This window comes from Corynebacterium stercoris, assembly GCF_024160105.1.
GTDB classification, from domain to species: Bacteria; Actinomycetota; Actinomycetes; order Mycobacteriales; family Mycobacteriaceae; genus Corynebacterium; species Corynebacterium stercoris.
In genome coordinates, this window is record NZ_JAMFTQ010000017.1 from 1 (window position 1) to 48,149 (window position 48,149).

Here is a 48,149-nt window from a genome sequence, read left to right on the forward strand (position 1 = left end):
AAAGGCTAACCACACACCCAGGTAAGGGCTATACAACCCTGGCAGAGCGACGCGCTCTAGCCACAGCTATCTAACAAACACGACTAGATGGCCACAGAGGTTCACAGGAAAGCCGCAGTCCCCGGATCTAACTCTTATCGCGAATAAGCTCAGGTTTTCAGGTGCTGTGTACGACGAGGGGTACCGGAATCGCAACGGCAAAACCCGCAGATCACAAGACCTGCGGGTTTCTCTGTGGTCGGGATAACAGGATTTGAACCTGCGACCTCTTCGTCCCGAACGAAGCGCGCTACCAAGCTGCGCCATATCCCGGTTGTATCGTGGGCTTGCCCGCGTACTCGGGATACTCTACTCCCGCGCGACCGCTAGGCCAAAACGCCAGCTCAGGTGCGCTCAGTGACGTGAATCAGCGAGGCCGCCGGCTTGCAGAACAGCCGCGCCGGCGCGTACTTGGACTGCCCCAGTCCCTGCGATACCTCCATCCACATCCCGCCGTAGCGGTGCAGTCCGGAGGCGCGCTCGCGGTCGATGTCCGCGTTGGTTACCAGCGCGCGGCCGCCCGGCAGCCGGATCTGTCCGCCGTGGGTGTGGCCGGCCAGGGCGAGCTGGTAGCCGTCGGCCTCGAACGCGTCCAGAACGCGCCGGTAGGGGGCGTGCAGTAGAGCGATGGATAGATCGGCATCAACGTTCGGTGCGCCCGCGATGGTGGCGTAGTCGTCGAGCTCGTGGTGCGGGTCATCCACACCCGCGAGCGCGAGGCGCACGTCGCCGGCCTTGAACTCCAGGCGCTGGTGGGTGGCGTCGCGCCAGCCGCGCTCGATGAACGCGGCGCGCATGCCCTTCCACGGCAGATCCACGTACGACGGCTCGCGCTTCTGGTCCAGGACGTACTTCAGCGGGTTGACGGGGCGCGGAGCCCAGTAATCGTTGGTGCCGAAGACGAAGGCGCCCGGGCGGTTCAAAAGCGGGCCCAGCGCGTCGAGCACCCACGGCACGGCGGCCTTGTCGGACAGGTTGTCGCCGGTGTTCACCACCAGGTCCGGCTCCAGCGCGTCCAGGCCGGACACCCACTCCACCTTCGCGCGCTGGCCGGGGATCATGTGCAGGTCAGACACGTGCAGGACATCGAACGATGCCTTGCCGCGCAGCACGCCCGGCGCCAGCAGCGGCAGCTCGTACTCCTGCAGGATGAAGTCGCGGGTTTGGAGGTTGGCGTAAGCGAGCGTCGATAAGCCAAGGGCTCCGAGACCGACCAGCGACTTCTTCATTCGACCGAGCCTAGCTGAAGTACGCTCGTGGCTATGAGTGCATTGAAAGACCAGATCCGCGCCGACCTCAAAGAAGCCATGAAGGCCAAGGAGAAGGAGCGCACCGGCACCATCCGCATGCTGCTGGCCGCGATCCAGACCGCCGAGACCGAGGGCACGAAGCACGAGGTCACGGACGACGAGATTCAGAAAATCATCGCCCGCGAAATCAAGAAGCGCCGCGAATCCGCGGAGATTTACCAGACCAATGGCCGCGAGGACCTGGCCGAGCAGGAGCTGGGCGAGGCCGCGATCCTGGAGGGCTACCAGCCGCAGCAGCTCAGCGACGAGGAGCTCACCCAGCTTGTCGACGGCGTTGTCACCGACCTCGGCGCCGAATCCATGGCGCAGATGGGTGCCGTGATGAAGGAAGCCACCGCCAAGGCAGCCGGCCGCGCCGACGGCAAGCGCCTCTCTGCGGCCGTGAAGGCGCGCCTGTCCAACTAGGTGTTGTTGGTCAACACGCCGGCCAACCCGTCAGCGATGTCGTTGAACTGGCGCTGAATGTCATCCAAGCCCGTGCCCGGCGGCGGGGGCTCAGCGCCTGGCGACGGCTCCGGGCTCGCCGGGGCGCCGGGGGATGTCGGGGTGGTTGTCGCAGTGGCGGACGTCGGGGTGGTTGTGGACGCGCTGCCGTCGGACACGTTGAGCGTGATCACGCTGCCGCGGCTCAGGTTCGGGTCGGCGGGCACCGCTGAGACGACCGTGCCGGCGGGTGCGCCGTCGCCGAAGACGGTGTTCACCGTGACGGTGAAACCCTGGGCCTCGAGGCTCGCGCGGGCAGCGGCCGCGGTCATGCCGATGGTCTCATCCAGCGCGTCGCGCCGCGTGCCGCGGTTGTACGCGGCTGCCGACGGCGGCAAGCCCGACGTCGAGCCCGGAATGTACGCCGCCGCCTGGAACCACGTGTCCGCGGCCTCCCCGCCGCCGAAGAGGTTGCCCTGCGCGCACTGGCGCACCGGGCCGCCGCACAGTGGGGCGGTTTGGAGGCCGTCGTTGAAAATGTAAGTGGCCGCCGACATGCCGAGCGTGAAGCCCAGAAACGCCGAGGAGTGGTGGGACTCCGTGGTGCCCGTCTTGGCGGCCACCGGCGCAGTCCAGCCGGCGGCGTGGGCGGCGCGGGTAGCGGTGCCGTCGATGGAATCCTGGCTTAAGCCGTTCGCCAGCGCCGCGGCAATCTCCGGGTCAATTGCCTGCTCGCAGGCGGGGCGGTCGATGTAGACCTGCTGGCCGTGCTTGTCAGTCACGGCGACGATCGGGTTCGGCTCGCACCAGCGCCCGGCAGACGCGAGCGTCGCCCCGACGTTGGAGAGTTCCAGCGCGTTCACCGGCGTGGGGCCGAGGGTGAAGGAGCCCATGTTCTCCTCCTTCGCCGCGGTGGCCACGGAGCGGCCGTCGCCGAAGGAACCCTCGTCGAGGTAGGAGCGCAGGCCCAGGCGCACCGCAATGTCCACAGTGGGGGCCACGCCGACCTGCTGGATCAGCTCGATGAACGTGGTGTTGGGGGACAGTGCCAGCGCGTCGCGCAACGGCATGCGCGGGGCGTACGTGCCGGCGTTCTCCACGCAGTACGCGTCCGGCGGGCAGTTCTCTGCGCCGCCCTTGCCCATGCCGTACACCACCGAGCGCTCCGGGGTCTCGAGGATCGTGTCCAGACCGTAGCCCTGCTCGAGAGCCGCAGCGGCGGAGAAGATCTTGAACACGGAGCCCGCGCCGCTGCCCACCAGCGACGACGGCTGCGGCAGGATCGTCTGGCCCTGCTCCAGATCCAGGCCGTAGTAGCGCGAGGTGGCCATGGCGAGGATGTCGCGGGACTCGGCGCCCGGGCGCACCACGTTCATCACCTCAGCCACGCCGGGGGTCAGCGGCCCGACGTTGCGACGCACCGCCGCGATGGTCGCCTCCTGCACCTTAGGGTCCAGCGTGGTGGTGATGGTGTAGGAACCGCGCTCCAGCTCTTCCTGCGGCAGGCCCTTGTCTGCCAGGTAGGACAGGGCATAGTCGCAGAAGAAGCCGTTGTCGCCGGCGGTGATGCAGCCGTCGGGAAGCAAGGCGGGCTGCTCCAGGACGCCGAGGGGCTCCGCCATCGCGCGCTCGGCCTCTTCCTGGGGCAAGTAGCCTTCCGACGCCATGTTGGCCAGCACCGTATCCCGGCGCTGCGTCGCGCCCTCGGGGTTGGCGTACGGGTTGAGCCACTCCACGGACTGCAAAAGGCCCACCAGCAGGGCAGACTGCGCCGGGTTCAGCTCGCTGGCCGAGATGCCGTAGTAGGTCTGCGCGGCGGCCTCGATGCCGTACGCGTGGTTGCCGAAGGACACCAGGTTGAGGTAGCGGGTGAGAATCTGGTCCTTCTCCAGCGTCTGATCCAGGTCGGATGCCATGCGCATCTCGCGCAGCTTGCGGGGGATGGACTGCTCCGTGGCGGCGCGGGCGGCCTCATCGTCTTCCGCCTCCACCAGCCAGAGGTAGTTCTTCACGTACTGCTGGTTGATTGTGGACGCGCCCTGCTCCACGCTGCCGGCCAGGATGTTGGTGACCAGCGCGCGGGCGAAACCCTGCATGTCCACGCCCTCGTGCTCGAAAAAGCGGCGGTCCTCGGTGGCCACCAGCGCGTCTTTGACGTGCTGAGAGATGTCATCGCTGGACACTTCGTACCGACGCTGGTTGTAGATCCAGGCCATGGGCTCGCCGTAGACGTCGGTAATCGTGGTCACGCCGGGGACGTCGCCGTCGGACATGTCCGACAGGTTGGACTGCATCGTCTCATTCGTCCGCGCGACGGCCAGACCCCCGAGGCCCGCCAAGGGCGCGAGGCACAACGCAATGGCAATGCCCGCGGCGACGACGGCGGCCAGCAGGTTACCCACGCTTCTCAGACCAGACACGCCATTACAGTAAATGATTCGGGCGGGCGGGGGAATCAGTCACTCCCCCCACTTTTGTGATGCATTCGACAGACTTCAGAGGGTGTGAATAGACTTACAGCTGTAACGCACACACCGTTGCGGCACGGAAAGCTGCAGGCAATGCCCAAAATCACAGCGGTTCTGGGCGGGGCCTGCGGGAATTTCCTCGCCGTAAGCATCTGCTCTCTCGAGCGGAGACCTCCTGAAAGGGGATGTGATGACCGCCACGCTAGGACGCACCACATACGCGGCAGCGCCGACTACCGCCCGGAAGTGCAACGCCGCAGGCAATCTGGTCTTCGATCGAGGGGAGTGGGTGACCCAGGCGCACTGCCGCTCCGGCGACCCGGACGCCCTCTTCGTGCGCGGTGCGGAACAGCGCAAGGCGGCCGCGGTGTGCCGCCGCTGCCCGGTGCAGATGGAGTGCCGCGCAGATGCCCTGGACAACAAGGTGGAGTTCGGCGTGTGGGGCGGGCTGACGGAGCGTCAGCGCCGCGCGGTGCTGCGCAAGAACCCGCACGTGACTGACTGGGCCGCGTACCTCGCATCCGGTGCGGAGATCGAGGGCTTGTAGCACGCTCCTGCCGAGCCGGCGCGCGCTACGCTAGTGCCCATGACGAAATGGGAATACGCCACCGTGCCGCTGCTCAGCCACGCAACCAAGCAGATCCTGGACACCTGGGGTGAGGACGGCTGGGAGCTTGTCGCAGTCGTTCCGGGCCCGAACCCGGACAACGTTGTCGCCTACATGAAGCGAGAGGTGAACTAATGTCGCACGCTGCTCGTTTGCAGGAGCTGGGGATTGAACTTCCGAGCGTCGCGAAGCCTGTTGCTGCGTACGTGCCTGCGGTGCAGGCGGGTGACCAGGTGTGGACCTCCGGCCAACTCCCGTTCAAGGACGGCGAGCTGATGGCCGTCGGCAAGGTTGGTGCCGACGTCAGCGCGGAGGACGCGTACACCTACGCGCGCCAGGCTGCGCTGAACGCAATCGCGGCGGTGGACGCCCTCGTCGGGGTGGACAACGTTGCGCGCGTGCTCAAGGTTGTCGGGTTTGTTGCATCGGATCCGTCGTTTAGCGGGCAGCCCGCGGTGATCAACGGCGCGTCCGAGCTCATGCAGGAAGTATTCGGCGAGGCGGGCGAGCACGCCCGTTCCGCCGTGGGTGTCGCGGTGCTGCCGCTCGATTCCCCGGTTGAGGTGGAGTTGGTCGTAGAGCTGAAGCGGTAGAGTGGGGGGTATGAAACACCCCGCCTACAGTCAGCTGCGCCCTGTGACGGCTTCCGTCGCTGTCGTTCTCGCGCCCAACCCCAGCTACGCGGCCCTCGAGGGCACGAACTCGTGGGTGATCCGCGGCCCGGAAGACACGGCGAGCATTGTGGTGGACCCGGGCCCGGAGGATGAGGGGCACCTCAACGTGCTGCAGGCCAAGGCCGAGAAGGTCGGGCTGATCCTGCTCACCCACCGCCACCACGACCACGCCGATGGCGCAGCGCGCTTCCACCAGCTCACGGGCGCGCCGGTGCGCGCGTTCGACCCGCAGTACTGCATCGCGGGCGACCCGCTTGCCGACGGTGAAGTTATCTCCCTCGACGGCGTCACCCCCACCCTCAAGGTTGTGGCGGCGCCTGGCCACACCCGTGACTCTGTGTGCTTCTACGTCTACCCGTCCGGCGAGGACGGCGCGGAGCTCGAGGGCATCATCACCGGTGACACCATCGCCGGCCGCCACACCACCATGATCTCCGAGACCGACGGTGACCTCGGCGATTACATGGAGACGCTGGCCAAGCTGGAGGAGGACGGCAAGTCCGTCACCCTGCTGCCGGGCCACGGCCCTGAGGGCGAGGATCTTTCCGCATTCGCCCGCAAGTACATCGACCGCCGTAACCAGCGCCTCGACCAGATCCGCGAGGCACTCAAGGAGCACGGCGACGACGTGGACATCAACACGCTGGTCGACGCGATCTACGACGACGTTGACCCTGTCCTGCGCGGCGCTGCCGAGCAGTCCACCCGTGTGGCGCTGCGTTACCTGCGGAAGTCGTAGCGGGGGCGGTGGCGTCGGGCGGCGGGGTCGGGCGGCGTCGGGCGGCGTCGCGGTTTCGGGCGGCGTCGCGGCCGGGCGGCCTAGCTTCACCCCCTGTCAGGCTGTAAATGCCCTGGTCAGGGGGTTTTTCTTTAAGGGGCATAACTGCAGGTCAGGTTCCGGGGCAGGTGTTTAGGGGCATACCAGCTGGTCGGGGCCGTGCTGGTCGGATGTCGTCGAAAAAGTGAATAAAATCTGTGCCAGCATGTATGCCCTTAAACACCTGCCCCGGAATACCTGCCCGTAAACACATGCCCGGGAATACCTGCCCCGGAGGCGTGCCGGTCCCGGGCCGCCGCCCTGGGCCACCGCCCCGGCCGCCGGGGCCGTCACCTCACGTCGCTGACCTATACCCCAATAGTGGCGGAGGGGTGAATTTGTAAAACCGGGCGGGATCATGCGGTGTTTGCGCCACGTTTGAATACTTCGTGGAGTATCTCACGTGGGGTTGCGCCGTGGAGGATTTGGCGTGGTGTTTCATTGAGCTCGTTTTGCACCCAGGCCACGTGTTCTGGGGTGATGGTTGAGAAGTCGGTGCCTTTTTCATAGAACCGGCGTCTGATCTCCCCGTTGGTGTTTTCGTTGGTGGGCCGCTGCCACGGCGAGCGCTCACACGGCGCACCGCCACAGCCGCTTGCGCCACACCAGCAGCACCGGCCGCCCCGCCGAGGGGATGTCACGCACCAGATGCTCGCGCCGGCCGTGGGCCACCGCGACCACCCCGCACCGCGGGCACCCGGTCACCGACTCGAAGGTCTCCACCAACAGCTCCAGCTCACCGCCGTACTCACCGGCGGCAAGCACCACCAACCCCGAGATGCCGAGCATCGCAGCGGGCAGGACGGTAGCCTCAACACTCACCTGGGACTCCTCTCGATCCGTTGCTTGGTCGCTACGAATCGTGGAGTCCCAGGCCCGTCTTCACCAGCCCAACCCGGTCAGCGTGTCGCAACCCGGCTACCACACTTGGTGAGGAAGAGCTGCTAACGTGGTTCGGCGACGGCCCGAGCACGTCCTTGTTCCTAACCGTCGTGTGCTGGGGTCCGCGTGGACCGCTCGGCCAGCGTCCATCCAGTCAGGAGGCAGTCAGCAGATGTTCGACGACAACGGCTCATTCCTACTCGCCATGTTCGAGTTCTTCATCTTCTTCGCATGGTTCATGTCCCTGTGGTGGATCTTCGGAGATCTCTTCCGTAGCAAGGACCTCGGCGGCTTCGCGAAGACGCTGTGGGTGGTGTTCATCATCGCGCTGCCGTTCATCGGAATGCTCGCGTACCTGCTTGTTCGAGGTCGGGGGATGACCGACCGCGCGGTCGAGGCGCACCAGGAGCTCCAGCAGCGGCAGGATGAGTACATCAAGTCCGTCGCCGGCGGCTCCGCCGGATCGAGCCCGACCGATGAGATCGCCTCGGCGAAGGCCCTTCTCGACTCGGGAGCGATTACCCAGCAGGAGTTCGACCAGATCAAGGCAAGGGCGCTCTCCTCGGTCTGACCCTGGTCCGCTCCCTCGCCAGCCGCAGCGTCGCGGTCCGAGGGCGGCCATCCGGCGCGGCCTTGTCGCGGGGCGAATTCGCGGTTCGCCGGACGCTGGCCAGCTTGGCTCCTAGGCTCCGGGTGCCGCGCCGCCATCGAGGGGGCGCCACCTGACCTTGGGGGTCACTCGATGGCTCTGGTTGTGCACCGGTTCACAGCGTAAGGTCGCGCCCGCCACCCTCGGCGCCGCTTCTGTCGAGGGTGGTCCTTCTCTATGCCACAAGGTCAGCGCGGCGCTGGGATCTCCTGGCCGCAGCGGGGCGAGGTCAGCGTCGACGCCGCCTCGACCACCACTGAACTGGACGGCAGCGGAGTGGTCGTCGCACCGCGATGGCTGACGCAGCTCAGTGCCGGCCACGTACTGGTCGGCGACTCGGGCGAGACCGTGCCGCGCGATCAATTCGAGAGCACCTGCGACTAGCTGTACTGACCGGGTACGTTGGTCAAGCGTGAGAAGGGCGGCTGGTTCCCGCAAGCGGTGTGGGGCCGGTGGTGGTTGTAGTAGTGCAGCCAGCCGTCGAGTTCTCCGCGACGTTCGGTCTCGCTGGTGTAGCAGCGGGCGTAGGCCCAGCCGTCGGCCAGGGTGCGGTGGAAGCGTTCGATCTTCCCGTTGGTCTGCGGCCGATAGGGCCAGGTGCGCTTGTGCCGGATACCGAGCTCGTGGCAGGTGTCTCGCCACAGGTGTGAGCGGTACGCGCCGCCGTTGTCGGACAGGACCCGCTCAACGGTCACCCCGCGTGCGTTGAACCACTTGACGGCCCGAACGAGGACCGCGGTGGCGGTGAGGGCAGTTTCGTCGTCGTGGATCTCGGCGTAGGCGGCGCGGGAATGGTCGTCGATGACGATGTGGACGTAGGCCTTGCCCATCAACGGGTTGCTGTACTTGTTCTTGGGCTTGCCCGGGGTGGCGGCGCGGTTCTTCTCGCCCTGCTGGCGGCCGACGTAGCGCCAGCCGCCGCCGTCGGGGATGTTGCCGAGCTTCTTCACGTCGACGTGCAGCATCGCCCCGGGGTGGTCGTGCTCGTAGCGGCGGACCGGCTCCCCGGTTGCCCGGTCGACATGCGAAAGCCGGTTCAGGTGCGCGTCGACCAGGATCCGGTGGACCGTCGACGGCGCGATCCCCAGCCGGCACGCGAGCTGGACCGGGCCCTCGCGCAATCGGAGGCGGAGCTGGATGCAGCGCTTCGTCGTCTTCGGGTTGGTCCTGTTTGGCGAGTGGTGAGGCCGCGAGGGGCGGTCCTGCATGGACTGGCCCGCCCGGTAGCGGTCGGCCCAGCGCTTCACAGTGGGCCAAGAGACCTGAAACCTGGCGGCGACCTCGCTTATCGGCCAGCTCTGGTCGACCACGAGCTGGGCGACGATCAAGCGATGGCGCGGCGTGAGAGCGGCGTTGGGATGAGACATGAAGAAGCCTCCCTGAGTGGCAGACGCCGCCCAAGAAGGCCAAGTGCCCCCGCGGGGCGGCTCGAAGGTGTGTGAGTCAGGCAGCAGCGGAAACGTGCAGTACCTCGTAGGCGGCGACATCGGTGGAGCTCTCGTCGGCTTCACGGGTGCAGAGTTCGACGAGGATGACGGTCCAGGCCGTGACGTCGACGGCGGCGACGCGGGCCACGGTGGAGTCAGTGGTCGTGGCGAGGAATTCCGCGGTGATGTCCTCGATGCAGTGGGACGGCGCGGCGCCAACCGGGAGGGGCACGGTCTTGACGGTCAGGCTTCGGGCTGCGGAGTAGTCGGCCGGGCCGGCAACAAACTGGTGGACAGTCCAGTCGTGGATCGGGTAGCGGCCGAAGTCGCGCACGATGGCCGAGTAGCCGGGTTCGCCCCAGCAAAACTGACGCATTCCGTCGATGTCGCGCCAGACGTAGAAGGGTGCGTAAGCGTTCCGGGGTGCACCCTTGGCATTCTCCTGGATGAGGTAGGCCTTGAATGAAGCGTCCTGGTTTTCGTTCCGCTTATTGAACGCCCAACGGGTGGGCGTGTGATTGTTGATAGTAGGCGTCTTCCATCTCTTGTGGGGTGATGTATCCCAATGACTCGTGCAGGCGGTGGTTGTCTCACAAGTACACCCAGCGAAGGGTCGCGATCTCGACTTCCCCAACCGATGCCCACGGCCGGTGGGGATAGATCAGCTCGGTCTTGTAGAGACCGTTGACCGTTTCCGCCAACGCGTTGTCGTAGGAATCGCCGACGGTGCCAACGGACGGATCAATCCCAGCTTGAGCAAGCGCCTCACTGTAACGGATGGACACATACTGCGAGCTGCGATCGCTGTGGTGAACGAGCCCTTCAGCGCGGGGGTCGCCTGCGTGATAAAGAGCATGCTCAAAAGCCTCAAGAGGCAGCTCATCGGTGCGCATGCTCGCCCTGGTGGCAACCCCGACAATCTTGCGGGAGTACGCATCGGTGATGAACGCGGTGTACGCAAACCCCGACAGGGTACGCACGTAGGTGATGTCAGCGACCCACAGCCGGTGCGGCGCTGACGCGGTGAAGTCACGATTGACCAGATCAGGACGACAATCCGGGACATCAGCCCGAAGCGTTGTGATCGGAGTGCGGCCCCTTCTGCGGCCTTGGATGCCGGCGAGTTTCATCAACCGTGCCTCTGCGGCGGTACAACCCCGGCAGCTTTCATCCAGTCGTACACCCGGTCCGGACCCACACCAACATCACGGGCGACGGCGTACACACCCTCACCCGCCTCAACCCTGGCCAGCGCAGCCTCGCGCACATGCATAGGAGTCCCACGACGACCCACAACAACCTCCCTGTCAGGTGGCGCATTCACCACCTGACCGCGCGCCGCAGGTCGCAGCTCCCGCCCTCATCACTATTGGGGCATGACTATGGGGGTACGCGACTGTGAGCGGCCAAACGGCACCGTGCGCGACGCGCGCAGCCGCCCAGCGTACCAGCCGCCCGGCGTACCTACCGCGATGGGCCGCCGCGCGCAGCAGCCGGCCTACCTACCGCGCGCGGCGGGCGAGGTGCTCGGTGTTCACGATGAGCACGCTCTTGCCTTCGAGGCGGATCCAGCCGCGGTGGGCGAAGGTCGCGAGCGCCTTGTTCACAGTCTCGCGGGAGGCACCGACAAGCTGGGCGATCTCCTCCTGCGTGAGGTCGTGGTTGACGCGCAGCGCGCCGCCTTCCTGGGTGCCGAAGCGGTTTGCCAGCTGCAGCAGCGTCTTGGCCACGCGGCCGGGGACGTCGGTGAAGATGAGGTCCGCGAGCGAGGCGTTGGTGCGGCGCAGGCGGCGGGCCAGGACGCGCAGCAGCTGCTGGGAAATCTCCGGGTGGTCCTCGATCCAGTGCTTCAGCATGGTGGAGTCCATCGTCGCGGCGGTCACTTCGGTGACGCACACGGCGGAGGAGGTGCGCGGACCTGGGTCGAAGATGGAGAGCTCGCCGAACATGTCGGAGGGGCCCATGACAGACAGCAAGTTCTCGCGGCCGTCCGGTGCGTGGCGGGCGAGCTTCACCTTGCCGCCGACGATGATGTAGAGGCGGTCGCCGGGCTCGCCTTCGTCGAAAATCGTGGTGCCGCGGGGAAAGGTGACCGTTTCCATCTCGCTGATCAGGGCGGACACCGCTTCGGGGTCCACCCCCTGGAAGATGCCCGCGCGTGCGAGGGTGTCTTGAACGCCTTCCATTGATCCTCCCGAGTGCAATTTGTCACGTCGACGGCATATTGACTGTTTTGTCACATGTGGTCTGTCTCACGCGAGGATACCACCATTGCCCGTGGCCGGGGCCGATTTCGCTACTTCGGCGGCTGGGTCGCGCCGAGGACAGTGCGCTCGAGCCGCTCCATAGCCACGGTGAACAGCCCGAGGCCGAGGGGAACGAGGGCGGCGACGAGAATCATCATGGGTTCCATCCTAAAAGAACCCGCCCGCTAGCATGGTCCCCATGCCTGCAGAAACTCCCGAGCGCCGCGTCCGCCGCCCCGGCACCCATCCGGCGGCGAAGGGCACGGAGACCCGGCTGGGGCTGGTCCGCCGCGTGCGCCGCATCAACCGCGCGCTCGCGGAAGCGTTCCCTGACGCGCACGCGGAGCTGGATTTCACCAACCCGCTGGAGCTGCTCGTGGCCACGGTGCTATCGGCGCAGACCACGGACGTGCGCGTCAACCAGGTCACGCCGGAGCTCTTCCGACGCTTTCCGACGGCCGAAGCCTACGCCTCTGCCTCCCAAGAAGAGGTCGAGGAGATCATCCGGCCCACCGGTTTCTTCCGCTCGAAGGCGGCGAACGTGATCGGCCTCGGCCAGGCGCTGGTGGCGGATCACGGTGGCGAGGTGCCGGAGGCGCTCGAGGATCTGGTGCGGCTGCCCGGCGTGGGCCGCAAGACTGCGCACGTGGTGCGTGGGAATGCGTTTGGGTTGCCGGGATTGACCGTCGATACGCATTTCCAGCGCCTTGCGCACCGCCTCGCGCTGACGGAAGAGAAGGACCCGGTGAAAATCGAGCACGCCGTGGCTGAGCTGCTGGAAAAGCGCGAGTGGACCATGTTCTCGCACCGGATTATTTTCCACGGACGGCGGGTGTGCCACGCTCGCAAGGCGGCGTGCGGGGCGTGCCCGATTGCGTTCGACTGCCCGAGCTTCGGCCAGGTCGGGCCGACGGACCCGGCGGAGGCGGCGGCGCTGGTGACGGGTGAGGAGCGGGGGCACATTCTGCGCATGGTCGGGATCGAGGGTGAGGCGTAGATGAAGAAGTCCGTTGCGGGGAGCGTGATCGTGATTGTGCTGGTCACGGTCGCGGTGATTGCTGGAGCGGTACTGCTGCTGCGCCCGGACAGCGGCGCCGAGACGGCTGCGCCGGATTCGCCCCTGATCACCGGAGCGCCGCGCCCGCAGATCATCCCGGGTGCGGATCAGCGCGCGGACTGCGTGGAGGGCGGCGTCGGCGGCATTGACCTGCCGTGCCTCGGCGGGCGCAGTGTGCCGGGTGAGCACGCCGAGATCACCCTGGTCAACGTGTGGGCGTGGTGGTGCGATCCGTGCAAGCGCGAGCTGCCGATCACCCAGGCGTTCGCGGATGCCCACCCGGAGATTGAGGTTGTGGGTGTGCACGCGGACCCGAACGCCGCGAACGGCGTGGCGCTGTTGAATGACCTCGACGTGCGTTTCCCCAGCTACCAGGACGACAACAACCGCTATGCGGGCCTGCTCGGTCTGCCGGGCGTGGTGCCGATCATGCTGGTGTACAAGGGCGGCACGCCGGTGGGCATGTTCCCGCACGCGTTTCACTCGCTGGCGGAGCTTGAGGCGTCGGTAAGCGGAGTGCTCTAGCGTGGCCGACGTCCCACTTCAGCCCGAGGCCGCGCCCGCCTGGTTGCGGCCGCTCGTCGCCGCGCTCGCCGACGACACCCTGGCCGACCGCGCCCGAGAACTGCTGGCCACGCGCGTGCCACAGCGCGGGGAGAAGGACCAGTCGGCGGTGCTCATGCTCATCGCCGGCGATCCGCACGCGGAGCGCATGCCTGCCGACGCTCGCCTGCTGATCACCCACCGCAGCCCCGACATGCGGAGCCATTCCGGCCAGATGGCCTTTCCCGGCGGCCACATCGAGGAATCGGACGGCGGGCCGGTTGCGGCTGCGCTCCGCGAGGCGTGGGAGGAGACTGGTCTGGACTCAGCCCGCGTCACGCCGCTGGCGGTGCTGCAGCCGGTGACCACGGGTGGGTCGCGCCGCCGCGTGCGCCCCGTGCTGGCGTACGCGGAGGATCCGGGCGAGGTGTACCCGGCCAGCCTCGCGGAGACTGACGACGTCTTCTTCGTGCCGCTGCGCGAGCTCATTGATCCAGCGAAACGCATCGAGGCGGGTTGGCGCGCCTGGTCCGGGCCGGCGTTCCACGTGGGCTGCTACGTGGTGTGGGGATTTACCGGCGTGCTCGTGTCGGTGCTGCTGGAGCTCGCCGGGTGGGCGGAGCCGTGGGACGACACGGTGCGGGACCTGAACGCGGTGCTGGAGGAGTCCTGCAACGGCGAGCCGCGGATTCCTGGCACCCGCGAATAGCACCGACGGCGCGTAGGATGGGCGTGTTTGTGACCCGAGGCGAGGAGGTGCCGGCGTGCAGATTGCGCTTGACGCTCTTCTGATCCTCGTCGTCGTGCTCGCACTCGCCGCCGGGTGGCGCCAGGGGGCGCTGTCGAGCGTCTTCTCGGCCGTCGGCGTGGTTGCGGGCCTGGTGGTGGGTCTCGCGCTGGCGCCGGTGGTGATGTCGCTGTCGCAGGTCCAGACGGTCCGCGTGGTGCTGCTGGTTGCGCTTGTGGTGCTGCTCGTGGCCATCGGCAACGCGGTGGGCGCGGCGGCCGGATCGCAGTTGCGCGCGGGGGTGCGTCGGAAGGGGGCGCGCAACGTCGATTCCCTCGTGGGCGCGGTGTTCCAGGCGCTGGCGGTGACGCTGGTGGTGTGGCTCACCTCGATTCCGCTGGCGGCGGCGGTGCCAGGTGCTGCCGGCAACGCGATCCGCGAATCCCGCGTGCTCGCTGCCATCGACGCCGCGGCTCCCGATGCATTCGGCCAGGTCCCGGCCCGTATCGCGGCGCTACTCGACGAGTCGGGCCTCCCGCCGCTCGTCTCCCCGTTCAGTGTGGCGCGCGGCGCGGCCGTCGACGCCCCGGACCCGGCCGCGGTGGACCCGGAGATGGTTCAGCGGGTGCGCCCGGCGGTGCTGCAGGTGATGGGCGATTCCGGCTCCTGCCAGCGCCGACTCAGCGGCACGGGCTTTGTGATCGAGGACGGCTACGTGCTCACCAACGCGCACGTCGTGGCCGGCACGGACACCGTCGTGCTGGACACTGTCCTGGGCGTCAAGGACGCAGAGGTGGTGCTCTACGACCCGGACGTGGACATCGCTGTGCTCCACGCGCCCGACCTCAACATTGCACCGCTGACCTGGTCGACCACGATCTTGGCTACGAGCGACGATGCCGTGGTCATGGGGTATCCGCACTCCGGCCCTTTCGAGGCCGCGCCCGCCCGCATCCGCGGCCGCCTGAACATCTCCGGCCCGGACATTTACGCCCAGGGCCGCGTGAACCGCGAGGCCTACACCATCCGCGGCGAGATCCGCCAGGGCAATTCCGGCGGCCCACTGCTGGACACGGACGGGAACGTCGTCGGCATGATCTTCGGCGCCTCCCTCGATTCCACCGAGACCGGCTACGCGCTGACCGCGGATCAGGTCCGCGAGCGCGTGGGCGACGTGCGCGGTTTGCGCGGCCGCGTGGACACGCAGCTTTGCGTCGGCGCAGCTTAGAGCACTCGCTTCACGACGCTCGCAGCAAACCCCTCCGGGTCCTCCACGTGCGGCAGTCGGCTTGCCCCGAGCTCGGGCATGTCGCTCGCGATGGGGGTGCGGGGCCGCAGGCGCGACGTGCGCACGATGTGGGGCAGCGCGTGGTCGATGCGCCGGGCTTGGAGGCGGAGGTGCAAATGATCGTCGAAAAGCGGGGTGCCGTGGAACGCCTCGCTGGTGTCGGCGTTGAAGTTGGCGCGCCAAATAGCGTCCAGGGTGCGGGGGCTGGTGCCGAGCAGCGCCGGGTGGAGGCGGGAAAGCGCGGCTGCGGTGCCGCGGGTGGTGGGCAGCGCGATGGTGCGCGTGACAAGGTCGGGGTAGCGGCGCGCGGCCGCGTTCGCGATCACCGCGCCGGTGTCCGCGCCGATGACCACGGCGCTTTGGTGGCCGAGGGTGCGGATCGCACCGGCGATGTCGCCGGCGAGGATTTGCAGCGTGTCTCCCGCGCGGTGGGCGGGCTTGTCCGACATGCCGTAGCCGCGCAGGTCCAGCGCCGCGGCGTGGAGCCCGGCCTGGGCGAGGGGGTCGAGCGCGTCCTTGAAGTCGAACCAGCCGCCGAACGCGCCGTGCAGCAAGAGGACCAGCGGGTTGTGCGCGTCGCCCGCGACGGCGGCGTGGAGGCGGACGCCGCGGGTGTGCAGCATCTGGTGTGCAAAAGGCCCCTCGAGCTCGACGACACTCGGCGGGTTTGGCCGGGTGCGTCGTGCCACGAGGGGCCCTAAAAGTCCGGGTGAAAGACTAGTCGCGGGTCACCGCGGTGGAGCCGCCGGTGCGGACCGGGCGGGCGGTGGTGGTGCGAGTCGTGGTGGTCGTGGTGGTGCGAGCCTCGGAGCGCGGGGCTGCGACCGGGGTGGTGCTGTACAAGCCGGACTCATCCTTGGCCAGGTTCGCCTGGGCCTGGCCCGGGACGAGGTTCTTCAGCTCGTTGACGGACTCAATGGTCTTCTCCGGAGCCTTGATCTTGCGCACCTTCTTAAAGCCCAGGAACGCGAGCAGGCCGGCGAGCGCCAGCATGATCAGGAAGACCAGCAGGAACGCCCAGCCGCGGTGCATCCAGGACGCGAACATCTCAGCAAGGGCGAAGAAGAGGAAGAAGGTGGAGTACAGGGCGATGACGCCGGCTGCGGCGAACATGCCGCCGCCCATGGCGCCCTTCTTCACCTCGCCGATGACCTCGGCCTTGGCCAGCTCAATCTCGCCGCGCACGAGGGTGGAGACCTGCTCGGTGGCGTTGGAGATCAGGGTGCCAATGGAGTCCTGGCCCGGCTGGGTCACGCCAGTATCGCGCAGCGGAATGGAATCCACCTTGGCGGAAACTGCCGTGGAACCGCTGGTGTAGAGGCCTTCTTTGCTCACTGTTCGTTACCTTCCTACATGGCCCGATGCGGAGCGGGCGCGATGCTGCGTGTGATTTGTCACGTTATCCCACACCACACTAGCCACTTTTCAACGATTCTGCCCACATTGCCCCGCGAAAACGCGGGTTTCGGGCGGCAGTTACGCCGAGCGCTTGTCGCGCTTGATCGCCCTGCCGACAAGCACGCCGGCGAACGCCACCGCGGCGACGCCCGCGAGCACACCGGCACCGATGCCCACCTCGCGCGCGTTCGGCATCTGGATCAGCGGCTCCGGGTTCTTGAAGGTGCGGATTTTCCACCCGTGCTGCTCAGCGTGCTTGCGCAGCGCCCGGTCCGGGTTCACGGCCACCGGGTTGCCCACCAGCTCAAGCATCGGCACGTCGGTGGCGGAATCGGAGTAGGCGTAGCTGGCCGCAAGGTCATAGCCGTGGTCCGCCGCGAACTTTCGCACCGCGTCCGCCTTCGCGTCGCCCTTGAGGTAGCGGGTGACTTCGCCGGTGAGGCGCCCATCGACGATCTCCATCTCGCTTGCCACCACGGTGTCCACGCCCAGCTCTTCGGCGATCGGCTCGACCAGGATGGATGCGGAGGCGGAGATGATGATGACGTCGTGGCCGGATGCCTTGTGCGACTCGATCAGCTCGCGCGCCTCGGCGTAGATCGCGGGCGTGACCACGGTGCGCATGGTTTCGGTGGTGATGCGCCGCACGTCCTCGACGTCCCAGCCGGCGACCATTTGCGCCAGCGCGTCGCGCGTGGTGTCCATCTTCTCGCTGGATTGGCCCACCAACATGTAGCTTGCCTTGGTCAGGTACAGGTCGAGCGCCTCCTGGCGGGTGATCATGCCGTTGTTCATGAATTCCTTGCCGAAGGCGAAGGCAGACGACGTTGCGATGATCGTCTTGTCCAAATCGAAGAACGCAGCTGCGTGGGCACCCATGCGTTCAGAGTCTAGCCCCGCTGTAAACGGTGCCGGGGCCCCGCAACGGAGTTATCCACAGGCGGCGTGTTGACACGTCATCGGAAACGGGGAGTTATCCACAGCTTTTGCGGGCGCCCTTGTTTCGTCGACACGCACTCGTGCACGCTGACGGCATGGAACACGTGAAACATCCGCAGCGTCGCCTGGCGCCCATCGTCGTCGCCGTCGAGGACCCGCTCCTGCTCCCCGAGGCCCTCCACATCGCCGCCGCGTGCGGGCGGCCGGTCATCGAAGCCGCCGATCCGCCGCAGCTCGCCCGGGTCTGCGCCAGGGCGTGCGCCGTGCTTGCCGACGCCTCCTTCGCACCGCTTAGCCCAAGCCCGACCACGTTCGTCGTGGCGGCCAGCGCCGAAACTGCCCGGCCCGGCGAGTACGTGCTGCCCGCGCAGGCCGCCGACCTCTTGCGCGCGCTCGGGGCAATCAACTCGCGCGGCGACGCGGCGGTCGCCGACAACGGCCGGGTGGTGGCGGTGGTCGGCGCTGCTGGGGGACTTGGGGCGTCGACGTTCGCGGCGTCGATAAGCAGGCGCGCGGCGGCGCGCGGGGCGACGCTGGTGGACGGGCACCGGCGCTCCGGCGGGCTCGATCTGCTGCTGGGCATCGAGGACGTGCCGGGCGCGCGGTGGGGCGAGGTCGAGCTGGGCGACGGCGTGATTGCACGCGAGGACATCCGGCGCGCGCTGCCCGCCACGCGCGACGACATTGCCGTGTTGACCTGCGGGCGCAGTGCGATCCCGGATCCGCACGCGGCACGTACTGACGACGTGGACGCCGTGGTCAGCGCCGTCGCGACCGCCGGCGTAACCGTTCTCGACGCGCCGTTGGAAGCAGTACCCGCGCGGTGCGATCTCGCCGTCGTTCTCGTCGCCGCCCGCCTGCGCGTAGCCGCCGCGGCCGCCCGCGTGGTCGCCGAGTGCGCCGCCGCCGGCATCCCGCACGCGCTGGTTGTGCGGGACGACGCGTGGGCCTCCTTATCTCCCGCAGAGCTCGAGGCCGTCGCCGGTTCCCAGGTGCTCACGCGGCTGCGCCAGGTGCGGGGGCTGACCAGCCAGGTGGAGCGCAGCGGCCTGCCCGAGCGCCTCCCGCGCCCGCTCGCGCAGGCGGCGGACGCGGTGCTCGCCGAGCTGACGGGAGCGGCGCGATGACAAACCCCGACACCAACCGCGACATCCTCGAGCGCGTGCAGCGCCGCCTCGCCGACGAACCTCACGCCCCCACCCCGCAGCGTCTCGCCCAGCTCATTCGCGAGGAAGCCGTGGTGATCAGCGACATCGACGTGCTCGATCTCATGCGCCGCCTGCGCGAAGACACCGTCGGTGCCGGCCCCCTCGAAGCGCTGCTTGCCGGCGGCGACATCACCGACGTGTGCGTCAACGGGGCGGAGCGGGTCTTCGTCGACCGCGGCCGCGGCTTGGAGCCGGTGCCTGCCGAACAGCGCATCTTTGAGACGGAAGCCGACGTGCGGCGCCTGGCCACGCGCCTCGCACTGCGGTGCGGGCGCCGCCTCGACGACGCGCACCCGTTCTGCGACGGCCACATCACCCGCCCCGACGGCACCCTGCTCCGCTTCCACGCGATCCTCTCGCCGACGTCGCAGCCCGGGACGTGCATCTCGTTGCGCGTGTTGCGCACCGCGACGGCGAGCCTCGACGACCTGGTCGCGCGCGGATCGGTCGACGACGAGCGCGCCGAGCTGCTGCGCGAGATGGTGCGGCGCAAGAAGACGTTCCTCGTGGTCGGCGGCACCGGTTCAGGCAAGACGACGCTGCTCTCGGCGCTACTCGCGGAGGTTGCGCCCGAAGAGCGAATCATCGCTATCGAGGACACCCTCGAACTCACTCCGGCACACCCGCACGTGCTGAACCTCTCCACCCGCGGCGCGAATATCGAGGGTGCGGGCGCGATCACGGTCGCCGACCTCGTACGCCAGGCGCTGCGCATGCGTCCGGACCGCATCGTCGTCGGCGAGATCCGCGGCGCAGAAGTCATCGACCTCCTCGCCGCGCTCAACACCGGCCACGAGGGCGGTGCCGGCACCTTGCACGCCAACTCCATCACCGAGGTCCCCGCCCGCCTCGAAGCCCTCGCCTCCCTCGGCGGGCTGGACCGCGCCGGGCTGCACGCCCAGCTCGCCGCGGCCGTGGACACCGTGGTGGTGGTCAAACGCTTGCCTGGCGGGGTGCGCCGCGTCCAGCAGATCGGCGTGCTCGAAGGCCAGCCGGTCACACCGCGCGTGGTGTGGGACGCCGACACTGGCCCCGCCGCGGGGTACGAGGAGCTGCTATGAGCCCCCACCACGCATTCGCCGCGGTGTGCCTCGCTGCCGCGATCAGCATCAGCGCGCCGGGCCCTGCCCAGCGCATCGCCAGCTCCACCCGCGCTGAGCTGAACCCGGTGTGGATTGTCGTCGGGGTGAGTGCGGTCGTGCTCGCCGCGCTCACGCTCGGCCGGGCGGGTGTGGTGGTCTCCGGCGCACTCGCAGGAGCCACCACCGTGCACACCCTGAGCGCCAGGCGCACCGCGCGTGCCGACGCCCGCAGAGCCCGCCATGCCGCCGAATTCATCGGCTACCTTGCCGAAGGCGTCGATGCCGGTGCTGCCCTCGGGGTCGCCGCGGCGCGCGCCGCCGAGCACTTACCCGCCGACGCTGAGTCGGGGCTGAAGCGCGACGTCGCCCAATTTGTCGCCGCCGCCCACCGCGGCGGCACCGTACCGGAGCTGGCCACCCCGGAGCTTGCACGCATCGCCGCGGTATGGGAGCTCTCCACCACCCGCGGCGTGCCCATCGCGGGACTCTTCGCCGCGGCACGCGACGACATCGACCACGCTCTAAGGCACCGCGCCGCCACCGACGCGGCGCTGGCCGGGCCGAAAACCACCGCCGCCGTGCTCGCCTTGCTACCAGTTGCCGGCATCGCGATGGGCAGCGCCATGGGTGCCTCCCCCCTTACGGTTCTCACCTCTCCGGGTGTTGGATCACTGCTGCTCATCATCGGCACTTCGCTGGTCTGCGCCGGCGTCGTGGTCTCCGGAGAGATCATCGGGAGGGCCGCGCGATGATCTCGCTGACCACCGCGCTCCTTGCCGCTAGCGCCTTGAGCATTGCGGGGCCGGGTCCGGCGCGGCGGCTGGAAAAGAGCGTCGGCACGCGGGCACACCGCCCCCGCGACGGACCGCACGCCGCCGGGGCGGACCCCCACCGGTGCGCCAGCGACATCGGCATCTTCGCCGCTTGCGCCGCAGCCGGGCTGCCGCCCGCCACCGCCGTCGCGGCGGTCGCGGACACGCACCCGGGCGAAGCGACCGCCTGGCACACCACAGCCGCGCTTCTGGCGCTCGGGGCCGACCCCGAGCGCGCCTGGTCCGAACTCGCCGCCATTCCCGGCGGCGCGGACCTGGCCAACCTCGTGACCTTGTCCAACGCCTCGGGATCCGCGCTCGTGGAGGGCTGCGCGCGCATCGCGCAACGCCTCCGCGACGAAGCCGCCGACGGCGCCACCGCGAAAGCAGAACGCGCCGGCGTCCTCATCGCGATCCCCCTGACCGCATTTTTCCTCCCCGCGTTCTTCGCGCTCGGCCTCGCGCCGGTCGTGATCAGCCTGGGGGCCAACCTCATCAACTAACCAGAAAAGGAACAAAACTATGAACACCTTCACCACCCGCATCGCCCTCGCCGCCGACAACGCTGCGCAGGAATTTCTCCGCCGCACCGCCGCGAAACTCGGCAATGACCGCGGGATGACGACTATCGAATATGCGTTCGGAAGTCTAGCTGCCGCGGCGCTCGCCGGCGTGCTCTACATGGTGGTCAACGGCAACGGCGTCATGTCCGCAATCGAGGGCGTGATCACCAACGCCCTCTCCAACACCCCGCGCTAGATGACGACGATAGAAACGGCCCTGTCCATGGCCACCCTGCTCACCGTCGCCGCCGCGATCGTGGCCGGAATCGCGACCATGGCCGCGTACGTCTCCGCTGTGGACATCGCCGGTGCCGCCGCACGCGCCCACGCCATCGGGGTGGCCTACCAGCCTCCCCGCGGCAGCGTCGAGTTCGCGGAGGCATCCGGCCTGGTCACCGCGACGGCTTCGGTGCCGGCGGCGATCGGCACCATGCGCGCCCAGGCGGTCTTCCCGGTGGAGGCGCGGTGAGCTGGCTGCGCGCACGCCGGGCATTGCTTGCCGACGAGTCTGGCTCCGCCTCCGTCACCGCCGCCGGCATCATCGCGGCTGTGGCGGCGCTGGCGTTCGCCGTGGTCGCGGTGGTGGCTGGCGTGGCGGCGCAGCACCGCGTGGCGGTCGCGGCCGACCTGGCCGCGGTGTCCGGGGCGTCTGCCTACTTCTCCGGGGCGGATGCCTGCGGTACCGCCGTGCACACCGCGTCGCTGAACGGCGCCGACATCGAGCGCTGCGAGGTCGTGGAGGGCGATGTGATCGTCACCGCGGCGAAGGGCCGCGCCCGGGCAAGCGCGCGGGCTGGCCCGGTCGCGTCGGCAGACTCGGTGCCGCGCTAGTCGCGGGCGCTGCCTCGCTCGGTGCCGGCCGTCATGGTGACCAGCGCACCGAGCAGCTTCAGTGCCGCGTGCTTGTCCAGCGGCTGGTTGCCGTTGCCGCACTTCGGCGACTGCACGCAGCTCGGGCAGCCGGACTCGCATCCGCAGGAGCGCACCGCCTCGTAGGTGGCTGTGATCCACTCGTGGAAGCGGGCGAAGCCTTCGTCGGCAAAGCCGGCGCCGCCGGGGTGGCCGTCGTAGACGAACACTGTGGGCAAAAGCGTGTCCTGGTGCAGCGCGGTGGAGACGCCGCCGATGTCCCAGCGGTCGCAGGTGGCCAAAAGCGGCAGCAGGCCGATCGCGGCGTGCTCGGCGGCGTGCAGCGCGCCGGGTATCTCGCCGGCGCTGATGCCCATCGCCTCCAGCGCGAGGGGATCCACCGTGTAGGCAACCGCCCGGGTGACCAGGCGTTGCTCCGGCAGGTCGAGGGGGATGTGCTCGCTCACGGTGCCGTCGTGAAGCCGGACTACGTAGCCGGTGACGCGGTCGGTCACCTCCACGTCCACGCTGGCCACCCACAGACCCGGCGAGGGATTCACCAGTTCGTGGGCGTCGCCGAGGATGGTGATGTCCGTGGTGGAGCGCGCCTGCGTGGAGTAGTCCGGGTTTTCCGGCGCGACGAAGGCTACGTAATCCTCCAGGTTCAAGTCCTGCACCACGAAGTGTTCGCCCTGGTGGATGTATACAGCCCCGTCGTGGACTTGGGTCAGCGCCTTGTTCGTGTCGACGGTGCCCAGGAGCCTGCCGTCGGTCACGTCCACGATCGCCACCTCGTGGCCGGTGCCGCCGCGCAGGGACACCGCGGCGTGCGCGGTCTCCGGCGTCGGTTCGCGGTCCATCTGGGGCACCGCAAACCAGCGCTCGCCGCGGCGGCGCAGGTAGCCGGCCTCCTCCAACTCGGCGACGACCTCGGCGGCGCCGAACGCGGCCACGTCCGCCTCCGTCAGCGGCCGCTCCACCGCGGCGCAGTACACATGCCCGCGCAGCAGGTAGGGGTTGTGCGGGTTGAACACGCTGTTCTCCACCGGGCGGCCCAATAGCGCTTCCGGGTGGTGAACCAGGTAGGTGTCCATCGGCTCGTCGCGGGCCACCATGACCACGACCGAACTCTGCCCGCGCCGCCCGGCACGCCCCGCCTGCTGGCGAAACGACGCGACGGTGCCCGGGAAACCGGCCATGACCACCGCGTCCAGCCCGCCGACGTCGATGCCCAGCTCGAGCGCGTTCGTAGTGGCCATGCCGAGCAGTGAACCGTCGTCGAGCGCGCGCTCCAAGGCGAAGCGGTCTTCCGCGAGGTACCCGGCGCGGTAGGAGGCGATGCGCGCGGCGAAGTCGGGGCGGCCGAGCAGCACCAACTCCTCCTGCGCGCGCATGGCCACGATCTCTGCGGCGCGCCGGGAGCGAACGAACGTCAAGGTCCGGGCACCCTCCGCGACGAGCGTGCCCATGATGGCGGCGGCCTCCGTCGTCGCGGCGTAGCGCACGGGCGCGCCGTTTTCGCCCTCGGCACCCTCGATGAAGCCGGGCTCCCAGAGTGCGATGGTGCGCTCGCCGGTGGGGGCGCCATCCTCGGTCACCGCCACGACGTCCCGCCCGCAAAGCCGCGAGGCCTGCGCAGCCGGGTCCGCGGCGGTGGCAGAGGCGAAGATCAGCGTCGGATTGGCCCCGTACACTGCGGCGATGCGCAGCAAGCGCCGCAGCACCAGCGACACGTTCGCGCCGAACACGCCGCGGTAGGCGTGGCACTCGTCCACCACCACGTACTTCAGGTGCCGCAGCAGCCGCGCCCACCGCGCGTGACCAGCAAGAATCCCCGCGTGCAGCATGTCCGGGTTGGTGAAGACGAACCGCGTCTGCTCCCGGATCCCGGCCCTGGCCTCGGCGGGCGTGTCGCCGTCGTAAGGGGCGGGGTAAATGGATTCCATGCTTATCGACGTTCCCACCAAACCCAACGTCGCTCGCAGCTGATCCGATCCGAGAGCCTTCGTTGGGGTGATGTACATGGCGCAGGCCCGCCGATCGGCGGCCAGGGCAGAGAGCACCGGCAGCTGGTAGCCGAGAGACTTGCCCGAGGATGTGCCGGTGGCGATCACCACGTCGCGCCCCTGCCAGGCCAGCTCGGCGCAGGCGGTTTGGTGGGAGTAGGGGGTTGTTACGCCTGCGTCGATAAGCAATTGCTTCAGCTCGGGATCCACCCAACCAGGCCACGGCGCGTGCCGCGAGGGTGCGGCGGGGACGGTTTCGACGTGGGTGATGGTGGACGTGGGGAAACGTCGCTGCAGTGACGCGATGAGCGATGCTCCGAAACCAACCATGCAGATCAACCTACAGCGGAGGGGATTAAGTCGTGCCGGTGCGGGCGATTCGTGGCACACTGGTTGGCGGTCACAGATTTTGTGTGCGCCTAAACAGGTGCTCGCGATGATCGTGTACGCGGGCATCAGGTGATTTGCCTGGTGGACGGCTCCAACAACACAATTCTTCATCTTCTGAAAGGTCTTCACCATGGCAACCGGCACCGTGAAGTGGTTCAACGCCGAAAAGGGCTTCGGCTTCATCGCTCCTGACGACGGCTCCTCCGACGTCTTCGTCCACTACTCCGAGATCCAGGGCTCCGGCTTCCGCACCCTGGAGGAGAACCAGCAGGTCGAGTTCGAGATCGGCGAGGGCGCCAAGGGCCCGCAGGCCCAGCAGGTCCGCGCGATCTAAGCCTCTTCCCAGTTCAGCCCTGCCACGGTGCGGGGCTTTTCGCTTCTCGACGCCCGGTTTCTAGATCGCCGAGATACCGCGGCGCACGTCGTGCCACTCGAAGAGGCGGGACTGCGCGCGCTGGATCACCAGGCCCACCAGGGAGCCGAGGAGGAGGCCGGCGAGCATGCCCAGCAGCGGGAAGTCCGAGAGCAGGGAACCGCCGATGTAACCGAGGCCGACGGAGAGGACGGCCCAGATAATGACACCGACGGTGTCGTAAATAAAGAAGGCGAACCAGCTGTAGCGCACCGACCCGAGCACGATCGTGGCCACCCAGCGCGCCCACGGAACGAAACGCGCGACCAGGATGGTGATGCCGGCGCCGCGCCTCATGTTGCGGCGCACCCAGCCTATGGCCTGCCCGGCCTTCGATTCGGGGTCAAGGCGGTCCACCACCCCGATGAGCTTGCCGCCGAAGGCGAAGCACAAGTTGTCGCCGATGACGCCGCCGATGATGGCCGCGATCATCACACCCTTGATGCTGGGCACCCCCTGCGACGCGGCGAACGCGCCGGCAAGGTTGAGCACCGTCTCGCTCGGAATGACCGGGAACAGTGCGTCGCCCACAATAAGAATGCTGACCAGCGGATAGAAGATCGGCATGGCCATCAGTTGGTGGAGGAACCCAATCAGGGCATCAACCATGGGTTAGGCCACCTCCTTGCGTATCACCACCGCGAGTGTAGTCCCCCCGCGAAATTGGGTCTGGGAGTCTATTGAAGTTCTGGTGCACGGTATGTCTGCTACAAATGAGTGAGTTTTCCGGGATGTGAAGTGAGGTGTCACCCAGCGTGGCTGCAAACGGCAAGACTCTCGTCATCGTGGAGTCGGCGACGAAGGCGAAGAAAATCCAGAAGTATCTGGGCGACGATTACATTGTCGAGGCCTCTGTGGGCCACATCCGCGACCTTCCCGGCCGCGCCGCGGACATCCCGGCGAAGTACAAGAACGAACCGTGGGCCAAGCTCGGCGTGAACCCGGAGGACCGCTTCACACCCATCTACGTGGTCAGCCCGGACAAGAAGAAGAAGGTCGCGGACCTCAAGGCGAAGCTGAAGCGGTCGGACAAGTTGCTGCTCGCAACAGACCCGGACCGCGAGGGCGAGGCGATTGCCTGGCACCTTTTGGAGACGCTGAAGCCCACCGTGCCGGTGGAGCGCATGGTGTTCAACGAAATCACCGAGTCCGCCATCCGCGAGGCCGCGGAGAACACCCGCGAGCTGGACATGGACCTGGTGGACGCGCAGGAAACCCGCCGCATCCTGGACCGCCTCTACGGCTACGAAGTGTCCCCGGTGCTGTGGAAGAAGGTCATGCCGCGCCTGTCCGCCGGCCGCGTGCAGTCCGTAGCCACCCGCGTGATTGTGGAGCGGGAGCGCGAGCGCATGGCGTTCATCGCCGCCGAGTACTGGGATGTCACCGCCACCGCCCGCCCGCAGGCGGGTGAGCGCACGGAGTTCGACGCCAAGCTCACCGCCATCGACGGCACGCGCATCGCGCAGGGCCGCGACTTCGACGACCGCGGCAAACTCAAGGCGGCGGATGTCACGATCGTCGATAAGCAAAGGGCGGAAGCCCTCGCGGAAGGCCTCGAGGGGCGCGACCTGACGGTGACATCGGTGGAGGAGAAGCCGTACACGCGGCGCCCGTACGCGCCGTTCATGACATCGACGCTGCAGCAGGAGGCCGGCCGCAAGCTGCACTTCACCTCCGCGCGCACGATGCGCATCGCGCAGCGCTTGTACGAAAACGGCCACATCACGTATATGCGTACGGATTCCACCGCGCTGTCCAAGCAAGGTCTCGACGCCGCGCGTTCTGCTGCAACTGAGTTGTACGGCGCCAACTACGTGTCCAAGTCCCCGCGCGTGTACGCCCGCAAGGTGAAGAACTCGCAGGAAGCGCACGAGGCGATCCGCCCCGCCGGCGAGCGTTTCGCCACCCCGGGCCAGCTCGCGGGCGCGCTCGACGCAGAGGAGTTCAAGCTCTACGAGCTGATCTGGCAGCGCACCGTCGCCAGCCAAATGGAAGACGCACGCGGCAACTCCACCAAGGTCGTGCTGGAAGGCCAGGCGGCTACGGGTGAGACTGCCGAGTTCGCCGCCACCGGCCGCACCATCACCTTCCCGGGCTGGCTGCGCGCCTACTCGGACACGCAGGACAAGGAGACGCACCTGCCGCAGGTAGCGGAGGGCGACGTCCTCGACGCAACCAAGATCACCGCCGACGGCCACAGCACCAACCCGCCGGCGCGCTACACCGAGGCCAGCCTGGTGAAGAAGATGGAGGACTTAGGCATCGGACGCCCGTCCACCTACGCCAGCATCATCAAAACCATCCAGGACCGCGGCTACGTGGTCACCCGCGGCAACGCGCTCGTGCCCACGTGGGTGGCGTTTTCCGTGGTCGGACTCATGGAGGACAACTTCGACGCGCTGGTGGATTACGACTTCACCTCGTCCATGGAGGATGAGCTGGATGAGATCGCGCACGGCAACGAGGACCGCACGCAGTGGCTCACCAGCTTCTACTTCGGCGACGCCGACGCGGACGACTCCATGGCGGAGGCCGTGGCGCGCCGCGGCGGCCTGAAGCACCTCATCGAGGACAACCTCGAGCACATCGACGCGCGCGAGGCGAACTCGCTGAAGCTTTTCGACGACAGCGAGACCCGCCCCGTCTACGTCCGCGTCGGCCGCTACGGCCCCTACATCGAGCGCCAGGTGGGCACCACCGCCGACGGCGAACCCGAGTACCAGCGCGCCAACCTGCCCGAATCCGCGACGCCGGACGAGATCACCCTCGACATGGCGGAGAAGCTCTTCTCCACCCCGCAGTCCGGCCGCGAGCTGGGCGTCAACCCAGCAAACGGCCGCGCCGTCGTGGCCAAGGAGGGCCGTTACGGACCGTACGTGACGGAGCTCGTGCGTGACGACGAACGGGAAACCGCCGAAGCGCGCGCAGAAGACGTGGTAGCCGAGGAGCGCGCGGCCGAGGATGCGCAGCGCGCCGCGGAGGGCAAGCGTAAGAAGAACTGGGACACCAAGACCGCCCAGGCGCAGAAGACCAAGCGCATCGACGAGCTTGTCGACGAGCAGTTGAAGCCCGCTACCGCGTCTCTGTTCCAGTCGATGGACCCGGCATCGGTGACGCTGGAGGAGGCCCTGAAGCTGCTGTCCCTGCCCCGCGAGGTGGGCGTTGACCCGGCCGACGGCGAGGTGATCACCGCACAGAACGGCCGCTACGGCCCGTACTTGAAGAAGGGCACCGACTCGCGTTCACTCTCGAGCGAGGACCAGATCTTTTCCGTCACGCTGGAGGAGGCGCGCCGCATCTACGCGGAACCGAAGCGCCGCGGCCGCGCCGCAGCCCGCCCGCCGCTGAAGATGCTGGGCGACAACGACGTTTCCGGCAAGCCGATGAGCATCAAGGAAGGACGCTTCGGCGCCTACGTCACCGACGGCGAGACCAACGCGTCCTTGCAGCGCGGTGACACGCCCGAGACGATGACGGACGCGCGCGCCAACGAGCTGCTCTCCGCCCGCCGCGCCCGCGAGGCCGAGGACGGCCCCAAGAAGGCCACCAAGAAGGCGGCGAAACGCACAGTGAAGAAGGCCACCAAGAAGGCGGCGAAGAAGACCACGCGCAAAAAGGCGACCAAGAAGGCCGCGAAGAAGAGCTAGCCGCCTAAGCGCGGTCCGCCATGGTGGAGCGCACCGGGCGGGCCAGCTGCGTCATCTTGTTGCGGCCGCGCAGCTCCACGGACTTCATCAGCGTCCAGCGCTGCTGCTCCACCTCGTTGGCGGAGCGCAGCGTGCCCGCGTTCGTGAGCACGCGGCCCGGGGTGTCCTTCGCCAGCTCGGTGAGGCGGGCGGCGGCGTTCACGGCGTCGCCGATCACGGTGTACTCGAAGCGGTCGTGGCCGCCGATGTGGCCAGCAACCACATGGCCCGCGGCCACGCCGATGCCCGCCTGGAGCTGGAGGCCCGCCAACTCATCCGTCAGTTCGCGGGCGGCTTGGAGGGCGTGGGAAGAGGCGTCGTGAAGCGAGACTGGCGCTCCGAAGACGGCGAGCGCGGCGTCGCCCTGGAACTTGTTGATCACGCCCTTGTTGCGGTGCACCACCTCAACGACGATCTCGAAGAACTTGTTCAGTTCCTCCACGACCTCCTCCGGCGTGTGGTTCACGGCGAAGGTGGTGGAGCCGATGACGTCGATGAACAGTACAGCGACGCGGCGGTCCTCGCCGCCCAGCTCGGGTTTTTCCTCGAGCGCCTTGGCCGCGACCTCGGTGCCCACGTAGCGGCCGAAGATGTCGCGCACGCGCTGGCGCTCGTTGAGGCCGCGCATCATCTCGTTGAAGCCGGCTTGGAGGACGCCGATCTCGGATCCGTCGTAAATGTCCACCTGCGTGTTCGCCTCGCCGCGGCGGACGCGGTTGATGGCGTCCTGCAGCTCCTTGATCGGGTCGACGACACTCATGATGGCGAACGCGGTGCCCATCCAGCCCGTCACCAGCGCCGCGAACGTGAGCACGAGCGCGGCCGGCATGAGCTCACCCGGCGTTTGGGTGAAAAAGCCGTTGCGCTGGGCGACGAAGAGGAGCAGCACGCCGATCATTGGCACGGCGGAAGTGGTGAACCACGTCATGTACAACCGCTGCTTGATCGGCGGCTCCAGCGTCGAGTCCTCGAAACGACGCGCAAGCGCAGAGGCGGCGATGGGACGCACGAGGCGCTCCGCCTGCAGATACGTCAGCACCGCGACGACGAAGCAGGTCAGCGACGTGCCGATGCCGATCACTATCGCCAGATTCGCACTCACCTGCGCCGCCGCGATGGTGATAATCGCGATGCCGACCAGCCACACCACCACCACGATCACCGTCTGCAGCACCGGCAGGCGAAGCACCAGGTTGCGCACCATGTTCGGGTCGTGGTCGTCGGGGTGCAGCTGCCATTCCAGCACCGGCCGAAACATCAGCGCCGTCACGGCTATGCCCAGCACCACCGCCACCAGCACGTAGACCAGGCCGACGGTGCCCAGGCCCAGGTGGTCGAGGCTGAGCAGCTCCACCTCCGGCATCGGGATGAAGAAGCGGATGAACACCATGATGGCCACCGCACCCAGCACGTTGGTGCCCAGCACGGTCGCCGCGTAGAGGGGCCACGACGTGCCCCCCAACCATCGCAGACCGCGCCAGAGTCGTTCCATGCTGTATCACCTTAGCGCCGATCCGGCCGCCACACGATTGCCGAGTAGGCTAGGTCGCTGTGAATTACCGCAGCGTGAGCGAGCGTCTCGCCGACACCCCCAAGGTCCGCGACACCATCCTCGCAGCGGCCGCCGCGGGCAGGGGCCTGGCCGGCACCGACCCGCGCGCGTTGGCTCACTCCTGGCTCTTCACGGGCCCGCCCGGATCGGGGCGCTCCAACGCGGCGCTCGCGTTCGCCGCGGCGCTGGTGTGCACCGATCCCGACGAGATCGGCTGCGGGCGCTGCAAGGGCTGCCTCGACGCCTTCGCCGGCCAGCACACGGACCTCGTGCACGTCGTGCCCAAGGAACTCACGATTCCGGCGAAGTTTGTCCGCCAAGAAATCGTGGCCAAAGCCGCCCGCTTGCCGACGGTCGCTTCCCACCGCATCGTCATCATCGAAAACGCCGACCGTTTGACGGAGGAGGCGGCAGACGCGCTGCTCAAGACAGTCGAGGAGCCGCCCGCCGGCACGGTGATCGTGCTGTGCGCGCCGTCGACCGATCCGGAGGACATTTCCCAGACGCTGCGCTCGCGCTGCAGGCACCTCTACATTCCGTCCCCTTCCGAGGCAGAGGTCGTGCGCATCTTGATGGAGGAAGAAGGCGCGAGCGAGGAGCATGCGCGGTTGGCGGCCGCGACCTCGCTGCGCCACCTCGGCCGCGCCCGGAAGCTGGTGCACTCGGTGGACATTCAGCAGCGCCGCGCCACCAGCATCAACCTCGCCGAGTTGGTCTTCTTCGGGCCCCAGGCGTTCCAGGCCGTCGCGGCGCTGGTCAAGGCGACGGAGAAAGAAGCCGTGGAGGCCTACGCCGAGGAGGATGCGGCCGAGCGAGCGAAGCTCGAGCGCTCGTTCGGCGTCGGCGCGAAGGGCAAGGGCGCGGCGAAAGCGACCGCGGGTGCTGCCTCCGCGCTCAAGGAGTTGGAAGCGCAGCAGAAGGCTCGCGGCACCCGCCGCAAGCGCGACGTGTTCGACCTGGTGCTCGTTGATCTCGCCGGGATCTACCGGGATGCGCTGGTTGTGCAGTCCGGCGCGGGTGGCGACGGTGCGCCGGTGCCGCTGACCCACCCCGACTTCGAAGGGCTCGCCCGCGAGCTTGCCGAGCGCGTCGACCAACCCGGCCTCGTCGCCTGCCAGGACGCCATCGCCCAGTGCCGCGAGCGCCTCAACCAGCAGGTTGCTCCCGTGGTGGCGTTCAACGGGATGATCGGCCACCTGCGCCGCGCCTGCAAGGCTGATTAGCCTGCGGTTTTTCCCTACGCGCCCGCTGGGTTAAGCTATTTCCTCGGTACGTGTGGCGACGATCGCTGCGTGGCCGGCCACCTTAGCTCAGTCGGCAGAGCATCTCACTCGTAATGAGAAGGTCGCGAGTTCGATTCTCGCAGGTGGCTCCATTTTTATTTGGAGGGTTGTGTGTCGGCGTGGGGCACTTTTGTCCTGCTGCGGTGTGCGGGCGCGGGCATTGTGGGCGTTGGGCGCCTCTTGGCGGATCCTCAGCCCCGCTGCCTTGACAGCTCCACTTAGGGCGACCTAAATGGAGCCGTCAGCGCGAGCAGGTCACATGCGTCACAAGCGACCTGCGGTTTTGTGGCGTGATTTTCCGTCATTACCGCTGACAGCTCCACTTAGGGTGACCTAAATGGAGCTGTCAACGCAGGAGCGTCGATAAGTTCTGGTGCTCGCGGAGGAGGACAAGCACGGACGCGAAGTGGTTGGCTGACCAGCCTGCGGTGAGCAGGAACGCGAGGACTGTCCCGAACACGCCGCGCACCCCCGGGAGGCTACTTGTTCAGGCCCGGCAGGAAGCGCGGAACGACCTTGCCCACGGCGTTGCGCGGCAGCTCGTCGATGAAGTGCACGTCGCGGGGGATAGAGTGGTCGGCGAGGCGGGCGCGTACCCAGTCGCGCACCGAATCGGCGCTCAGACCCTCGCCGTGGTCGTCTTCGCGGCGCACAACCCACACGGCGATGCGCTTAAAGGTGGCGTCGTCGTCCACGCCGTGGGCGTAGACGTCGTCGATGCCGGGCATGTCTTCGAGCACCTCGACGACGGACTGCGGGTGCACGTTCTCGCCACCGACGATGATCATGTCGTCGTTGCGCGAGAGCACGTGCAGGAAGCCCAGCTCGTCGAAGAAGCCCAGATCGCCGATTTCCACGAGGCCGTTGATGGTCACCATCGGGGTGTTCGGGTTGGTGTAGCCCTTCAGCGCCGTCTCGTTGTAGAGGAAGATGCGGCCGGTTTCGCCGGTAGGCACTTCGTTGCCGTCTTCGTCGTAAAGCTTGAGCACCGTGCCGGGCGGGACCTTGCCCACGATGGTCGGGTCCGCCTGCATCTGCTCGGGCGAGGCGGCCGCGGCGAGGGCGAGCTCGGTGGAGCCGTAGATGTTGGCCAGGATCGGGCCGAAGCGGTCGGTGGTGCGGCGCAGCAGCGCGGGGCTGACGGCGTTGCCGGCGGTGGCCAGGTAGCGCAGGGAGGAGGTGTCGAACTGGTCGTTGCCCTCGAAATCCAGCATCTGCTTGAAAAAGATCGGGGAGGAGATCAGGCCGTCGCAGCGGTAGTCCTCGATTTGGCGGAAGCAGGCCTCGGCATCGAAGATGCGGCGGGTGATAATCGTCGAGCGCGTCGCCAGCGCCACCTGCAGCGCGGACCAGCCCCACGTGTGGAAGATCGACGCGGAGAGCTGCACGGTGTCGCCGGAGCGCCACGGGATCGCCTCGAGGTAGCCGGCGATGACGAACGGCATGCGCGGCTCGGGGCGCACGATGCCCTTCGGGATGCCGGTGGTGCCCGAGCTCATCAGCACAAGGTTGCCGTGCTTGGGGTACCGGGGCAGGCGCGTATCGACGTTTGTTTGCACGACAATGTCGCCGATTGTGAGCCCGGTTGCGTCGGAGGCGTCGTCGGTATAGGCGCGCACGACGGTGATGCCGTCCATGACGGGGGCGCCGGTGGGGAGGCGGTCGGCGAACTCGTCGTCGATGAAGAGCACGTTAATGTTGTTCTCTTCGAAGATGCCGCGCAGCTGCTCGGGGGAGGAGCCGATGTTGAGCAGGAAAATGTGGCCGCCGGTGTAGCCCTTCGCGCCGAGCGGCAGGATGATGCCGCGGCCGTTGCGGGCCATCACGCCGATGCGCAGCTCGTCGAGGCCGCGGTCGCGCTGCTGGCCGAGCAGCCAGTGGGCGAGCGTCCTCGTCTGGGCGCGGAGTTGGCGGTAGGAGAGGACACCGTCGTCGTCGATGAGCGCGGTGCGGTCGGGGGTCGCGGCCGCGCCCTGCTCGATCTCGCGGGCGGTGGTGAACCAGTAGCGGGCGAGGTTGGGCAGGAGTGCGGCGGCGGCCCGGGGGCCGCCTTCAGTGCTGACGAGGCCGGCGCGGATCACGGCCGGCACGAAACGCGCGAAGGACTTCAGCACGAATACAGGATGTTCTGTAGGGCGCATGGTATTAAAGTAGCGTAAGTGGTTACTGTTACGTAAGTTACTAGTGTGACAAAAGCGTGTGTCGCGCCTGCGAGGACGCTTGCCCTGTCGGGAGGAAAGGTTTTTCCATGAAAAATATCGCGTTCCGCAGCCGTATCGCTACCATCGCCGCCGCTGTCATGGCCACCGTGCTCGCCGTCGCCGGCATCACGCTTGCCGCGGCGCCTGAAGCTGCAGCTCAGCAGCGCAACGCCGTAATCTTCGGCGATTCCGTGATCGCTGACCCGACCGGCCCGCAGTGGCTTGGCGGCAAGCTGGGCTTCGATTCGCGCGGCTCTTCCGACGTCAACGTGTGGTGCCCGACTTCGCCCACCAGCTGGGGCCGCCAGGCAGCGAACCGCCTGGGCCTGCCGGCCTGGGATTACTCCTGCTCCGGCACCGTGAGCATCCAGAAGGGCCCGCAGTTCGCCTCCCAGGTCACCCGCGCCGTGAACGACGGCGGCCTGAACCGCAACACCGCCCGCGTCATCATCTCCACCGGCTTCAACGACACGTACCACAACGACGGCCGCGACCGCGCCGCCTTCCGCCGCGACTGGGTCGCCGCCATGGCGCCGCAGATCAACCGCATCAAGGCCGCCGCTCCGAACGCCCGCATCCAGATCGTCGGCTACCCCAAGATCACCTGGAACGGCAACGTCTGCCTCTTCCACATCGCCCCGAACACCCACGACACCACCCCGTTCGCCGCGGTGGCTGAGTGGGAGGACTCCATCCAGTGGGCGCAGGTTGACCTGGCGCGCGCAACGGGCGTCGAGTTCCTGGATCTGAAGCCCTCGACCTGGAATAACAACATGTGCGCGCCCGACCACATGCGCATGTGGGCCGGCCTCGTCGACTTCTACGGCGGCCCGGGCCACCTGCCGATCCACGTCAACGCGCGCGGCCACCAGCACGTCGCCGGCGTGATCGCCGCTTCCTAGGCGTCCTCCGCCTCGGCGTTCTGCAGCGCCACCGCGCGGGCGAGGCGCGCGTAGCGCAGCTCCTGCTCGCGGAAGCGGGTCCAAGTGGAGATCGTCGTAAAGAAGAACGCGATGATCAGTACGTAGAGCATGAGGTCCGTGCCGCGGTCCACGCCGAGCCAGTTGGCCAGCACGGTCACGTCGTCGGGACGCAAAATCGCCCAGATGGCGGCGACAATGAGCACGACGAAGCCGATCTTCACCCACGCCTTCGCGTTCGCCTTCTTGCGGTTCTGGAAGAAGTACACCGCCAGCGCAATCGTGGCGATGATCAAGACCAGCTGAATCACTTGAGCCTCCTAGCCACAATGCCGTCGGCGAGAATGTTCACGCCGTTAATCAGGGACTGGCCCTTCGACATGGAGTAGTCGGTGTAGAGGATGTCCACCGGCTGCTCGGTGACGCGCCAGCCCTTGTCGTCGATCATGGTGACGATCTCGGAGGCGTGGGACATGCCGTTCATGCGGATGTCCATCTCCTCCGCCACCTTCTTGTTGAATGCGCGCAGGCCGTTGTGCGCGTCCGACAGCCCCAGGCGGCGGGTGCGCGGCGACAGCATGACGACGACCTGCAGCACTACGCGCTTGATCCACGGCACCTGCGAATTGTCCTGGCCGGCGAAGCGCGTGCCCACAATGATGTCGTAGGGCTCTTGGCGCAGGCGCTCAACCATCGCCACCACGTCCTTGACCTGGTGCTGGCCGTCCGCGTCGAAGGTGACGAAGTACTTCGCGCCGGGCTGCTTGCGGGCGTACTCCACACCCGTCTGGATCGCCGCGCCCTGGCCAAGGTTCACCGGGTGGTTCACCAGCTTCGCCCCCGACGCGCGGATCGCCTCCGCCGAGTTGTCGGCGGAGCCGTCGTTGACTGCCACGATGTTGGGGAAGGTCTGCTTGGCGTGGGTGATCACGTCGAAAATCACCTGGCCCTCGTTGTAGCAGGGAATAACGAGCCAGGTGTCACTGAAATCCATCGCCGGCTGAGCCGGCACGTTGCGCGACGCGTCCATCGCGCTAAAGGTTACCCCGCGTCACCCGTCGCGGTGGAACAGGCGCGAGTACACGCGCTTGGTCAGGCCCATCGGCAGCGCGCGATACAGGTTGCGCACCACCAGGTTCACCATCGCGCGCGGGCGCGAGACCAGCCCGTATGCCACCAGGTTGCGCTGCATGGTGCGCTCCGCCTTGCGGGTTTCAGCCGTGGCGCGGCGGCGCAGCTGCGCGTCGTTGACCCGGAAAAAGGTGAGTGGCTCGGGCAGGTTGGCCAGCTCGTGGCCCGCGGCGAGCAGGCGCGCCCACAGGTCGTAATCCTCCATGAACGGCACGTGCTGGTAGCCGCCCGCAGCCTTCACCGCCGCGGTGCGGAACATTACCGACGGATGGTTCAACGGCGAGTTCATCCTCGCGTACGCGGCAGGGTTTTCGGGCAGGGCGCGGATGTTGCCGCCGTCGCCAAGCTCGTGCTCGAACTCCTCGACCGCCGTGCCCAGCGCCGCCACCTCTGGGTGCGCCTCCAAATACGCGAGCTGGCGCTCGAAGCGCTCCGGCCGCGCCGCGTCGTCCGAATCCAGGCGCGCGACGTAGTCCGTCTCGATCGTCTCCAGCCCGGCATTGCACGCGCGGCCCAGGCCGACGTTTTCGGGCAGGGGGAGCGTGCGGGCGGACGACTGCGTGCCGACGAACGCGGAAACCACGTCTTCGACCGCATCCGACACCGGCCCGTCGAAGACAATCACAATCTCATCGGCGGGGCGTGTTTGCACAGCTAGCGACTGCAGGGCGACCGCCAGCTCGGCGGCATCAGTGCCGCGGTAGACGCTCATCAATACGGCGATAGTTGGCATGGCTACGCTACATCCCCTTCTGCAAGGTATTGCGTCAGGGCGAGCCGGATCACCTCGAGGTCGGAGGTTCCGTCCTGTTCAGCGCGCTCACGGATCTTATTTGCCAGATCGGGGGACAGTACCTGAAGAAGCCCCGGTCCCCAGCTCACTTCAGCGTGGTCGAGGCGCTCCTCTGACCACCCGGATTCAAAGTCCTCGGCTATCGCGATCTCTTCAGGTGTCATGTTGCTGTTCAACCTAGTCCCTCGCGGCGTCGAGGAGGTAGCGGCCGTAGCCGGATTTCATCATGGGTTCCGCGAGTTGCTCGAGCGCCGCGGCGTCGATGAAGCCCTCGCGGTAGGCGGCCACCTCGGGCGAGCCGATGACGGTGCCGGTGCGTTTCTGGATCACCTCGACGTACGCGCTGGCCTCACTCATCGAATCAATGGTGCCAGTGTCCAGCCACACGTCGCCGCGGTGGAGGCGGTGCACCTTCAGGCGGCCCTTATTGAGGTACGCCTCGTTGACGGAGGTGATCTCCAGCTCGCCGCGCGCACTCGGGGTGATCTGCTTGGCAATCTCCACGACTTCGTTGTCGTAGAAATACAGCCCCACCACGGCGAAGTTCGACTTCGGCGCGGCCGGCTTCTCCTCGATGGAGAGCGCGGTGCCGTCGGGGGCGAACTCGACCACGCCGTAGCGCTGCGGGTCGGAAACCTCGTAGGCGAAGATCGCGCCGCCGTCCACGCTGCGGGTCTCGCCGAGGATGCGGGTGAGCTCGGTGCCGTCGAAAATGTTGTCGCCGAGCACCAGCGCCACGTCGTCGTCGCCGATGAACTCCTCGCCGATGAGGAATGCCTGCGCCAACCCGTCGGGGGACGGTTGCACGGCGTAGTGCAGCATGATGCCGAACTGGGATCCGTCGCCAAGCAAACGCTCGAACGCGGGCCTGTCCTCGGGCGTGGTGATCACCAGAATCTCGCGAATACCGGCGCTGATCAGCGTGGTCAGCGGGTAGTAGACCATCGGCTTGTCGTAGATAGGCATCAGCTGCTTCGAGATGCCCTTGGTGATCGGGTACAGCCTCGTGCCCGAACCGCCCGCGAGGATGATCCCCTTCATGGGTTAGAACGGCAGCGTGATGCCGAACTTCTGGAGCACCTCCCGGTTCTGCGGGGTGTCCAGATTCATCACCAGGGTGAGGATGCCGGTGATGATGCTCAACACGAACAGGATCACCGAGCTCGTGCGCACGTTGGAGAAATCGCCGGAGGAGAACGCCTGGAGCACCGCGATCTGCTCGTTCGTGCTGGTGGTCGTCGTCGTGGTGGCGGTGGTCGAGGTGGTCGCGCCCGCGGTGACGGTCGGGGTCACGGTCACCGTCTGGGTGACGGTCGCGCGGGAGGACGTCGTGCTTTCCGACGCCTGGGTCGTCGTCGACACTGCAGACATCGACGTCGCGGTCTCGGTGGCGGCGCCCGCGTTGCTCACCACGACGGTGGCGCACATCGTCGCTGCCAGCGCGGTCGCGGCGGCGGTGCGGAGGTTGAACCGGTTGCTGGTGTTCGTCATGGTGGGGCTCCTGAAGAAGTGATATTGCTCCCAATAGTTGTAGCCCATGGCACTACCTGGACGCCAGATATATCGCGAGCGCGGCTCGCCAATTGGTGGGGGTGAAGCCGGCGGCGGTGATCTTGGCCAAGTCCAGCGTGGACTCCGCCGGGCGCGGGGCTTCCGGGCCGGCGATTTCCGCGTACTGCGCGGTGGTCACCGGGTGCACGGACGACGGGTCCGCGCCCACGCCGATGAACACCGCCATGGCGATCTCGTCGCGGCCGGCGGTGTCGCCTGCAGAGGTGATGTTGTACACGCCGTACTCGGCGTGCGTGGCAAGTAAGTGCGCGATGCCCTTGGCCAGGTCCTCTGCCCACGTCGGGCGGCCGCGCTGGTCAGACACCACCTTCGGCTCCACGCCCCGCTCCGCAAGCCCCGCCATCGTGTCCATGAAGTTCTTCCCCTCGCCGAACACCCAGGACGTGCGCACGACGTAGTGCTTGCGCGCGACCTGCGCCGCCGTGTCGCCCGCGGCCTTCGACGCCCCGTAGGCGCTCAACGGGCTCGCCGTCTCCTCCTCGGTGTGGACCTCCACGGAGCCGTCGAAGATGTAGTCGCTGGACACGTGCACCAAGGTCAGGTCGTGCTCGTTGGCCAGTGCCGCGAGACGCGCCGGGGCATCCGCGTTCACCGCCCACGCCGCCGCGCGGTCCTGCTCCGCACCGTTGACGTCGTTGTAGGCGGCGCAGTTCACAACCGCCCAGTACTGCGAGTAGTCCAGCTCCGGAATCGCCGTGATGTCGAATTCCGCGCGGCCGAAAAAGTCCGCCTCGCCGTTTGTCCACACCTTGCGCAGGGCCTTGCCCAGCTGGCCGTCGGCGCCGGTGACCAGGATGCGGCGGGGCGGTACGGGGGAAGCGTCGGCAAGCGAAGGGTGCTCCTGATCCGCCGCCGAAAGCTCCGTGGGCTCGAGCGGCCAGTCGATCTCTCTGTAGGAGCAGAACGCGTAGCTGCCGTGCGGGTTGTAGCGCGCGTTGACCAGGTAAATGTAGCTGGTCGCGTCCTCGAGCGCCTGGAAGCCGTTGGCCACCCCGCGCGGGACGAACACCGCCGTGCCCGGCGTGATCTCGGTGCCGAAGCGCGCGCCAAACGTCTCCGAGCCCTCGCGCATATCCACCCACGCGCCGTACACGCTTCCCGACGCCACCGACACCCACTTATCCCACGGCTCCGCGTGCATCCCGCGCGTCGTGCCGGCCTGCGCGTTGAAACTCACGTTCTGCTGCACGGGGTGAAGGCCCTGACCAGCCCAGTTCTCCTTGAACCAGCCGCGGTTATCCTCGTGGACGGTGAGCTCGTGGATGGTCAGGCCGGCAATCGGAGTCTCGCGCATGGGTGCCAGCGTATCGGCTCACTGCCCGCTGAGGGCATAACGCTTTTCGACGTCAGCCTTCCCCGGCCGCCACCACCACTCATTCGCCCGGTACCACTCGACCGTCTGCTCGAGGCCGGCGCGCAGGTCGGTGTAGCGCGGCTCCCAGCCGAGCTCGCGGCGCAGCTTGGCGGCGTCCATCTGGTAGCGCTGGTCGTGGCCGGGGCGGTCCGCGACGTGCTCGAAGCTGCCGCCCACGATCTCGCACAGCAACTCGATGACCTGCTTATTCGTGGTGCGCTCGGTGTCTGCGCCGATGGCGTAGGTCTCGCCCGGGCGGCCGCGCTCCAGGATGGCCAGCACGGCGGCGTTGTGGTCGTCCACGTGAATCCAGTCGCGGACCTGCTCGCCGGTGCCGTACAGCTTGGCGGGCTCACCGTCGATGAGGTTGGTGATTTGCCGGGGGATGAACTTCTCCACGTGCTGGTAGGGGCCGTAGTTGTTCGAGCAGTTGGAAATCGTCGCCGAGATGCCGAAGGAGCGCACCCACGCCCGCACCAGGTGATCCGACCCCGCCTTCGTCGCCGAGTAGGGCGAGGAGGGGTTGTACGCGGTGTGCTCGTCGAAACGCTCGTCGCCGTAAAGCGGCAGGTCGCCGTACACCTCGTCGGTGGAGATGTGGTGGAAGTGGATCGGGCGGGTCCGGCTGTGGTTGCGGATAGCCTCCAGCAGCGTGTACGTGCCCACCACGTTGGTGTGCACGAACGCGGACGGGTCGCGCAGCGAGTTGTCGTTGTGGGACTCGGCCGCGAAGTGCACCACGGTGTCCGCCTCGCCCACCAGCGCGTCCACCAGGGCCGTGTCGGCGACATCCCCTTCCACGAATTCCGCGTCGACGCTGTCCAGGTTCGCCCGGTTGCCCGCGTAGGTGAGCTTGTCCAGCACCGTCACGCGGTGGTCGGTGCGCTCCAGCGCCATCCTGACGAAATTCGCCCCGATAAACCCGGCACCGCCCGTGACCAGCATGTTTCCCATGTCGGCTACCTTACCGCCCCTGCTGTGCCAGCCGCCCGCGCGCCGCCCGCGCGCCACCCGCACCCTGCAGATGGAGCTCTCAGCGACTGGAGCTCTCAGCGTCAGGCCTGTGACCTGCACGTTTGTGTTGGTCACCTGTCTGCAAATGTGTTGAGAGCTCCAACCGCCGGCTGCACTTGCCCCCAAAAGTTGGACTGGTTTGAGTCTAGGCGCTGTTGAGCTTGATGGCTTGGTTTCGGTACTGCATTGGGGTCAGTCCTTTGAGTCGTTCCTGGATTCGCCCGGTGTTGTACCAGGTGATGTATTCACTGATGGCTTCGGAGAGTTCTTCGACGGTGGTGAAGTCTTCGCCGTAGTACATCTCGGTTTTGAGGTGGCCGAAGAAGTTTTCCATGACGGAGTTGTCGTAACAGTTGCCTTTGCGTGACATGGATTGGATTCCACCGTTGTCGGCGATCAGGCTGCGCCAGGACTGATGCTGGTACTGGATGCCCTGGTCAGTGTGCATCATCCATCCTGGCTCTGGCGCGCATGCATCGATCGCCGCTGCCAGTGAGGCTGCAGTAAACGCAGTTGTTGGTGATGTCGCGACAGTATGCGCGACGATCGAGTGGTCGAACAAGTCCATCACCGGTGAGAGGTATACCTTTCGCCCGGCAACCCGAAACTCGGTGATATCGCTGACGAATACGGTGTTCGGCGCTTCCGGGGTGAAGTTGCGGTCGAGCGTGTTCTCGGCGATGAAGCTGACCTTGCCTACGTACGAGCTATACGGCCGCTTCTGGCGCACCTTGGCCTTCAGACCCATCTCCTTCATGAGCTTGTAGACGAGCTTGTGATTGACTGCCCAGCCTTGATTGCGCAGGTCAAGCAGCACGCGCCGGTAACCGTATCGGTGCTTGTTGCGCTCGAAGCTCTCCCGGATGGCGGTTTTCAGATCGGCGTATTTATCGGGCTCGTTGAGCTGCTTCTGGTGGTAGTAAAACGTTGACCGGGCAATTCCCGCAGCGGCAAGAAGGTACTCCAAGCGGTGGTGCGACTTGAGGATGACGATCACCTGGACCTTCAGGCGCGTCCCTGATTCCTCAAGTCCCGCAATTTTTTTAAGTAGGCGTTTTCGGCCTGCAACCGTTCGATCTCCCGCCGCAGCTTGGCCTCCTCGGCCGATCCTGCCGGCATGGATGTCGATCTTTCCGGCTTGGGTGATGATCTTTCCGGCTTGGGTGTTGATCTTTCCGGCTCGCTGTTGTGCTTTGGCTTCAACGCGTCGTCACCATCTCTGTTCCACTTCGACACCCACCTCCACACCAGCTGGGGAGAGGACAGACCAAACTCGCGCGCGAGGTCCATGCGGGACTCACCTGCGAGATTGCGTTGGACGATCTCCTTTTTGATCTCGAACGAGTACTCCTGCCGTGTGGGTTTCTTCACAAGACATAGCCTGCCATGCAGTTTGTAGCGTTGATATAACGTCCGCGCCGCCGGAGGGGAGACGCCGATGCGATTCGCTGCAGCGAAGTAACCCAACCCCTGCTCAAACAGATCCACCAACTGTTCTCGTTGCTCCTCAGACAACGAACCGCCACTGTCCATATGAAACTCCCCACTAGTCAGGTACCGATCTCTCAGTCCAACTAATGGGGAGCAGTGCAGGCTGCTGGTGGAGCTCTCAGCGAAAATGCTTAGGGCGCAGACCCAGGCGCCGATGCAGGCGCCACCGCCCGCGCGCGCGACAACCCGGCCACGTGCACCAGCGCGCCTGCGAGCGGCCCGATGAACAGCGCCGCCACGACTGATTGCACCACGCCCCACGGCGCGAGGAAGAGCACCGCGAACGCCGCCACGGAGGCCGTGACCCAGCCGGCGAGGTACCAGCCGTGCCGCTCCAGCGCGAGCACGGCCACGCCCGTGATCATCAGCGTGCCCATGAACGCGGAGGCGAAGGTGAGCAACCCCAGCGTCAGCCCGCCGACGAACAGTTCGGGCTTGTACGCCGCGCGCAGGATCCACGGCCCCACGATCCACGCGGCGATGAATCCCACCGCACCCAGCCCGAGCACCGCCGCGACCGGGGCGAGGAGTGCCTGGTAGACGTGCTTCCGCTTTTCGACGAAGCGAACAACCAGCGCCGATTGGAACCGCTGCAGCGGTACCAGGACGGGCGCGCGGGTGAGCATGACGGCGTTGTTGATCGCGCCGACCATGATGCTCACGGCGGTGTCGTTGTCGGGGAAGGCGGCGGAGACGGCCGTCGGAAAGCCTGTGATGAGTGCTGCGGAGGCGCCGGAGGCGACCATGGCGGTGAGGACGCGGGTGAGGAAGGCTGGCCGATCCACGTCGAGGGCGACGCGGATGTTCAGGCGCGCGGAGTGGGAGGCGCCGAGGATGACAAGCCAGCTCACGGCACCGGCGACGGTGATCATGAGGAAGGCGGGCAGGCCCCAGCCGAGTCCCCACGCGGCGAGTGCGAGGACGAGGCGGATGCCGGAGTCGAGCGCGACGAGCCCGGCGTACTGGTCCCACAGGTTCGCGCCGCTCAAGATGCCGGAGAGCACGGCCTGGAAGATGTAGCTGACTAGACCGAACACGAACAAACTGGTGGCCAGGCCGGGCGACATGGGCACCAGCGTGCGCATGACCCAGAAGCCGGCGGCAATCACGGCGATGACTACGAACGCCGCCACCATGGAGGCGAAACGCCACGGGTTCGCGCTGCCCTTCACGCCGGTATCCCGGGCAGAGGCGACGGCTCGGGTGGTTTCGTGGGTGATGCCGTCGATAAGCCCGGTGCTTGCGAAGAACACTCCCCAGAACGCGGTGAAATAGCGGAACTCCGTCTCCACGTCGAGCGCCCAGCTGGCCACCCAGATGAGGATGAAGCCCGCGGCCGCGGAGAACAGCGTTGCGAGGGAGAGGTTGCGCATGCTTAGCCTCCGAGCACCGGCAGCGGGGGCAGCTCGCGGCTGCGCACCCAGGCGTTGAGGGTGTCGTCGATCGCCGCGGTCTGGGCCGGGGCTTGCACCTTGAGCGCGTTGGCGAGGTCGAAGGGCTCGACGACGCCGTGGGCGCAGCGGGCGGTGTAGGTGCGGATGGCTGTGAAGAAGTTGTCGTCGCCAAGCAGTGCGCGCAGGGCGTGCAGGGTGAGGGCGCCGCGCTTGTATACGTCGTCGTCGAACATGTGGCGCGGGCCCGGATCGGCGAGCGTCCACAGGTGCGGGGACAGGCGCGCGTAGTGGGTAGCCACGCTGCGCTCGAGCGGAATGCGGCCGTGGTGGTCCAGCCAGAGCCACTCCGCGTAGCAGGCGAAGCCCTCGTTGAGCCAGATGTCGTTCCACTGCGCGAGGCCCAGCGAGTTGCCGAACCACTGGTGCGCCAGCTCGTGCGCGATGAGGCGCTCGTTTCCGTGCGCGTGGTTCTTGCCGAAGATGGATTGGCCCGCGGCCTCCAGCGGGATCTCGAGCGTCTCCTCGTGCACCACGGCCTCGTACTGCTCAAAGGGGTAGGGGCCGAAGACGGTCTCGAAGTAGTCGAGCATGTCCTGCTGCAGCGCGAAATCGCCCATGGCCACCCCGCGCGGCAGCCAGGTGGCAGTGTTGCGGCCAACCTGGTGGCGCACGAACTCGCCGACGTTCACGCTGGCCAGGTACGTCGGCAGCGGGCGGCGCGTGGTAGTGGCGACGACCTGGTAGCGCTGATCCGGGCGCACCGTGATGGCGTAGGTCGCCTTCTCATCCGGGGTGTCGTCGCAGGGAAACCACGTGGGCGCGCCGTTGGGCTGATTGGCCGTGAGGGCGCCGTTGTTCAGCTCCTCCCAGCCCAGGCCGCCCCAGGTGCTGCGGCGCGGGTGCGGGCTGCCGCCGTAGCGGATTACCAGCTGGAACTCGGTGTCCACCGCAATATCCTCGCTGAACGTGATGCGCAATTTGTGCCCGGACTGGCGGTAGCGCTTCACCGTCACATTGGCGGGGCCCGCCACGTCCACGCGGCGCACGCGCATCGTGTCCACCAAATCCAGCGTCATGTGGTTCAGCTCGCGCCACGGACTCAACGTCAGCGTGGCCGTGCCGTCGAGGCGGTTCGGCCCGACCTTGTAGTCAAGATCCAGCTGGTAGTGGGTGACGTGGAAGCCCAGGTTGAAGTCCACGCCGGTGTAGGTGTCCCGGTGGCCGGGGACCGGCGTGGATCGCAGGCGGTGCGTGCTCATGAGCACTAGCTTCCCGTGAGGTGGCGCTCCAACCAAATGAAGATGAGCGATTCCACGCGCGCCACCTGATCATTATCCGCCGCGCCGGCGTGCCCGCCCGCGGTGTTCTCGAAGTAATCCACCGGCTGACCAGCCCGATCAAGCGTCTGCGCAAAGGTCCGGGCGTGGGCGGGGTGCACGCGGTCATCGCGGGTGGACGTCGTCACCAGCGCCGGCGGGTACGCCACCTCAGCGCGCCCGCGGACATTGTGCAGCGGGCTCCAGCGCGCAATCGCCGCGCGCTCGACCGGATCATCCGGGTCGCCGTACTCCGCCATCCAGGACGCACCCGCGGACAGCGTGTGGTAGCGCAGCATGTCCGTCAGCGGCACCTGGATCACGGCCGCGCCGATCAGCTGCGGGTACTGCACCAGCGCGCCCGAGGTGAGCAGACCGCCGTTGGAACCGCCGCGGATGCCGATCTGCTCCGGCTTCGCGTACCCGCGCGCAATCACGTCCTCGAGCACCGCGCGGTGGTCCTCCCACACCTTGTGGCGGTTCGTCTTCACCACCTGCGAGTGCCACTCCGGCCCGAATTCGCCGCCGCCGCGCAGGTTCGGCTGCACGTAGAAGTAGCCCTTTTCCAGCCACCCGATTCCGCGGGCATTGCTAAACGACGGCAGCAACGAGACCTCGAAGCCCCCGTACCCGCCCACCAGCGTCGGCTGGGCGCCGCGGGAGAAATCGCCGGTGATGAAGTACGGCACCCGCGTGCCGTCCGCCGAGTTGACCCAGTGCTGGCGGGTCTCCAGGGTGGAGGCGTCGAAGAACACCGGGGCGTTTTTAACCGGCAGCACGCTTGTCGCGCTGCCGCTTGTCGTCTCGCCGCCCGGCTCATACCGCAGCAGCGTGGTCGGCGTGGTGAAGCTGGACGCGGCCAGCCACGCCTCATCCCCGTCGAGGGGGCTGGTGGCGACGACGTGGGCGGACGCGGCGTCGGGAAGCGAAAGCTCCTCGCGCTCCCACGTGCCGAGGGCAAAGCGGGTGATGTGGGTGACCACGTCCTGGAGCGTGGTTACGAGTACTGCGGTGCGGGTGAACGCGAGGTGCTCGACGGTGGCGTCGGCGACGAGGACGCGGAAGTCGCGCGCGCCGTCTTGGAACGCTGCGAAGTCGATGACGGCGAGCTGGCCGGCGCCGACGCCCGCGAACGCGGTGCGCGGCTGGATGAAGAGCCACTGGCGGTGCAGGCGCACCTCGCAGTCGGTGGGCACGTCGATTTCCACGCCATCAACCCAGATGCGGGAGTTGTAGAAATCAAGGGCGCGGGAGAACACGGTGCGCTCGAAGCCCGGGGTGGGGTCGTAGCCCACGCCAACGGAGACGTCTTCGTGCTCGCCGCGGAAGACTTCCTCGCGGCGGAAAGTGCCGCCGTCGGCACGCACCCAGCGCTGAACCTGCGCGGGGTAGCCGGAAGCGGTCAACGCGTTCTTTTCGCCGGTATCGGTGGCGACGAGCAGTGTGTCCAGGTCGACCCACACCGCGTCGGTTTTTGCTTCGTCGATAGTGAAGCCGTCCGCGACGAAGCTGCGCGTGGCCAGGTCGAATTCGCGCACGACGGTCGCGTCGGCGCCGCCGCGGGAGAGGTGCACGAGCGCGCGGTCGTTGACGAGGGGGCGCACGGCGGCGCCCTTCCATACCCAGTCTTCGGCCTCGTCGGCGGCGAGCGCGTCGAGATCGATGAGGACCTCCCACGCGGGAGTGTCAGTCAGGTACTCAGCGAGCGTCGTGCGGCGCCAGAGGCCCCGTACGTGGGCGGCGTCGCGCCAGAAGTTGTAGAGGTACTCGCCGCGGCGCGTCACAAAGGGAATCTGGTCGTTCGTGTCCAGCGCCTCGCGCAGCCGGGCGCGCAGTGCGTCATCGGCGTACGCGCCCTCGGTGGCGTCGGACCACTCGCGCGCCCAGGCGAGGGCGTCGGGGTTGTCGATGCCGTCGAGAAGCGCTGCCGCTATCTCCCTCACAGGCCGAACGCGGGGGCCAGGGTGGTGAACCAGCTGCGCTCCAGGTCCTCGCGCCAGTACGGCCAGGAGTGGGTGCCCACGTTGCGGAACTCGTAGTGCGCCGGGATGTTCAGCTTGGTCAGCTTCGCGCGCAGGTCGTGGTTGCACTGGTTGATCGCGGCCTCGATCACGCCGCCCTCAACCTGCAGAGTGGTGGCGGCGAGCTGCGCCTCCAGCGGGCTCGCGCCCAGGCCCATGATGTAGCTGACCTGGTCGTAGTGGCCGGCCAGACCGGTTGCCGACGAAATGTAGAGGCGCGTGCCACGCAGCTTCTCAGCGTTGATCAGGCCGTCGTTCCACACGTTGTACGGGCTGCCCATCGGGCCCCACATGCGCTCCGGGGTCGCCGTCTTGAAGTCGGAGCCGCCGCCGCGGTTCACCGTCAGGCGCGCGAAGTTGTAACCCTGCGGGTTTGCCGTGGACGCGCAGCCGGAGAAGGACGCGGCCGCGTCGTAGAAGCCCGGGTTGTGCTCCGGCAGCACCAGCGCGGAGGTGCCGGACATGGAGAAGCCCACAATCGCGCGGCGGTTATCCGCGTTCAGGGTGCGCTCGATCGGGCCCGGCAGCTCCTTGGTCAGGAACGTCTCCCACTTCTGCGGGCCCTTCAGGTACGGGGTGTTCAGCGACTCATCCAGCCAGTCCGTGTAGTAGCTGAACGCGCCCGCCTGCGGAATGACTACGTTCACGCCCTTGCCGGCGAAGAAGCCGCGCACGTCCGCCATCTTCAGCCAGTCCTGGTTCTGCTCCGCGCCGCCCGCGCCGTTGAGCAGGTAGATGATCGGCGCCTTAGCCACGCGCTGGCCCTGCGCGTTGGTCGCCGGCACGACCGCCACCGGAATGTCGCGGTTCATCGACGGCGAGTACACCAGGTACGACAGCACGTTCTTGTGGTCCACCTGCTGCACCCAGTCCTGCGGCTTGCCGGAGCTGACCACCATCGGCGGGTTCGAGCGCGCGTCCCACGCCTTCACCGTGCCCACCGGCGTCGGCCCCGCCACCGTCGCGGCACTCACCGGGGCCGCGCTTGCCGACGGCGCAACCACACCCCCAAGCGCCATCACAGCCGCCGCCGTAGCGACGACAGCAGTGGTGGTGGACTTGAAGGTTTTGGTGGCTTTGGCGGCGGTGGTGCTGGGGCGGGCGGCTTTGGCGGGGTAGGCGGCTTTGACGGCGGAAGTGACGGCCGAGAACGTGCGCTTCATGCTCATGTGCGGTTATCTTACGGTCACTCTAGGTAACTTGTGCAACAATAGTGCGCAACTGTTGTCAGTTTTTTACGTAAAGGACGCGTCCATGAACCCGATTGAGCAGTTCCAGCTCCAGATCAACGAACTCCTCGGCCGCCTGCTGCACCTCGGCTCCTCTGCGTCCTCGCAGATCGCCTTCAGCTTCGGCCTGTTCTAGGGGGCGCCGGGGGGCGGCGTCACTTGCGCTGGGCGCCGGGTGCCGGCGCTGGGCGCCGGCGCACCCTCCTGGGCGCGTACCCGCATAGGCAGACCCCCATAGTGGGCCCAAAATCATCGGCGGTGTCATGCGGTGTTTGCGCCACGTTTGAATACTTCGTGGAGTATCTCACGTGGGGTTGCGCCGTTGAGGATTTGGCGGGGTGTTTCATTGAGCTCGTTTTGCACCCAGGCCACGTGT

Annotated in this window: 47 protein-coding genes, 2 tRNA genes and 3 pseudogenes; 23 read left to right on the forward strand and 29 right to left on the reverse strand. The window is 67.3% G+C overall.

Annotated elements, in window-relative coordinates; translation table 11 throughout:
• Nucleotides 1-235: 235 nt before the first annotated feature.
• Together M5J20_RS09890 and M5J20_RS09895 are read right to left on the reverse strand one after the other, a co-directional pair.
• Nucleotides 236-312 (reverse strand) — tRNA-Pro (locus M5J20_RS09890).
• A 71-nt stretch (nt 313-383) separates the two neighbouring features.
• Nucleotides 384-1,268, reverse strand: coding sequence for a metallophosphoesterase (locus M5J20_RS09895; protein WP_253579148.1), 885 nt, complete (start codon nt 1,266-1,268; stop codon nt 384-386).
• A 33-nt stretch (nt 1,269-1,301) separates the two neighbouring features.
• Here M5J20_RS09895 and M5J20_RS09900 point away from each other — a divergent pair, with 33 nt between their 5' ends.
• Nucleotides 1,302-1,754 (forward strand): GatB/YqeY domain-containing protein, encoded by a 453-nt coding sequence (locus tag M5J20_RS09900; protein WP_253579149.1) that lies wholly within the window; start codon nt 1,302-1,304, stop codon nt 1,752-1,754.
• On the opposite strand, the gene M5J20_RS09905 is transcribed toward M5J20_RS09900, so the two are convergent.
• Nucleotides 1,751-4,192: a transglycosylase domain-containing protein gene (locus M5J20_RS09905; protein ID WP_253579151.1), complete on the reverse strand. Its 2,442-nt coding sequence runs from the start codon at nt 4,190-4,192 to the stop codon at nt 1,751-1,753. The two genes, M5J20_RS09900 and M5J20_RS09905, sit on opposite strands and share 4 nt — an antisense overlap.
• A gap of 238 nt (nt 4,193-4,430) precedes the next feature.
• Here M5J20_RS09905 and M5J20_RS09910 point away from each other — a divergent pair, with 238 nt between their 5' ends.
• The 4 genes from M5J20_RS09910 to M5J20_RS09925 are packed head-to-tail and all read left to right on the forward strand — an operon-like array spanning nt 4,431 to nt 6,260.
• A complete protein-coding gene (locus M5J20_RS09910) occupies nt 4,431-4,787 on the forward strand; it encodes a WhiB family transcriptional regulator (protein ID WP_253579153.1) in 357 nt (118 codons plus the stop codon).
• A gap of 39 nt (nt 4,788-4,826) precedes the next feature.
• Complete coding sequence (sp36, locus tag M5J20_RS09915; RefSeq protein ID WP_253579155.1) at nt 4,827-4,982, forward strand: Sp36 family protein; 156 nt, start codon at nt 4,827-4,829, stop codon at nt 4,980-4,982.
• Nucleotides 4,982-5,440 (forward strand): RidA family protein, encoded by a 459-nt coding sequence (locus M5J20_RS09920; RefSeq protein ID WP_253579157.1) that lies wholly within the window; start codon nt 4,982-4,984, stop codon nt 5,438-5,440. Before sp36 ends, M5J20_RS09920 begins: the two co-directional genes overlap by 1 nt.
• Before the next feature lie 10 nt (nt 5,441-5,450).
• Nucleotides 5,451-6,260 (forward strand): MBL fold metallo-hydrolase, encoded by an 810-nt coding sequence (locus M5J20_RS09925; protein ID WP_253579160.1) that lies wholly within the window; start codon nt 5,451-5,453, stop codon nt 6,258-6,260.
• A 434-nt stretch (nt 6,261-6,694) separates the two neighbouring features.
• Here M5J20_RS09925 and M5J20_RS09930 read toward each other — a convergent pair.
• Together M5J20_RS09930 and M5J20_RS09935 are read right to left on the reverse strand one after the other, a co-directional pair.
• Nucleotides 6,695-6,913 (reverse strand): annotated as a pseudogene (locus tag M5J20_RS09930) (transposase); the annotation flags it as partial.
• A complete protein-coding gene (locus tag M5J20_RS09935; protein ID WP_256478261.1) occupies nt 6,909-7,127 on the reverse strand; it encodes a transposase family protein in 219 nt (72 codons plus the stop codon). The gene M5J20_RS09935 and the pseudogene M5J20_RS09930, both read right to left, overlap by 5 nt.
• Nucleotides 7,128-7,392: 265 nt before the next feature.
• Between M5J20_RS09935 and M5J20_RS09940 the strand changes: the two genes are divergently transcribed.
• Nucleotides 7,393-7,791 (forward strand): SHOCT domain-containing protein, encoded by a 399-nt coding sequence (locus M5J20_RS09940; protein ID WP_253579164.1) that lies wholly within the window; start codon nt 7,393-7,395, stop codon nt 7,789-7,791.
• A 255-nt stretch (nt 7,792-8,046) separates the two neighbouring features.
• Complete coding sequence (locus M5J20_RS09945; RefSeq protein WP_006841314.1) at nt 8,047-8,253, forward strand: hypothetical protein; 207 nt, start codon at nt 8,047-8,049, stop codon at nt 8,251-8,253.
• On the opposite strand, the gene M5J20_RS09950 is transcribed toward M5J20_RS09945, so the two are convergent.
• The 4 genes and pseudogenes from M5J20_RS09950 to glxR form a co-directional block, all read right to left on the reverse strand.
• Nucleotides 8,250-9,236, reverse strand: a complete 987-nt coding sequence (locus M5J20_RS09950; protein ID WP_253579166.1) for an IS481 family transposase — start codon at nt 9,234-9,236, stop codon at nt 8,250-8,252. The genes M5J20_RS09945 and M5J20_RS09950 overlap by 4 nt on opposite strands.
• Before the next feature lie 76 nt (nt 9,237-9,312).
• Entirely contained in the window at nt 9,313-9,822 is a 510-nt protein-coding gene (locus tag M5J20_RS09955) for a DUF4865 family protein (RefSeq protein ID WP_253579230.1), read from the reverse strand.
• Nucleotides 9,785-10,435, reverse strand: a pseudogene (locus M5J20_RS09960) (IS3 family transposase); the annotation flags it as partial. The pseudogene M5J20_RS09960 and the gene M5J20_RS09955, both read right to left, overlap by 38 nt.
• 363 nt (nt 10,436-10,798) lie before the next feature.
• Nucleotides 10,799-11,482: a CRP-like cAMP-activated global transcriptional regulator GlxR gene (glxR, locus tag M5J20_RS09965; protein ID WP_253579168.1), complete on the reverse strand. Its 684-nt coding sequence runs from the start codon at nt 11,480-11,482 to the stop codon at nt 10,799-10,801.
• A 259-nt stretch (nt 11,483-11,741) separates the two neighbouring features.
• On the opposite strand from glxR, the gene nth reads away from it, so the two are divergent.
• Genes nth through M5J20_RS09985 form a run of 4 tightly spaced genes read left to right on the forward strand, consistent with a single transcriptional unit; the run spans nt 11,742 to nt 15,097 of the window.
• Nucleotides 11,742-12,539, forward strand: coding sequence for an endonuclease III (gene nth / locus M5J20_RS09970; RefSeq protein WP_253579170.1), 798 nt, complete (start codon nt 11,742-11,744; stop codon nt 12,537-12,539).
• On the forward strand, nt 12,540-13,124 hold the full coding sequence (locus tag M5J20_RS09975; RefSeq protein WP_253579172.1) for a TlpA disulfide reductase family protein: 585 nt from the start codon (nt 12,540-12,542) through the stop codon (nt 13,122-13,124).
• Nucleotide 13,125: 1 nt separating this feature from the next.
• Nucleotides 13,126-13,851, forward strand: a complete 726-nt coding sequence (locus M5J20_RS09980) for an NUDIX hydrolase (RefSeq protein ID WP_253579174.1) — start codon at nt 13,126-13,128, stop codon at nt 13,849-13,851.
• A 55-nt stretch (nt 13,852-13,906) separates the two neighbouring features.
• Nucleotides 13,907-15,097 carry a MarP family serine protease gene (locus M5J20_RS09985; RefSeq protein ID WP_253579176.1) on the forward strand — a complete coding sequence of 397 codons (1,191 nt, stop codon included), beginning with the start codon at nt 13,907-13,909 and terminating at the stop codon, nt 15,095-15,097.
• Here the strand turns inward: M5J20_RS09985 and M5J20_RS09990 are convergent.
• The 3 genes from M5J20_RS09990 to M5J20_RS10000 all read right to left on the reverse strand — a co-directional run bounded on the left by M5J20_RS09990 (nt 15,094) and on the right by M5J20_RS10000 (nt 17,434).
• Entirely contained in the window at nt 15,094-15,846 is a 753-nt protein-coding gene (locus M5J20_RS09990) for an alpha/beta fold hydrolase (protein ID WP_437177644.1), read from the reverse strand. The genes M5J20_RS09985 and M5J20_RS09990 overlap by 4 nt on opposite strands.
• Nucleotides 15,847-15,874: 28 nt before the next feature.
• Entirely contained in the window at nt 15,875-16,492 is a 618-nt protein-coding gene (locus M5J20_RS09995; protein ID WP_253579178.1) for a phage holin family protein, read from the reverse strand.
• Between the two features lie 141 nt (nt 16,493-16,633).
• Nucleotides 16,634-17,434 carry an HAD family hydrolase gene (locus M5J20_RS10000; RefSeq protein ID WP_253579179.1) on the reverse strand — a complete coding sequence of 267 codons (801 nt, stop codon included), beginning with the start codon at nt 17,432-17,434 and terminating at the stop codon, nt 16,634-16,636.
• 155 nt (nt 17,435-17,589) lie between these two features.
• Here M5J20_RS10000 and ssd point away from each other — a divergent pair, with 155 nt between their 5' ends.
• Genes ssd through M5J20_RS10035 form a run of 7 tightly spaced genes read left to right on the forward strand, consistent with a single transcriptional unit; the run spans nt 17,590 to nt 21,990 of the window.
• Entirely contained in the window at nt 17,590-18,621 is a 1,032-nt protein-coding gene (gene ssd / locus M5J20_RS10005) for a septum site-determining protein Ssd (RefSeq protein ID WP_253579181.1), read from the forward strand.
• Nucleotides 18,618-19,763, forward strand: coding sequence for a TadA family conjugal transfer-associated ATPase (locus tag M5J20_RS10010; RefSeq protein ID WP_253579183.1), 1,146 nt, complete (start codon nt 18,618-18,620; stop codon nt 19,761-19,763). Before ssd ends, M5J20_RS10010 begins: the two co-directional genes overlap by 4 nt.
• Nucleotides 19,760-20,536 carry a hypothetical protein gene (locus M5J20_RS10015; protein ID WP_253579185.1) on the forward strand — a complete coding sequence of 259 codons (777 nt, stop codon included), beginning with the start codon at nt 19,760-19,762 and terminating at the stop codon, nt 20,534-20,536. The genes M5J20_RS10010 and M5J20_RS10015 overlap by 4 nt, the downstream gene beginning before the upstream one ends.
• A complete protein-coding gene (locus M5J20_RS10020) occupies nt 20,533-21,099 on the forward strand; it encodes a type II secretion system F family protein (RefSeq protein WP_253579187.1) in 567 nt (188 codons plus the stop codon). Before M5J20_RS10015 ends, M5J20_RS10020 begins: the two co-directional genes overlap by 4 nt.
• A gap of 19 nt (nt 21,100-21,118) precedes the next feature.
• Nucleotides 21,119-21,355, forward strand: a complete 237-nt coding sequence (locus M5J20_RS10025; RefSeq protein ID WP_253579189.1) for a DUF4244 domain-containing protein — start codon at nt 21,119-21,121, stop codon at nt 21,353-21,355.
• Nucleotides 21,356-21,628 (forward strand): hypothetical protein, encoded by a 273-nt coding sequence (locus tag M5J20_RS10030; RefSeq protein ID WP_253579191.1) that lies wholly within the window; start codon nt 21,356-21,358, stop codon nt 21,626-21,628.
• The gene (locus M5J20_RS10035) at nt 21,625-21,990 is read left to right on the forward strand and encodes an Rv3654c family TadE-like protein (protein ID WP_253579193.1); all 366 of its coding nucleotides are present in this window, start codon (nt 21,625-21,627) and stop codon (nt 21,988-21,990) included. The genes M5J20_RS10030 and M5J20_RS10035 overlap by 4 nt, the downstream gene beginning before the upstream one ends.
• Here the strand turns inward: M5J20_RS10035 and M5J20_RS10040 are convergent.
• Complete coding sequence (locus tag M5J20_RS10040; RefSeq protein ID WP_253579195.1) at nt 21,987-24,344, reverse strand: DEAD/DEAH box helicase; 2,358 nt, start codon at nt 24,342-24,344, stop codon at nt 21,987-21,989. The two genes, M5J20_RS10035 and M5J20_RS10040, sit on opposite strands and share 4 nt — an antisense overlap.
• Before the next feature lie 190 nt (nt 24,345-24,534).
• Between M5J20_RS10040 and M5J20_RS10045 the strand changes: the two genes are divergently transcribed.
• The gene (locus M5J20_RS10045) at nt 24,535-24,738 is read left to right on the forward strand and encodes a cold-shock protein (protein WP_042409175.1); all 204 of its coding nucleotides are present in this window, start codon (nt 24,535-24,537) and stop codon (nt 24,736-24,738) included.
• A gap of 60 nt (nt 24,739-24,798) precedes the next feature.
• Here the strand turns inward: M5J20_RS10045 and M5J20_RS10050 are convergent, their stop codons facing one another.
• On the reverse strand, nt 24,799-25,425 hold the full coding sequence (locus tag M5J20_RS10050; protein WP_253579197.1) for a DedA family protein: 627 nt from the start codon (nt 25,423-25,425) through the stop codon (nt 24,799-24,801).
• A gap of 146 nt (nt 25,426-25,571) precedes the next feature.
• Between M5J20_RS10050 and topA the strand changes: the two genes are divergently transcribed.
• Nucleotides 25,572-28,463, forward strand: coding sequence for a type I DNA topoisomerase (gene topA, locus M5J20_RS10055; protein ID WP_253579199.1), 2,892 nt, complete (start codon nt 25,572-25,574; stop codon nt 28,461-28,463).
• A gap of 4 nt (nt 28,464-28,467) precedes the next feature.
• On the opposite strand, the gene M5J20_RS10060 is transcribed toward topA, so the two are convergent.
• Nucleotides 28,468-29,994, reverse strand: a complete 1,527-nt coding sequence (locus M5J20_RS10060) for an adenylate/guanylate cyclase domain-containing protein (protein WP_253579201.1) — start codon at nt 29,992-29,994, stop codon at nt 28,468-28,470.
• Nucleotides 29,995-30,053: 59 nt separating this feature from the next.
• Here M5J20_RS10060 and M5J20_RS10065 point away from each other — a divergent pair, with 59 nt between their 5' ends.
• Both M5J20_RS10065 and M5J20_RS10070 read left to right on the forward strand, forming a co-directional pair.
• Nucleotides 30,054-31,277: a DNA polymerase III subunit delta' gene (locus tag M5J20_RS10065; protein WP_253579203.1), complete on the forward strand. Its 1,224-nt coding sequence runs from the start codon at nt 30,054-30,056 to the stop codon at nt 31,275-31,277.
• Between the two features lie 76 nt (nt 31,278-31,353).
• Nucleotides 31,354-31,429: transfer RNA gene (locus M5J20_RS10070), tRNA-Thr, on the forward strand.
• A gap of 387 nt (nt 31,430-31,816) precedes the next feature.
• On the opposite strand, the gene M5J20_RS10075 is transcribed toward M5J20_RS10070, so the two are convergent.
• A complete protein-coding gene (locus tag M5J20_RS10075; protein WP_437177645.1) occupies nt 31,817-33,478 on the reverse strand; it encodes an AMP-binding protein in 1,662 nt (553 codons plus the stop codon).
• Nucleotides 33,479-33,585: 107 nt separating this feature from the next.
• Here M5J20_RS10075 and M5J20_RS10080 point away from each other — a divergent pair, with 107 nt between their 5' ends.
• Complete coding sequence (locus tag M5J20_RS10080; protein WP_253579207.1) at nt 33,586-34,440, forward strand: GDSL-type esterase/lipase family protein; 855 nt, start codon at nt 33,586-33,588, stop codon at nt 34,438-34,440.
• Here the strand turns inward: M5J20_RS10080 and M5J20_RS10085 are convergent.
• The 13 genes and pseudogenes from M5J20_RS10085 to M5J20_RS10145 form a co-directional block, all read right to left on the reverse strand.
• Nucleotides 34,437-34,769, reverse strand: a complete 333-nt coding sequence (locus M5J20_RS10085) for a DUF2304 domain-containing protein (protein ID WP_253579209.1) — start codon at nt 34,767-34,769, stop codon at nt 34,437-34,439. The two genes, M5J20_RS10080 and M5J20_RS10085, sit on opposite strands and share 4 nt — an antisense overlap.
• Nucleotides 34,766-35,488, reverse strand: a complete 723-nt coding sequence (ppgS, locus tag M5J20_RS10090) for a polyprenyl-phospho-N-acetylgalactosaminyl synthase PpgS (RefSeq protein ID WP_253579211.1) — start codon at nt 35,486-35,488, stop codon at nt 34,766-34,768. Before ppgS ends, M5J20_RS10085 begins: the two co-directional genes overlap by 4 nt.
• Before the next feature lie 21 nt (nt 35,489-35,509).
• Nucleotides 35,510-36,322, reverse strand: coding sequence for a glycosyltransferase (locus M5J20_RS10095; RefSeq protein ID WP_253579213.1), 813 nt, complete (start codon nt 36,320-36,322; stop codon nt 35,510-35,512).
• Nucleotides 36,323-36,324: 2 nt separating this feature from the next.
• Nucleotides 36,325-36,546 (reverse strand): hypothetical protein, encoded by a 222-nt coding sequence (locus tag M5J20_RS10100; protein WP_253579215.1) that lies wholly within the window; start codon nt 36,544-36,546, stop codon nt 36,325-36,327.
• 13 nt (nt 36,547-36,559) lie between these two features.
• Nucleotides 36,560-37,423, reverse strand: a complete 864-nt coding sequence (gene rfbA, locus M5J20_RS10105) for a glucose-1-phosphate thymidylyltransferase RfbA (protein WP_253579217.1) — start codon at nt 37,421-37,423, stop codon at nt 36,560-36,562.
• 3 nt (nt 37,424-37,426) lie between these two features.
• A complete protein-coding gene (locus tag M5J20_RS10110; RefSeq protein ID WP_253579219.1) occupies nt 37,427-37,873 on the reverse strand; it encodes a hypothetical protein in 447 nt (148 codons plus the stop codon).
• A gap of 52 nt (nt 37,874-37,925) precedes the next feature.
• Complete coding sequence (locus tag M5J20_RS10115; protein ID WP_253579221.1) at nt 37,926-39,248, reverse strand: sugar nucleotide-binding protein; 1,323 nt, start codon at nt 39,246-39,248, stop codon at nt 37,926-37,928.
• An 18-nt stretch (nt 39,249-39,266) separates the two neighbouring features.
• Nucleotides 39,267-40,262, reverse strand: coding sequence for a dTDP-glucose 4,6-dehydratase (rfbB, locus tag M5J20_RS10120; RefSeq protein WP_253579223.1), 996 nt, complete (start codon nt 40,260-40,262; stop codon nt 39,267-39,269).
• Between the two features lie 205 nt (nt 40,263-40,467).
• Nucleotides 40,468-41,806, reverse strand: a pseudogene (locus tag M5J20_RS10125) (IS3 family transposase).
• Nucleotides 41,807-41,944: 138 nt separating this feature from the next.
• Nucleotides 41,945-43,186 carry a hypothetical protein gene (locus tag M5J20_RS10130; protein WP_253579225.1) on the reverse strand — a complete coding sequence of 414 codons (1,242 nt, stop codon included), beginning with the start codon at nt 43,184-43,186 and terminating at the stop codon, nt 41,945-41,947.
• Nucleotides 43,187-43,188: 2 nt separating this feature from the next.
• Nucleotides 43,189-44,466, reverse strand: a complete 1,278-nt coding sequence (locus M5J20_RS10135; RefSeq protein ID WP_253579227.1) for a M1 family metallopeptidase — start codon at nt 44,464-44,466, stop codon at nt 43,189-43,191.
• A gap of 5 nt (nt 44,467-44,471) precedes the next feature.
• On the reverse strand, nt 44,472-46,466 hold the full coding sequence (locus tag M5J20_RS10140) for a prolyl oligopeptidase family serine peptidase (RefSeq protein ID WP_253579228.1): 1,995 nt from the start codon (nt 46,464-46,466) through the stop codon (nt 44,472-44,474).
• Entirely contained in the window at nt 46,463-47,563 is a 1,101-nt protein-coding gene (locus M5J20_RS10145; protein WP_253579234.1) for an alpha/beta hydrolase, read from the reverse strand. Before M5J20_RS10145 ends, M5J20_RS10140 begins: the two co-directional genes overlap by 4 nt.
• Nucleotides 47,564-48,149 lie beyond the last annotated feature (586 nt).

What these genes read in the sequence shown, in the direction of transcription:
- M5J20_RS09895 (WP_253579148.1), bottom strand. Translation starts at nt 1,268, where the DNA reads ATGAAGAAGTCGCTGGTCGGTCTCGGAGCCCTTGGCTTATCGACGCTC.
- M5J20_RS09900 (WP_253579149.1), top strand. Translation starts at nt 1,302, where the DNA reads ATGAGTGCATTGAAAGACCAGATCCGCGCCGACCTCAAAGAAGCCATG.
- M5J20_RS09910 (WP_253579153.1), top strand. Translation starts at nt 4,431, where the DNA reads ATGACCGCCACGCTAGGACGCACCACATACGCGGCAGCGCCGACTACC.
- sp36 (WP_253579155.1), top strand. Translation starts at nt 4,827, where the DNA reads ATGACGAAATGGGAATACGCCACCGTGCCGCTGCTCAGCCACGCAACC.
- M5J20_RS09920 (WP_253579157.1), top strand. Translation starts at nt 4,982, where the DNA reads ATGTCGCACGCTGCTCGTTTGCAGGAGCTGGGGATTGAACTTCCGAGC.
- M5J20_RS09925 (WP_253579160.1), top strand. Translation starts at nt 5,451, where the DNA reads ATGAAACACCCCGCCTACAGTCAGCTGCGCCCTGTGACGGCTTCCGTC.
- M5J20_RS09935 (WP_256478261.1), bottom strand. Translation starts at nt 7,127, where the DNA reads ATGCTCGGCATCTCGGGGTTGGTGGTGCTTGCCGCCGGTGAGTACGGC.
- M5J20_RS09940 (WP_253579164.1), top strand. Translation starts at nt 7,393, where the DNA reads ATGTTCGACGACAACGGCTCATTCCTACTCGCCATGTTCGAGTTCTTC.
- M5J20_RS09945 (WP_006841314.1), top strand. Translation starts at nt 8,047, where the DNA reads ATGCCACAAGGTCAGCGCGGCGCTGGGATCTCCTGGCCGCAGCGGGGC.
- M5J20_RS09950 (WP_253579166.1), bottom strand. Translation starts at nt 9,236, where the DNA reads ATGTCTCATCCCAACGCCGCTCTCACGCCGCGCCATCGCTTGATCGTC.
- glxR (WP_253579168.1), bottom strand. Translation starts at nt 11,482, where the DNA reads ATGGAAGGCGTTCAAGACACCCTCGCACGCGCGGGCATCTTCCAGGGG.
- nth (WP_253579170.1), top strand. Translation starts at nt 11,742, where the DNA reads ATGCCTGCAGAAACTCCCGAGCGCCGCGTCCGCCGCCCCGGCACCCAT.
- M5J20_RS09975 (WP_253579172.1), top strand. Translation starts at nt 12,540, where the DNA reads ATGAAGAAGTCCGTTGCGGGGAGCGTGATCGTGATTGTGCTGGTCACG.
- M5J20_RS10000 (WP_253579179.1), bottom strand. Translation starts at nt 17,434, where the DNA reads ATGGGTGCCCACGCAGCTGCGTTCTTCGATTTGGACAAGACGATCATC.
- ssd (WP_253579181.1), top strand. Translation starts at nt 17,590, where the DNA reads ATGGAACACGTGAAACATCCGCAGCGTCGCCTGGCGCCCATCGTCGTC.
- M5J20_RS10010 (WP_253579183.1), top strand. Translation starts at nt 18,618, where the DNA reads ATGACAAACCCCGACACCAACCGCGACATCCTCGAGCGCGTGCAGCGC.
- M5J20_RS10015 (WP_253579185.1), top strand. Translation starts at nt 19,760, where the DNA reads ATGAGCCCCCACCACGCATTCGCCGCGGTGTGCCTCGCTGCCGCGATC.
- M5J20_RS10020 (WP_253579187.1), top strand. Translation starts at nt 20,533, where the DNA reads ATGATCTCGCTGACCACCGCGCTCCTTGCCGCTAGCGCCTTGAGCATT.
- M5J20_RS10025 (WP_253579189.1), top strand. Translation starts at nt 21,119, where the DNA reads ATGAACACCTTCACCACCCGCATCGCCCTCGCCGCCGACAACGCTGCG.
- M5J20_RS10030 (WP_253579191.1), top strand. Translation starts at nt 21,356, where the DNA reads ATGACGACGATAGAAACGGCCCTGTCCATGGCCACCCTGCTCACCGTC.
- M5J20_RS10040 (WP_253579195.1), bottom strand. Translation starts at nt 24,344, where the DNA reads ATGGTTGGTTTCGGAGCATCGCTCATCGCGTCACTGCAGCGACGTTTC.
- M5J20_RS10045 (WP_042409175.1), top strand. Translation starts at nt 24,535, where the DNA reads ATGGCAACCGGCACCGTGAAGTGGTTCAACGCCGAAAAGGGCTTCGGC.
- M5J20_RS10050 (WP_253579197.1), bottom strand. Translation starts at nt 25,425, where the DNA reads ATGGTTGATGCCCTGATTGGGTTCCTCCACCAACTGATGGCCATGCCG.
- M5J20_RS10060 (WP_253579201.1), bottom strand. Translation starts at nt 29,994, where the DNA reads ATGGAACGACTCTGGCGCGGTCTGCGATGGTTGGGGGGCACGTCGTGG.
- M5J20_RS10075 (WP_437177645.1), bottom strand. Translation starts at nt 33,478, where the DNA reads ATGCGCCCTACAGAACATCCTGTATTCGTGCTGAAGTCCTTCGCGCGT.
- M5J20_RS10080 (WP_253579207.1), top strand. Translation starts at nt 33,586, where the DNA reads ATGAAAAATATCGCGTTCCGCAGCCGTATCGCTACCATCGCCGCCGCT.
- ppgS (WP_253579211.1), bottom strand. Translation starts at nt 35,488, where the DNA reads ATGGACGCGTCGCGCAACGTGCCGGCTCAGCCGGCGATGGATTTCAGT.
- M5J20_RS10095 (WP_253579213.1), bottom strand. Translation starts at nt 36,322, where the DNA reads ATGCCAACTATCGCCGTATTGATGAGCGTCTACCGCGGCACTGATGCC.
- M5J20_RS10100 (WP_253579215.1), bottom strand. Translation starts at nt 36,546, where the DNA reads ATGACACCTGAAGAGATCGCGATAGCCGAGGACTTTGAATCCGGGTGG.
- rfbA (WP_253579217.1), bottom strand. Translation starts at nt 37,423, where the DNA reads ATGAAGGGGATCATCCTCGCGGGCGGTTCGGGCACGAGGCTGTACCCG.
- M5J20_RS10110 (WP_253579219.1), bottom strand. Translation starts at nt 37,873, where the DNA reads ATGACGAACACCAGCAACCGGTTCAACCTCCGCACCGCCGCCGCGACC.
- M5J20_RS10115 (WP_253579221.1), bottom strand. Translation starts at nt 39,248, where the DNA reads ATGCGCGAGACTCCGATTGCCGGCCTGACCATCCACGAGCTCACCGTC.
- rfbB (WP_253579223.1), bottom strand. Translation starts at nt 40,262, where the DNA reads ATGGGAAACATGCTGGTCACGGGCGGTGCCGGGTTTATCGGGGCGAAT.
- M5J20_RS10130 (WP_253579225.1), bottom strand. Translation starts at nt 43,186, where the DNA reads ATGCGCAACCTCTCCCTCGCAACGCTGTTCTCCGCGGCCGCGGGCTTC.
- M5J20_RS10135 (WP_253579227.1), bottom strand. Translation starts at nt 44,466, where the DNA reads ATGAGCACGCACCGCCTGCGATCCACGCCGGTCCCCGGCCACCGGGAC.
- M5J20_RS10145 (WP_253579234.1), bottom strand. Translation starts at nt 47,563, where the DNA reads ATGGCGCTTGGGGGTGTGGTTGCGCCGTCGGCAAGCGCGGCCCCGGTG.